Origin of the sequence: Pseudomonas sp. R5-89-07, from assembly GCF_003851685.1 — a bacterium.
Lineage (GTDB): Bacteria > Pseudomonadota > Gammaproteobacteria > Pseudomonadales > Pseudomonadaceae > Aquipseudomonas.
The window spans coordinates 458,188-515,858 of record NZ_CP027727.1 but is presented as its reverse complement, the minus strand read 5'-3'; the positions used below and the strand labels follow the sequence as shown (position 1 = coordinate 515,858).

52 protein-coding genes and 2 pseudogenes (2 of these 54 only partly in view) are annotated in these 57,671 nt (G+C 61.7%); 33 read left to right on the top strand and 21 right to left on the bottom strand.

Features of this window, described 5'->3' with window-relative positions; translation table 11 throughout:
- The 9 genes in view from C4J94_RS02215 to C4J94_RS02175 are tightly spaced (at most 33 nt apart) and all read left to right on the top strand, a layout consistent with a single transcriptional unit that may run on beyond the window.
- Positions 1-526, top strand: the end of a protein-coding gene (locus C4J94_RS02215) for an MMPL family transporter (protein ID WP_124384783.1). Its footprint begins 1,805 nt before the window's first position; only the last 526 of its 2,331 coding nucleotides appear in the window; the start codon falls outside the window, past its left edge; its stop codon occupies positions 524-526.
- 33 nt (positions 527-559) lie between these two features.
- On the top strand, positions 560-1,807 hold the full coding sequence (locus C4J94_RS02210; RefSeq protein ID WP_124384782.1) for an NAD(P)/FAD-dependent oxidoreductase: 1,248 nt from the start codon (positions 560-562) through the stop codon (positions 1,805-1,807).
- On the top strand, positions 1,804-2,538 hold the full coding sequence (locus C4J94_RS02205) for a class I SAM-dependent methyltransferase (RefSeq protein ID WP_124384781.1): 735 nt from the start codon (positions 1,804-1,806) through the stop codon (positions 2,536-2,538). The genes C4J94_RS02210 and C4J94_RS02205 overlap by 4 nt, the downstream gene beginning before the upstream one ends.
- On the top strand, positions 2,535-3,017 hold the full coding sequence (locus tag C4J94_RS02200) for a hypothetical protein (RefSeq protein WP_124384780.1): 483 nt from the start codon (positions 2,535-2,537) through the stop codon (positions 3,015-3,017). The genes C4J94_RS02205 and C4J94_RS02200 overlap by 4 nt, the downstream gene beginning before the upstream one ends.
- A complete protein-coding gene (locus C4J94_RS02195) occupies positions 3,014-4,180 on the top strand; it encodes a beta-ketoacyl-[acyl-carrier-protein] synthase family protein (RefSeq protein ID WP_124384779.1) in 1,167 nt (388 codons plus the stop codon). Before C4J94_RS02200 ends, C4J94_RS02195 begins: the two co-directional genes overlap by 4 nt.
- Complete coding sequence (locus C4J94_RS02190) at positions 4,177-4,638, top strand: hotdog family protein (RefSeq protein ID WP_124384778.1); 462 nt, start codon at positions 4,177-4,179, stop codon at positions 4,636-4,638. Before C4J94_RS02195 ends, C4J94_RS02190 begins: the two co-directional genes overlap by 4 nt.
- Entirely contained in the window at positions 4,635-5,363 is a 729-nt protein-coding gene (gene fabG, locus C4J94_RS02185; protein ID WP_124384777.1) for a 3-oxoacyl-ACP reductase FabG, read from the top strand. The genes C4J94_RS02190 and fabG overlap by 4 nt, the downstream gene beginning before the upstream one ends.
- The gene (locus C4J94_RS02180; protein WP_124384776.1) at positions 5,363-6,589 is read left to right on the top strand and encodes a beta-ketoacyl-ACP synthase; all 1,227 of its coding nucleotides are present in this window, start codon (positions 5,363-5,365) and stop codon (positions 6,587-6,589) included. Before fabG ends, C4J94_RS02180 begins: the two co-directional genes overlap by 1 nt.
- Before the next feature lie 27 nt (positions 6,590-6,616).
- Entirely contained in the window at positions 6,617-7,012 is a 396-nt protein-coding gene (locus C4J94_RS02175; protein WP_124384775.1) for a hypothetical protein, read from the top strand.
- Between the two features lie 202 nt (positions 7,013-7,214).
- On the opposite strand, the gene C4J94_RS02170 is transcribed toward C4J94_RS02175, so the two are convergent.
- Together C4J94_RS02170 and C4J94_RS02165 are read right to left on the bottom strand one after the other, a co-directional pair.
- Positions 7,215-7,601, bottom strand: a complete 387-nt coding sequence (locus C4J94_RS02170; protein WP_124384774.1) for a type II toxin-antitoxin system PemK/MazF family toxin — start codon at positions 7,599-7,601, stop codon at positions 7,215-7,217.
- 87 nt (positions 7,602-7,688) lie between these two features.
- On the bottom strand, positions 7,689-8,582 hold the full coding sequence (locus C4J94_RS02165; protein WP_124384773.1) for a LysR family transcriptional regulator: 894 nt from the start codon (positions 8,580-8,582) through the stop codon (positions 7,689-7,691).
- Between the two features lie 170 nt (positions 8,583-8,752).
- Here C4J94_RS02165 and C4J94_RS02160 point away from each other — a divergent pair, with 170 nt between their 5' ends.
- Positions 8,753-9,979, top strand: a complete 1,227-nt coding sequence (locus C4J94_RS02160) for an MFS transporter (protein WP_372240888.1) — start codon at positions 8,753-8,755, stop codon at positions 9,977-9,979.
- Between the two features lie 120 nt (positions 9,980-10,099).
- Here the strand turns inward: C4J94_RS02160 and hemE are convergent, their stop codons facing one another.
- The 10 genes and pseudogenes from hemE to pilM all read right to left on the bottom strand — a co-directional run bounded on the left by hemE (position 10,100) and on the right by pilM (position 24,543).
- Positions 10,100-11,167: a uroporphyrinogen decarboxylase gene (gene hemE / locus C4J94_RS02155; RefSeq protein ID WP_124384771.1), complete on the bottom strand. Its 1,068-nt coding sequence runs from the start codon at positions 11,165-11,167 to the stop codon at positions 10,100-10,102.
- A gap of 243 nt (positions 11,168-11,410) precedes the next feature.
- The gene (locus tag C4J94_RS02150; RefSeq protein WP_003171228.1) at positions 11,411-12,829 is read right to left on the bottom strand and encodes an FAD-dependent oxidoreductase; all 1,419 of its coding nucleotides are present in this window, start codon (positions 12,827-12,829) and stop codon (positions 11,411-11,413) included.
- 32 nt (positions 12,830-12,861) lie between these two features.
- On the bottom strand, positions 12,862-17,307 hold the full coding sequence (gltB, locus tag C4J94_RS02145) for a glutamate synthase large subunit (protein ID WP_124384770.1): 4,446 nt from the start codon (positions 17,305-17,307) through the stop codon (positions 12,862-12,864).
- 353 nt (positions 17,308-17,660) lie between these two features.
- On the bottom strand, positions 17,661-19,217 hold the full coding sequence (locus tag C4J94_RS02135) for an SPOR domain-containing protein (protein WP_124384769.1): 1,557 nt from the start codon (positions 19,215-19,217) through the stop codon (positions 17,661-17,663).
- Positions 19,218-19,226: 9 nt separating this feature from the next.
- On the bottom strand, positions 19,227-20,327 hold the full coding sequence (gene aroB / locus C4J94_RS02130; protein WP_124384768.1) for a 3-dehydroquinate synthase: 1,101 nt from the start codon (positions 20,325-20,327) through the stop codon (positions 19,227-19,229).
- Between the two features lie 125 nt (positions 20,328-20,452).
- Positions 20,453-20,971, bottom strand: coding sequence for a shikimate kinase AroK (gene aroK / locus C4J94_RS02125; RefSeq protein ID WP_003171222.1), 519 nt, complete (start codon positions 20,969-20,971; stop codon positions 20,453-20,455).
- 4 nt (positions 20,972-20,975) lie between these two features.
- A pseudogene (locus tag C4J94_RS02120) lies at positions 20,976-22,229 on the bottom strand (type IV pilus secretin PilQ); the annotation flags it as partial.
- 141 nt (positions 22,230-22,370) lie between these two features.
- The gene (locus tag C4J94_RS02115) at positions 22,371-23,342 is read right to left on the bottom strand and encodes a pilus assembly protein PilP (protein ID WP_124384767.1); all 972 of its coding nucleotides are present in this window, start codon (positions 23,340-23,342) and stop codon (positions 22,371-22,373) included.
- Positions 23,339-23,890 carry a PilN domain-containing protein gene (locus C4J94_RS02110; protein WP_124384766.1) on the bottom strand — a complete coding sequence of 184 codons (552 nt, stop codon included), beginning with the start codon at positions 23,888-23,890 and terminating at the stop codon, positions 23,339-23,341. Before C4J94_RS02110 ends, C4J94_RS02115 begins: the two co-directional genes overlap by 4 nt.
- On the bottom strand, positions 23,887-24,543 hold the full coding sequence (gene pilM / locus C4J94_RS02105; RefSeq protein WP_164485547.1) for a type IV pilus assembly protein PilM: 657 nt from the start codon (positions 24,541-24,543) through the stop codon (positions 23,887-23,889). Before pilM ends, C4J94_RS02110 begins: the two co-directional genes overlap by 4 nt.
- A gap of 220 nt (positions 24,544-24,763) precedes the next feature.
- Here pilM and C4J94_RS02100 point away from each other — a divergent pair, with 220 nt between their 5' ends.
- On the top strand, positions 24,764-27,226 hold the full coding sequence (locus C4J94_RS02100; protein WP_372240887.1) for a penicillin-binding protein 1A: 2,463 nt from the start codon (positions 24,764-24,766) through the stop codon (positions 27,224-27,226).
- Positions 27,227-27,425: 199 nt separating this feature from the next.
- Here the strand turns inward: C4J94_RS02100 and C4J94_RS02095 are convergent, their stop codons facing one another.
- The 3 genes from C4J94_RS02095 to rpmE form a co-directional block, all read right to left on the bottom strand.
- Positions 27,426-28,694: a malic enzyme-like NAD(P)-binding protein gene (locus C4J94_RS02095; RefSeq protein ID WP_124384764.1), complete on the bottom strand. Its 1,269-nt coding sequence runs from the start codon at positions 28,692-28,694 to the stop codon at positions 27,426-27,428.
- Between the two features lie 181 nt (positions 28,695-28,875).
- Complete coding sequence (locus C4J94_RS02090; protein WP_124384763.1) at positions 28,876-29,682, bottom strand: thermonuclease family protein; 807 nt, start codon at positions 29,680-29,682, stop codon at positions 28,876-28,878.
- Between the two features lie 14 nt (positions 29,683-29,696).
- Positions 29,697-29,927, bottom strand: coding sequence for a 50S ribosomal protein L31 (gene rpmE, locus C4J94_RS02085; RefSeq protein ID WP_049710411.1), 231 nt, complete (start codon positions 29,925-29,927; stop codon positions 29,697-29,699).
- A 244-nt stretch (positions 29,928-30,171) separates the two neighbouring features.
- Between rpmE and C4J94_RS02080 the strand changes: the two genes are divergently transcribed.
- The 10 genes from C4J94_RS02080 (at position 30,172) to C4J94_RS02035 (ending at position 43,103) form a co-directional block, all read left to right on the top strand.
- Complete coding sequence (locus C4J94_RS02080; RefSeq protein ID WP_124384762.1) at positions 30,172-32,391, top strand: primosomal protein N'; 2,220 nt, start codon at positions 30,172-30,174, stop codon at positions 32,389-32,391.
- A gap of 234 nt (positions 32,392-32,625) precedes the next feature.
- Complete coding sequence (gene argS / locus C4J94_RS02075) at positions 32,626-34,362, top strand: arginine--tRNA ligase (RefSeq protein ID WP_124384761.1); 1,737 nt, start codon at positions 32,626-32,628, stop codon at positions 34,360-34,362.
- Between the two features lies 1 nt (position 34,363).
- Entirely contained in the window at positions 34,364-35,065 is a 702-nt protein-coding gene (locus C4J94_RS02070; RefSeq protein ID WP_124384760.1) for an SPOR domain-containing protein, read from the top strand.
- 258 nt (positions 35,066-35,323) lie between these two features.
- On the top strand, positions 35,324-35,854 hold the full coding sequence (gene hslV / locus C4J94_RS02065) for an ATP-dependent protease subunit HslV (RefSeq protein WP_003171209.1): 531 nt from the start codon (positions 35,324-35,326) through the stop codon (positions 35,852-35,854).
- A 37-nt stretch (positions 35,855-35,891) separates the two neighbouring features.
- Complete coding sequence (hslU, locus tag C4J94_RS02060) at positions 35,892-37,229, top strand: ATP-dependent protease ATPase subunit HslU (RefSeq protein ID WP_124384759.1); 1,338 nt, start codon at positions 35,892-35,894, stop codon at positions 37,227-37,229.
- Positions 37,230-37,378: 149 nt separating this feature from the next.
- The gene (locus C4J94_RS02055; protein ID WP_124384758.1) at positions 37,379-37,756 is read left to right on the top strand and encodes a gamma-butyrobetaine hydroxylase-like domain-containing protein; all 378 of its coding nucleotides are present in this window, start codon (positions 37,379-37,381) and stop codon (positions 37,754-37,756) included.
- Between the two features lie 248 nt (positions 37,757-38,004).
- Positions 38,005-39,684, top strand: a complete 1,680-nt coding sequence (gene phaC, locus C4J94_RS02050; protein ID WP_124384757.1) for a class II poly(R)-hydroxyalkanoic acid synthase — start codon at positions 38,005-38,007, stop codon at positions 39,682-39,684.
- Between the two features lie 153 nt (positions 39,685-39,837).
- Positions 39,838-40,683, top strand: a complete 846-nt coding sequence (phaZ, locus tag C4J94_RS02045) for a poly(3-hydroxyalkanoate) depolymerase (RefSeq protein WP_124384756.1) — start codon at positions 39,838-39,840, stop codon at positions 40,681-40,683.
- An 89-nt stretch (positions 40,684-40,772) separates the two neighbouring features.
- A complete protein-coding gene (gene phaC, locus C4J94_RS02040; protein ID WP_124384755.1) occupies positions 40,773-42,455 on the top strand; it encodes a class II poly(R)-hydroxyalkanoic acid synthase in 1,683 nt (560 codons plus the stop codon).
- Between the two features lie 27 nt (positions 42,456-42,482).
- Complete coding sequence (locus C4J94_RS02035) at positions 42,483-43,103, top strand: TetR/AcrR family transcriptional regulator (protein WP_124384754.1); 621 nt, start codon at positions 42,483-42,485, stop codon at positions 43,101-43,103.
- An 82-nt stretch (positions 43,104-43,185) separates the two neighbouring features.
- Here the strand turns inward: C4J94_RS02035 and C4J94_RS02030 are convergent, their stop codons facing one another.
- The 3 genes from C4J94_RS02030 to C4J94_RS02020 all read right to left on the bottom strand — a co-directional run bounded on the left by C4J94_RS02030 (position 43,186) and on the right by C4J94_RS02020 (position 44,885).
- Positions 43,186-44,070: a phasin family protein gene (locus tag C4J94_RS02030; protein WP_124384753.1), complete on the bottom strand. Its 885-nt coding sequence runs from the start codon at positions 44,068-44,070 to the stop codon at positions 43,186-43,188.
- A gap of 12 nt (positions 44,071-44,082) precedes the next feature.
- Complete coding sequence (locus C4J94_RS02025; RefSeq protein ID WP_124384752.1) at positions 44,083-44,505, bottom strand: phasin family protein; 423 nt, start codon at positions 44,503-44,505, stop codon at positions 44,083-44,085.
- A 104-nt stretch (positions 44,506-44,609) separates the two neighbouring features.
- Positions 44,610-44,885 carry a polyhydroxyalkanoic acid system family protein gene (locus C4J94_RS02020; protein WP_124384751.1) on the bottom strand — a complete coding sequence of 92 codons (276 nt, stop codon included), beginning with the start codon at positions 44,883-44,885 and terminating at the stop codon, positions 44,610-44,612.
- Between the two features lie 144 nt (positions 44,886-45,029).
- Here C4J94_RS02020 and ubiE point away from each other — a divergent pair, with 144 nt between their 5' ends.
- From ubiE to C4J94_RS01965, 12 genes and pseudogenes are all read left to right on the top strand, one after another.
- Positions 45,030-45,800 (top strand): bifunctional demethylmenaquinone methyltransferase/2-methoxy-6-polyprenyl-1,4-benzoquinol methylase UbiE, encoded by a 771-nt coding sequence (gene ubiE, locus C4J94_RS02015; RefSeq protein WP_003171186.1) that lies wholly within the window; start codon positions 45,030-45,032, stop codon positions 45,798-45,800.
- Complete coding sequence (locus C4J94_RS02010) at positions 45,800-46,423, top strand: SCP2 domain-containing protein (protein ID WP_124384750.1); 624 nt, start codon at positions 45,800-45,802, stop codon at positions 46,421-46,423. Before ubiE ends, C4J94_RS02010 begins: the two co-directional genes overlap by 1 nt.
- A complete protein-coding gene (ubiB, locus tag C4J94_RS02005; RefSeq protein WP_124384749.1) occupies positions 46,420-48,024 on the top strand; it encodes a ubiquinone biosynthesis regulatory protein kinase UbiB in 1,605 nt (534 codons plus the stop codon). Before C4J94_RS02010 ends, ubiB begins: the two co-directional genes overlap by 4 nt.
- A 41-nt stretch (positions 48,025-48,065) precedes the next feature.
- The gene (gene hisI / locus C4J94_RS02000) at positions 48,066-48,458 is read left to right on the top strand and encodes a phosphoribosyl-AMP cyclohydrolase (protein WP_065893709.1); all 393 of its coding nucleotides are present in this window, start codon (positions 48,066-48,068) and stop codon (positions 48,456-48,458) included.
- Between the two features lie 2 nt (positions 48,459-48,460).
- Complete coding sequence (locus tag C4J94_RS01995; RefSeq protein ID WP_124364757.1) at positions 48,461-48,793, top strand: phosphoribosyl-ATP diphosphatase; 333 nt, start codon at positions 48,461-48,463, stop codon at positions 48,791-48,793.
- A gap of 25 nt (positions 48,794-48,818) precedes the next feature.
- Entirely contained in the window at positions 48,819-49,097 is a 279-nt protein-coding gene (locus C4J94_RS01990; protein ID WP_012721795.1) for a twin-arginine translocase TatA/TatE family subunit, read from the top strand.
- A 10-nt stretch (positions 49,098-49,107) separates the two neighbouring features.
- A complete protein-coding gene (tatB, locus tag C4J94_RS01985) occupies positions 49,108-49,509 on the top strand; it encodes a Sec-independent protein translocase protein TatB (protein ID WP_124384748.1) in 402 nt (133 codons plus the stop codon).
- A complete protein-coding gene (gene tatC / locus C4J94_RS01980; protein ID WP_124384747.1) occupies positions 49,506-50,294 on the top strand; it encodes a twin-arginine translocase subunit TatC in 789 nt (262 codons plus the stop codon). Before tatB ends, tatC begins: the two co-directional genes overlap by 4 nt.
- Positions 50,291-50,998 carry a 16S rRNA (uracil(1498)-N(3))-methyltransferase gene (locus tag C4J94_RS01975; RefSeq protein WP_124384746.1) on the top strand — a complete coding sequence of 236 codons (708 nt, stop codon included), beginning with the start codon at positions 50,291-50,293 and terminating at the stop codon, positions 50,996-50,998. Before tatC ends, C4J94_RS01975 begins: the two co-directional genes overlap by 4 nt.
- A 205-nt stretch (positions 50,999-51,203) precedes the next feature.
- Positions 51,204-52,262, top strand: a pseudogene (locus C4J94_RS28040) (methyl-accepting chemotaxis protein); the annotation flags it as partial.
- Positions 52,248-53,120 (top strand): methyl-accepting chemotaxis protein, encoded by an 873-nt coding sequence (locus tag C4J94_RS28035; protein WP_372240886.1) that lies wholly within the window; start codon positions 52,248-52,250, stop codon positions 53,118-53,120. The pseudogene C4J94_RS28040 and the gene C4J94_RS28035, both read left to right, overlap by 15 nt.
- Before the next feature lie 135 nt (positions 53,121-53,255).
- Entirely contained in the window at positions 53,256-55,163 is a 1,908-nt protein-coding gene (locus C4J94_RS01965; protein ID WP_124384744.1) for a methyl-accepting chemotaxis protein, read from the top strand.
- Positions 55,164-55,219: 56 nt separating this feature from the next.
- Here the strand turns inward: C4J94_RS01965 and C4J94_RS01960 are convergent, their stop codons facing one another.
- The 3 genes from C4J94_RS01960 to C4J94_RS01950 form a co-directional block, all read right to left on the bottom strand.
- Positions 55,220-55,954, bottom strand: coding sequence for an amino acid ABC transporter ATP-binding protein (locus tag C4J94_RS01960; protein ID WP_124388909.1), 735 nt, complete (start codon positions 55,952-55,954; stop codon positions 55,220-55,222).
- On the bottom strand, positions 55,947-56,906 hold the full coding sequence (locus tag C4J94_RS01955; protein ID WP_124384743.1) for an amino acid ABC transporter permease: 960 nt from the start codon (positions 56,904-56,906) through the stop codon (positions 55,947-55,949). Before C4J94_RS01955 ends, C4J94_RS01960 begins: the two co-directional genes overlap by 8 nt.
- Before the next feature lie 123 nt (positions 56,907-57,029).
- A protein-coding gene (locus tag C4J94_RS01950; RefSeq protein WP_124388908.1) for a transporter substrate-binding domain-containing protein crosses the window boundary here: on the bottom strand, positions 57,030-57,671 show its 3' portion. The gene runs 156 nt beyond the window's last position; the window shows 642 of its 798 coding nt (coding positions 157-798); its start codon lies off the right edge, out of view — the gene reads right to left on this strand; the stop codon is at positions 57,030-57,032.

Sequence of the window (57,671 nt, the reverse complement as noted above, 5' to 3'; positions counted from 1 at the left end):
GCAAGGCCTGAACAACCCGGCGTTGCTGCGGGTGCAGGCGTTGGACTTGCCCGGCGTGCAACTGGTGGATCGCCTGGGTGACCTGAACCGCGTGTTTGCCGACACCCAAATCAGCGCCGCCGAATTGAAGTTGCTGTCCTGTGTGCTGATCGTGGTCTTGTTGATACTGCCCTTCGGCTTCACCGGCGCCTTGCGTATTGTCGCGTTGCCGCTGCTGGCCGCGTTGTGCAGCCTGGCCAGCCTCGGTTGGCTGGGCCAGCCCCTGACCCTGTTCAGCCTGTTCGGCCTGCTGCTGGTCACGGCCATCAGCGTCGATTATGCGATCCTGATGCGTGAGCAGATCGGCGGTGCCGCCGTCAGCCTGCTGGGCACGCTGCTGGCGGCGCTGACAACCTGGCTGTCATTCGGCCTGCTGGCCGTCTCCAGTACCCCGGCGGTGAGCAATTTCGGCCTGTCGGTCAGCCTCGGCCTGGCCTTCAGCTTTATCCTGGCGCCTTGGGCCAGGCAACAGAAACACGCCTCATGAATGTGAATATCGCCAACATGGCAAGGAGCCTTTGTGCCCACAGTTGAAATGGAACGTCGCCAGGTGGTGGTGATCGGTGCCGGGCCTTCCGGAGCCATCGCGGCCGCGCTGCTCAAGCGTAAAGGGCATGATGTATTGATAATCGAGCGCGAACATTTTCCGCGTTTCTCGATTGGCGAAAGCCTGCTGTCGCACTGCATCGACTTCATCGAAGAAGCCGGCATGCTCGACGCCGTGCAGGCTGCCGGGTTTCAAGTGAAAACCGGCGCCGCGTTCGCCTGGGGCGAGCGCTACAGTGCGTTCGATTTCGGTGACACGTTCAGCCACGGCAAGCCGACGACCTTTCAGGTGCAGCGCGCCGAGTTCGACAAGCTGCTGGCCGATCAGGCCGCGTTGCAGGGTGTGGAAATTCGCTACGGCGAAAGCATCGTTGGCGTGGACTTTTCCGGTGAGTGTCGCTACCTGCACGTACGCCGCAAGAATGGCAGCGAGTACCACCTCAAGGCCAGGTTCGTGCTGGATGCCAGCGGCTATGGCCGCGTGCTGTCGCGCCTGTTGGACCTTGAAGCACCGTCGAATTTCCCGCTGCGCCAGGCCGTGTTCACCCACGTCGAAGACCGCATCGAACACCCAGGCTTTGACCGCACCAAGATTCTGGTGACGACCCATCCCGAGAAGCGCGATATCTGGTTCTGGACCATCCCGTTCAGCAACGGCCGTTGCTCGGTGGGCGTGGTCGCGGCCAAGGAGCATTTCGACGGCTACGGCGACGACCTCGACGCCTGCCTGCGCGGTTTTATCGAGCAAACCCCAAGCCTGTCCGGCGTGCTGCAAAATGCCGTCTGGGACACCCCGGCGCGCAGCATCGGCGGCTATGCGGCCAACGTCAAAACCTTGCACGGCCCGGGCTTTGCGCTGCTGGGCAACGCGGCGGAATTTCTCGACCCGGTGTTTTCGTCGGGCGTGACCATCGCCATGCGCTCGGCGAGCATGGCCGCAGGCTTGTTGCATCGCCAACTGCAAGGCGAAACGGTGGACTGGCAAACCGAGTTTGCCGAACCGTTGAAGCGCGGCGTTGATACCTTTCGCTGCTACGTCGAAGGCTGGTACGCCGGCACCTTCCAGGATGTGATTTTCCACGCCGGCAGTTCGCCGGAGATTCGCCGCATGATCAGTTCGATTCTGGCCGGTTACGCCTGGGATGAACGCAACCCCTTTGTCAGTGAGCCCAAGCGGCGCCTGCGGATGTTGTCGCAATTTTGTGCAAGTGAGACGGCATGAGCAGTCAATACCTGAGTAAAAACTACGTCGAAGAAACCCGGTTCGGCTTCTGGTTCCTGCGCAGCCACACCTGGCAGCACCATGTGTTGCGCGTGGCGATCAATGACCTGCGCAGCCTGTTCAGCGAACCGCTGCCGGCCGCGCCGGTATTGCTCGACGCCGGCTGCGGCCAGGGCAAATCGTTCAAGTTGCTGCAGCAGGTCTTTGCGCCCTCGCGCCTGATCGGCCTGGATGCCGACCCCCACAGCCTGGCGCTGAGCCGCGAAGAAGCTGCTCGGCAGGGCCTGGCGGTGGAGCTGATCGGCAGCGACTGCGCCACCCTCGACGTCGCCGACGCCAGCGTCGATATCGTGTTTTGCCACCAGACCTTTCACCACTTGGTCGAGCAGCATCGCGCACTCAAAGAGTTTTACCGAGTACTCAAGCCGGGCGGCTACTTGCTGTTTGCCGAATCCACCGAAGCCTATATCGACACATGGGTGATTCGCTGGCTGTTCCGTCATCCGATGCACGTGCAAAAAAGCGCCGAGGAATACCTCGACATGCTGCGCGAGCAGGGCTTTGAATTCGGCGCGGGGAACGTCTCGTACCCCTATCTGTGGTGGAGCCGTTCCAGCGATTTTGGCCTGCTCGAACGCTGGGGCCTGCGCAAGGCGCCACCGGTGGGCGAGCGCGAGGAAACCCTGGTCAACTGCGTGGCGCGCAAGCCGCTGGAGAGCACGAGCTTATGATCCGCTGGTTGTTGATCGGTTGCCTGTTGTTGCTCGGCGCATGCGCCAGCCAGGCGCCACTGCCGGAAAAAATCCCGGCCCTGGCCTTGCCGATGCAATTGCATGTGCAGCGCCTGGAGGGCAAGCGTAGCCAGGACTGGCTGTTAGTGATCCAGCGTGAAGGGGCGGCGATTCGCTGGTCGATGATGGACCCGCTGGGCATTCCCCAGGCCCGACAGAAGCTGATCGACGGGCAGTGGCAGGCCGATGGCTTGCTGCCGCCCAACCCCCAGGCGCGAGAACTGTTCGCGGCGCTGCTGTTTGCCCTGGCCTCGGCGGATGACGTGCGCGCGCTGTATCCTTCGGCCCAGGCCATGGACCTCACGCGAACATTGCCGGGCCATTGGCAAATCGTCTATCAGTCCTCAGAGGTGTTCAGCGTGAACATGGCGGGCCAACCGTTGAGCTATCGCATTACCCCGCTGGGGGCCGGCAAATGAGCGCCTACCTCAATGCCCTCGGCGTGATCTGCGCCCTCGGCCGCGGCCAGGCCGAGGTCAGCCGCAGCCTGTTTGCCGGTGACTGCTCCGGCATGCGCGCCGAGAGCGGCTGGGTGCCGGAACGTATGGTGCCGGTGGCGGCCGTGCGCGGCGAACTGGCGGCCATTCCCGTGCAACTGGGCTCGCAGAGCAGCCGCAACAACCAGCTGCTGTTGGAAGCCGCGTTGCAGATCGAAGCGCAAATCCGCCAGGCCATCCACACCTACGGCGCCTCACGGGTGGGCGTGGTACTGGGCACCAGCACCTCGGGCATCGACGAAGCCAGTCGCGGCATTGCCCACTACCTGCGCGACAACACGTTTCCTGGCGACTACGACTACCAGCAGCAGGAACTCAGCGCCCCGGCGAATTTCCTCGCCGACTGGCTGCAGTTGAGCGGCCCGGCCTATGTAATCTCCACCGCCTGCACCTCCAGCGCCCGCGCCTTGATGAGTGCCCAGCGCCTGCTCGACCTGGGCGTGTGCGATGCGGTGATCTGCGGTGGCGTCGACAGCTTATGCAGGCTGACGCTGAACGGGTTTACCGCACTGGAAGCAGTGTCTGCCGAGCGCTGCAATCCGTTCTCGGTGAACCGCAACGGCATCAATATCGGCGAAGCGGCCGTGTTGTTCGTGATGAGCCGCGAGGCGGCACCGGTCGCCCTGCTGGGCAGCGGCGCCAGTTGCGATGCGCACCATATCTCCGCGCCCGAGCCCACCGGCAAAGGGGCGCTGCAAGCCATGCGCAAGGCCCTGGCCAGCGCGAAACTGGCGCCTGAACACATCGGTTACCTGAACCTGCACGGCACCGCCACCCAACACAACGACGCCATGGAAAGCCTGGCCGTCGCCAGCCTGTTCCCGAGCGGTGTGGCCTGTTCGTCGACCAAGCCAATGAGCGGCCACACCCTCGGCGCGGCAGGCGCATTGGAAGCGGCATTCTGCTGGTTGAGCCTGACCCATGGCCTGGTCCCGCCCCACGTGTGGGACGGCCACGCGGACCCGGCGCTGCCCGCGCTGCAATGGGCGCGCACGGGCGACACCTTGAACAAACCCTGCCTGATGAGCAACTCGTTTGCCTTCGGCGGCAACAACGTCAGCCTGATTATTGGAGAGGCCCCATGATCGATTGGCCACTCGCCGAACTGCTGCCCCACGCGGGCGACATGATTCTGATCGACCAAGTGCTGTCGTTCGATGAAGAACAGGTGCACACCCGCCTCACCGTCAAGCCCGGCGGCCTGTTCAGCCGGGCTGACGGCAGCCTGCCGGCGTGGGTCGGTATCGAGTTGATGGCGCAAAGCGTGGCCGCCTATGCCGGTTGCCGCGCGCGCCAGCAAGGCCGGTCGGTGGAACTGGGTTTCCTGCTGGGCACGCGTAAATTCGAGTGCAACGTGGAGCACTTTCCCGCAGGCACTGAATTGAACATCCACGGCCTGCGCTCCCTGGAAGACGACAATGGCATGGGGGTGTTCGAGTGCCACCTTACCGGCGACGGGATCCAGGCCAGCGCACGCTTGAACGTATTTCGACCGCCCCAGGCGGCCAACTATTTAGATGAATCGAAGGACGAAACGCCATGACTGAATCCGTACTGGTCACCGGCTCCAGCCGTGGCATCGGCCGCGCCATTGCCCTGCGCCTGGCCCAGGCCGGGCATGACATCGTGCTGCATTGCCGCAGTGGTCGTGCCGAAGCCTGCGCGGTACAAGTCGAGATCCAAGCCCTGGGCCGCCAGGCGCGGGTGCTGCAATTCGACGTAGCCGATCGCGCGGCGTGCAAGCAGATCCTGGAAGCCGACGTTGAACAATATGGCGCTTATTACGGTGTGGTGCTCAATGCCGGCCTGACCCGCGACGGCGCCTTCCCGGCCCTGTCGGAAGACGACTGGGACGTGGTGATGCGCACCAACCTCGACGGTTTCTACAACGTGCTGCACCCGGTGATGATGCCGATGATTCGTCGGCGTGCCGCCGGGCGCATCGTGTGCATCACCTCGGTCTCCGGGCTGATCGGCAACCGTGGGCAGGTCAACTACAGCGCCTCCAAGGCGGGCCTGATCGGCGCAGCCAAGGCACTGGCTATCGAGCTGGGTAAGCGCAAGATCACCGTCAACTGTGTGGCACCGGGCTTGATCGACACCGCGATGCTGGATGAAAACGTACCGGTGGAAGAACTGATGAAGATGATCCCGGCGCAACGCATGGGCACTCCGGAGGAAGTCGCCGGGGCGGTGAACTTCCTGATGTCGGCCGAAGCCGGCTATATCACGCGCCAGGTGTTGGCCGTAAACGGGGGCTTGTGCTGATGAAGCGCGTCGTCGTCACCGGCATGGCCGGCATGACCTCCCTGGGCAGCGATTGGGACACCATCGCAGCCAACTTTCGCGCCAACCGCAGCGGCATCCGGCGTATGGACGAGTGGGACCGTTTCACCGAATTGAACACGCGCCTGGCTGGGCCGATTGACGATTTCGTCGTGCCTGCGCACTGGACGCGCAAGCAACTGCGCAGCATGGGCCGCGTTTCGCGCCTGGCAGTGTGGGCAGCGGAGCAAGCGTTGCAGGACGCGGGCTTGCTCGGCGACGATTCAATCAAAGACGGGCGCATGGGGGTGGCGTGCGGTTCGTCCACCGGCAGCACCGATGAGATCAAGGCGTTCGGCAATATGCTGCTGAACTCGGTGGCCGAGGGGCTTAACGCCAACTCTTATGTGCGCATGATGCCGCACACGACGGCGGCGAATATCAGCATCTTTTTCGGCCTCACCGGCCGTTTGATCCCCACCTCCAGCGCGTGTACCAGCGGCAGCCAGGGCATCGGTTATGCCTACGAGGCAATCAAGTTCGGCCGCCTGCCCTTGATGCTGGCCGGAGGCGCCGAAGAGCTGTGCCCCACCGAGGCGATGGTGTTCGACGCGCTCTACGCCACCAGCCTGAAAAACGACGCACCCCAAACCAGCCCGCGCCCCTACGACAGCGGCCGCGATGGGCTGGTGATCGGTGAAGGCGGCGGCATGCTGGTGCTGGAAGAGCTGGAACACGCGTTGGCGCGAGGCGCACATATTCATGCCGAACTGGTCGGCTTTGGCAGCAACGCCGACGGCCAGCACACCACTCGCCCGGAACAGAAAACCATGCGCCGCGCCATGGAACTGGCCCTGGAAGATGCCGGGCTTGAGCCGTCCGCCATCGGCTACGTGAACGGCCACGGCACCGCCACCGACCAGGGCGACATCGCCGAAACCCTGGCCACCAGCAGCCTGTTCGGCCCTCGCATGCCCATCAGTTCGCAGAAGAGCTTCCTTGGTCACACCCTGGGCGCGTGCGGGGCGCTGGAGTCTTGGTTCAGCATCGAGATGATGAACCGCGACCAGTACGTGCACACCTTCAACCTGGACGCCGTCGACCCGCAATGCGGCGAGCTGGATTACCTGCAAGGTGGCTTTCGCCAGATGCACCACGACTACGTGATGAACAACAATTTCGCCTTTGGCGGCGTCAACACTTCGTTGATCTTCCGCCGCTGGTCCTGACTTTTTTAATCGACTGGAGAAAACGGAATGTCTTCCCTGCTACGCGCCACCCTGATCACACTGGCCCTGCTGACCACCGCCGGTTGCACCAACAAACCGGTACTTAACACCCAGCACGAACTGCCGGCCACGACCCAGGTCAGCGAAGAAAAAATGAAACAGGTGATCGTCGCCGCCCTGCAAAAACGCGAGTGGACGGTACAACGCCTGAGCCCGCAACTGATACAGGCCGAGATCACCGTGCGCAACCAGTTCTATGCGGCCATCGATATCCGCTACACCCGCAACAGCTACGCCATCACCTACCGCGACAGCCGCGATCTGGGCTACAAGGACGGCAAGATCCATCGCAACTACAACCGTTGGGTGAGCATGCTGGATCGCGACATCATGGCGGGGTTGCGCTCGGCGGGCATGCAGTAACCCAAAAACGACAAAGGGCGCCTTTCGGCGCCCTCTTCACAAACAGGTTGGCTTGTCATCGCCGCTTCCTGCCTGGCTCTGCGATGGCTGGTTGCCCAGGATCCTCAGAGTCTCACAAGCCCCTTTTCGGGAACTCGGCCAGTATGCCTGAAAACAGGTTGCCTGCAATCAGTGGCAAAACGCCGCCCATCCAGATGCTGCTTTATCGCAAGCCGAGCGCACCGCGCACCGCCGCTTTTATCGCCACAAACTGGTCATGGGTAAGCTCTGCAATTTTGTAAGTTCGTTTGCCATGACGATCTTTACTTTTTATTCGATCCAATCGGCCCAAGCTCACTGTCGCGACAATGTCGCATTTAGCCCAGCACGTCGGACTTGCCCCTTGAAGGTGACTATCAAGCTGCAAATGATGCTCCAACACCTGCTGTGGAGCCGTAGTGCTTAGCGGTACCACCGTGACTAGCAATCTATTGGTCCGATGTTTGCGTACCACAATAACGGGCCGAACCTTGGTGATTTCCGGAACCTCATACCCACGAAAATCACAAATCAACACGCTGCCCTCCTTGGGCTGATAGAGAAGTGCCATCCATATTCACTCGCCTGAAAAAAGCGGTTCTGCGCAAGTTTCTCGCGAATGACTAAGCCGCTTGCGTTACCTGATATGTGATCCAGCTTACAGCTGCGCTTTACGTGTGAGCAGTTCCACAAACGCCTGCGCCATCGGCGACTGCGTGCCGTTGCGCTGCACCAGCCACACCGCCGTTACCGCCTCCGGGTCCAGCAAGGTGCGGTACACCACACCATCGATGCGAATACGCTGATAGGAAGCGGGCAGCACCGACACCCCCAGCCCCGCCGCCACCAGACCAATGATGGTCATCGCTTCACCGGCTTCCTGGGCAAAGCGCGGGCTGAAGCCGGCGTCGCGGGCCAGGTTGAGCAGTTGTGCATAGAGGCCGCTGCCATAACTGCGCGGGAAAAACACAAAGGGTTCCTCTGCCAACTGCGCCAGGTGCAAACCTCGCTCGCTGCCCTGTGCCAATGGGTGCCCGGCGCTCAATACCGCCACCAACGGCTCGCGCATCAGCTCGATCACGCTGAGGGAGTCCGGCAACGGCAATGGCCGCATGAACCCGACCTGGATCGACTCGTCCACCAACGATTCGGCGACTTGGGTGCTGCTCATCTCCTGCAGGCTCAAATGCACAGCCGCAAACGCCTGGCGAAACGCAAAGATCGCCTGCGGGATGCTGGCGGTGAACGGCGCCGACGAGGTAAAGCCGATTTTCAGCTCTCCCAGTTCTCCCATCTGCGCCCGCCGAGCGACGTCCGCCGCTTTATCGACCTGGGTCAGCACCAGGCGCGCTTCGTTCAGGAACAGGCGCCCCGCTTCACTCAACTCGACCCGACGGTTGGTACGCTCGAATAACCGCGCGCCCACTTCCTGTTCCAGCGCCTGGATTTGCTGGCTCAGCGGCGGCTGGGAGATCCCCAGTACTTGCGCGGCGCGGCCGAAATGCAGCTCTTCGGCGACGGCGATGAAGTAGCGCAGGTGACGTAATTCCATGCAAGCCTCATTAGGTCGTTAAAGCTATCAAACAGGTCGAACAATATATTGGAAAGAATCATTAGCCAGCTATATTCTTTTTCGTATTGCCGGCCGTGGCAGTCTTTTTCCCCGAGGTCCCCGTGAAATCTGCTGTTGCTGTACACGCTCAAGAAGCCCCGCCCACCGCCCTGGATGAAGTCGTCGCCCAGCTTAACGACGACTACATCGAAAAAGGCACGCCGATGTTCATGCGCACGGTGCTGGCGCTGTTCTCCGGCGGGTTTGCGACCTTCGCCCTGCTGTATTGCGTACAGCCGATGATGCCGGCGCTGTCCCACGAGTTTTCCATCAATGCCGCACAAAGCAGCCTGATCCTGTCGGTTGCCACTGCGATGTTGGCGTTTGGCTTGTTGATCACTGGGCCGATTTCCGACCGGCTGGGGCGCAAGCCGGTGATGGTCGCCGCGCTGTTCTGTGCGGCGCTGGCCACGATTGCCAGTGGCCTGATGCCGAACTGGGAGGGCATTCTGCTGATGCGTGCGCTGGTGGGCCTGTCCTTGAGCGGCTTGGCCGCCGTGGCGATGACCTACCTGAGCGAAGAGATCCACCCGCAGCACATTGGCCTGGCCATGGGCCTGTACATCGGCGGCAATGCGATTGGCGGCATGAGCGGGCGCCTGATCATCGGCGTGCTGATCGACTTTGTCAGTTGGCACACCGCAATGCTGATCATCGGCGGCCTGGCGCTGATCGCCGCGACGGTGTTCTGGAAAATCCTCCCCGAATCGCGCAACTTCCGCGCCAGCAGCCTCAAGCCGCGCAGCCTGCTGGACGGCTTCGTGATGCATTTCAAGGACGCGGGCCTGCCGTGGCTGTTTCTGGAAGCCTTCCTGTTGATGGGTGCGTTCGTGACCCTGTTCAACTACATCGGCTATCGCTTGCTGGCCGACCCGTATGACCTTAGCCAGGCCGTGGTCGGCCTGCTGTCGCTGGTGTACCTGTCCGGCATCTACAGCTCGGCGAAAATCGGCTCCCTCGCCGACCGCCTGGGCCGTCGCCGCGTGCTGTGGGGCACCATTGTGCTGATGCTCGCCGGTATGGTCCTGACACTGTTCAGCCCGCTGTGGCTGGTGGTGCCGGGCATGCTGATCTTTACTTTTGGCTTCTTCGCCGCCCATTCGGTGGCCAGCAGCTGGATCGGCCGTCGTGCGCTGAAGGCGAAGGGGCAGGCATCGTCGCTGTATCTGTTTTGTTATTACGCGGGGTCAAGCATTGCCGGGACGGCAGGCGGGTTTTTCTGGCACTTCGGCGGCTGGAACGGGATTGGCGCGTTTATCGTCGCGTTGTTGATTGGCGCGTTGCTGGTGGCGTTGAAGCTGGCCAAGCTGCCGCCGTTGGGGCGGGCGAGGGTCTGAGATTTTCCTGCTTTTAATGTGGGAGGGGGCTTGCCCCCGATGGCGGTGTGTCAGGCTCAGTATCTGTCACTGATCCACCGCTATCGGGGGCAAGCCCCCTCCCACATTTTGTTTTGCGTTTTATTCGTGGTACTGAGCCGAGAGTTCATGCACTGCGCGCAGGAACGCACCCGCATGCTCCGGATTCACTTCCGGCGTGATGCCATGGCCCAGGTTGAACACGTGGCCGGTACCTTTGCCGTAGCTGGCGAGGATGCGGCCGACTTCGGTGCGGATCGCTTCAGGCTTGGCGTACAGCACGGTTGGGTCCATGTTGCCTTGCAGCGCAACCTGGTTACCCACACGGCGGCGGGCTTCGCCAATATCGCACGTCCAGTCCAGGCCCAATGCATCTGCACCGGCGTCGGCGATGCTTTCCAGCCACAGGCCACCGCCCTTGGTGAACAGGATGACCGGCACTTTGCGGCCTTCGTGTTCGCGGATCAGGCCGCTGACAATCTTGCGCATGTAGGCCAGGGAGAACTCCTGGTACGCCGCAGCGGACAAGTTGCCGCCCCAAGTATCGAAGATCTGCACCGCTTGCGCGCCGGCCATGATCTGGCCATTGAGGTAGGACGTGACCGACTGCGCCAGCTTGTCCAACAGCAGGTGCATGGCGTGCGGGTTGTCGTAGAGCATGGCCTTGGTCTTGCGGAAGTCTTTCGACGAGCCGCCTTCGACCATGTAGGTGGCCAGGGTCCATGGGCTGCCGGAGAAGCCGATCAGTGGCACGCGGCCGTTGAGTTCGCGGCGGATGGTGCTGACAGCATCCATCACGTAGCCGAGGTCTTTGTGCGGATCAGGGATCGGCAAGGCTTCGATATCGGCCAGGGTGCTGACGACTTTCCTGAAGCGCGGGCCTTCGCCGGTCTCGAAGTACAGGCCTTGGCCCATGGCGTCTGGAATGGTGAGGATGTCGGAGAAGAGGATGGCCGCGTCCAGTTGCGGGTAGCGGTCCAGCGGCTGCATCGTGACTTCGCAGGCGAACGCAGGATTCATGCACAGGCTCATGAAGTCGCCGGCATTGGCGCGACTGGCGCGGTATTCCGGCAAGTAGCGACCGGCTTGACGCATCATCCACACGGGGGTGACGTCGACGGGCTGCTTGAGCAGGGCACGAAGGAAACGGTCGTTCTTGAGGGCAGTCATGTCGGCATCCGCAAAAAAAGTGCGGGCATTTTCTCAGAGCGCGACGCAAAAGGCACGGAATGCGCCGTGCCTTTTGTCTATCGGGTCAATTTGTCGCGCCAGCTTGAACACAGCACAAAACAATGTGGGAGGGGGCTTGCCCCCGATGGCGGTGTGTCAGCCAGTAAATCTGGTGACTGATACTCCGCCATCGGGGGCAAGCCCCCACCCACATTTTGATCCCGTTTCAAACGGGGATCGGCGTCAGACTTGCAGGTAATCCAGGATGCCTTCGGCGGCGTTACGGCCTTCGAAGATTGCGGTCACCACCAGGTCGGAGCCGCGCACCATATCGCCACCGGCGAAGATTTTCGGGTTGCTGGTCTGGTGCTTGTACTGGCCTTGTTCCGGGGCAACGACGCGGCCCTGGCTGTCGGTCTGGATTTCAAACTGTTCGAACCACGGCGCCGGGCTCGGGCGGAAGCCGAAAGCGATGACCACGGCGTCGGCCGGGATGATCTCTTCGGAGCCCGGGATCGGCTCGGGGCTGCGACGGCCGCGGGCGTCGGGTTCGCCGAGACGGGTCTCGACCACCTTCACGCCTTCGACGCGATCTTCGCCCACGATAGCGATCGGCTGGCGGTTGTAGAGGAATTTCACGCCTTCTTCCTTGGCGTTCTTCACCTCTTTGCGCGAGCCGGGCATGTTGGCTTCGTCACGACGATAGGCACAGGTCACCGATTTGGCGCCCTGGCGGATCGACGTACGGTTGCAGTCCATCGCGGTGTCGCCGCCGCCGAGTACCACCACCTTCTTGCCTTTCATGTCGACGAAATCTTCCGGCGACTTTTCAAAGCCCAGGTTGCGGTTGACGTTGGCGATCAGGAAGTCGAGCGCGTCATACACGCCCGGCAGGTCCTCACCGGCAAAACCGCCCTTCATGTAGGTGTAGGTGCCCATGCCCATGAAGACCGCGTCGTATTCGGCGAGCAGTTGCTCCATGGTGATGTCTTTGCCGATCTCGGTGTTCAGGCGGAACTCGATGCCCATGCCGGTGAACACTTCGCGACGGTTGCTCAGTACGGTCTTTTCCAACTTGAACTCGGGGATGCCGAAGGTCAGCAGGCCGCCGATTTCCGGGTTCTTGTCGAACACCACCGGGGTCACGCCGCCACGCACCAGCACGTCGGCGCAGCCCAGGCCAGCAGGCCCGGCACCGATGATCGCGACGCGCTTGCCGGTCGGCTTGACCTTGGACATGTCCGGGCGCCAGCCCATGGCGAACGCGGTGTCGGTGATGTACTTCTCCACCGAACCGATGGTCACCGCGCCAAAGCCGTCGTTGAGGGTGCAGGCCCCCTCGCACAGACGGTCCTGCGGGCACACCCGGCCGCAGACTTCCGGCAGGGTGTTGGTCTGGTGCGACAGCTCGGCGGCGGCGAGGATGTTGCCCTCGGCCACCAATTTCAGCCAGTTGGGAATGAAGTTGTGCACCGGGCACTTCCATTCGCAATACGGGTTACCGCAACCCAGGCAGCGATGGGCCTGGTCGGCCGAGTGCTGGGGTTTGAAGGGTTCGTAGATTTCCACGAACTCTTTCTTGCGTTGACGTAACAGTTTCTTCTTCGGATCTTTGCGCCCGACATCGATGAACTGGAAGTCGTTATTCAGACGTTCAGCCATGTTAAAACCTCATCAAACTCTTCAGGCGCATATCACTGCGGGTTGGCACGGATGCTGGAAAGCAACGATTTCAGGTTGGCAGCCTTGGGCTTGACCAGCCAGAAACGACGCAGGTAATCATCGAGGTTCTCGGCGAGGTTACGACCCCATTCGCTGCCGGTTTCCTCAACGTACTCGTCCAGCACGTGCTGCAAGTGGTTGCGGTACGACTCCATGGCCTCGCCGCTGATCCGCTGGATCTCGACCAACTCGTGGTTGACCTTGTCGACGAAGGTGTTGTCCTGGTCGAGCACGTAGGCGAAACCGCCGGTCATGCCCGAACCGAAGTTGTAACCGGTCTTGCCCAGTACCGCGACAAAGCCCCCGGTCATGTACTCGCAGCAGTGATCGCCGGTGCCTTCAACCACGGTGTGGGCACCGGAGTTACGCACGGCGAAACGCTCGCCGGCAGTGCCGGCGGCGAACAACTTGCCTCCGGTGGCGCCGTACAGGCAGGTGTTGCCGATGATGGCACTGTCCTGGGTCTTGTAGATGCTGCCTTGAGGCGGAACGATCACCAGCTTGCCGCCGGTCATGCCTTTGCCCACGTAGTCGTTGGCGTCGCCTTCCAGGTACATGTGCAGGCCACCGGCGTTCCACACGCCGAAGCTCTGGCCCGCGGTGCCCTTGAAGCGGAAGGTGATCGGCGCTTTCGCCATGCCTTGGTTGCCGTGCTTGCGCGCGATTTCGCCGGAGATGCGCGCGCCGATGGAACGGTCGCAGTTGCAGATCTCCAGGGCGAATTCGCCACCGCTGGCGTCATTGATCGAGGAGCCGGCCAAGTCGACCATCTTCTCGGCCAGCAGGCCTTTATCGAACGGCGGATTGCGGTCCACCTGGCAGAACTGTGGCTTGTCTGCCGGGATATGATCGCTGCCCAGCAACGGCGTCAGGTCCAGGTGCTGTTGCTTGGCGGTCTGGCCTTCGAGGACGTCGAGCAGATCGGTACGGCCGATCAGCTCTTCCAGCGAACGCACGCCCAGCTTGGCCAGCCACTCACGGGTCTCTTCGGCGACGTAGGTGAAGAAATTCACCACCATGTCGACGGTGCCGATGTAGTGGTCCTTGCGCAGCTTCTCGTTCTGGGTGGCAACGCCGGTCGCGCAGTTGTTCAGGTGGCAGATGCGCAGGTATTTGCAGCCCAGGGCAATCATCGGCGCAGTGCCGAAACCGAAGCTCTCGGCGCCGAGGATCGCGGCCTTGATCACGTCGAGGCCGGTTTTCAGGCCGCCGTCGGTCTGTACCCGCACTTTGCCGCGCAGGTCGTTGCCGCGCAGGGTCTGGTGGGTTTCGGCCAGGCCGAGCTCCCACGGTGCGCCGGCATATTTGATCGAGGTCAGCGGCGAAGCGCCGGTGCCACCGTCGTAACCGGAAATGGTGATCAGGTCGGCATAGGCCTTGGCCACACCGGCGGCGATGGTGCCAACGCCGGCTTCCGCGACCAGTTTCACCGAGACCAGGGCCTGCGGGTTGACTTGCTTGAGGTCGAAAATCAGCTGCGACAAGTCTTCAATCGAATAGATGTCGTGGTGCGGCGGTGGCGAGATCAGCGTCACGCCGGGCACCGCATAACGCAGCTTGGCGATCAAACCGTTGACCTTGCCGCCGGGCAGTTGGCCGCCTTCACCGGGCTTGGCGCCCTGGGCTACCTTGATCTGCAGCACTTCGGCGTTGACCAGGTATTCCGGGGTCACGCCGAAACGGCCGGTAGCAACCTGCTTGATTTTCGAACTCTTGATCGTGCCGTAGCGCGCCGGGTCCTCACCACCTTCGCCGGAGTTGGAACGCGCGCCCAGGCGGTTCATGGCTTCGGCCAGTGCTTCGTGAGCCTCAGGCGACAGCGCGCCCAGGGAAATACCGGCGGAGTCGAAGCGCTTGAGGATCGACTCCAGCGGCTCGATTTCGCTGATGTCCAGCGCTGTGTCCAGGGTCTTCACCTTGAGCAAGTCGCGGATCATCGACACCGGGCGGTTGTCCACCAGGCTCGTGTATTGCTTGAACTTGGCGTAGTCGCCCTGCTGCACAGCGGCCTGCAGGGTGCTGACCACGTCCGGGTTGTAGGCGTGATATTCACCACCGTGCACGAACTTGAGCAGGCCGCCTTGCTGGATCGGCTTGCGCGCGCTCCAGGCTTCGGCCGCCAGGGCTTTCTGTTCGGCTTCGATGTCGACGAAACGCGCACCCTTGATACGGCTTGGCACGCCACGGAAGCTCAACTCGCAGACTTCTTCGGACAGGCCGATGGCTTCGAACAGTTGCGCGCCACGGTACGAGGTGACCGTGGAGATGCCCATCTTCGACAGGATCTTGAGCAGGCCCTTGGTGATGCCCTTACGGTAGTTCTTGAACACTTCGTAAAGGTCGCCCAGCACTTCGCCGGTACGGATCAGGTCGCCAAGCACTTCGTACGCGAGGAACGGATAGACCGCCGAAGCGCCGAAACCGATCAATACAGCGAAATGATGCGGGTCGCGGGCAGTGGCGGTTTCCACCAGGATGTTGGAGTCGCAACGCAGGCCTTTTTCGGTCAGGCGGTGATGCACCGCGCCGGTGGCCAGCGAAGCGTGGATCGGCAGCTTGCCGGGGGCAATATGCCGGTCGGTCAGCACGATCTGGGTACGACCGGCGCGCACGGCTTCTTCGGCCTGGTCGGCGACGTTGCGCACAGCGGCTTCAAGGCCAAGGCTCTCGTCGTAGTTCAGGTCGATGATCTGGCGGTCGAAACCTGGACGTTCCAGGGTCATCAACGAACGCCACTTGGCCGGGGAAACGACCGGCGAGCTGAGGATCACGCGGGAAGCGTGCTCCGGCGATTCCTGGAATATGTTGCGCTCGGCACCCAGGCACACTTCCAGCGACATCACGATGGCTTCGCGCAGCGGATCGATCGGTGGGTTGGTCACCTGGGCGAACTGCTGGCGGAAGTAGTCGTACGGCGTGCGTACACGCTGGGACAGCACGGCCATCGGCGTGTCATCGCCCATGGAGCCAACGGCTTCGTAGCCCTGCTCGCCGAGCGGGCGCAGCACCTGGTCGCGCTCTTCGAACGTAACCTGGTACATCTTCATGTACTGCTTGAGCTGATCGACGTCGTAGAAAGCCGAGCCGTGGTCGTTGTCTTCCATGGTCGCCTGGATGCGCAAGGCGTTCTTGCGCAGCCATTGCTTGTACGGATGACGGGACTTCAAACGGTTGTCGATGGCGTCGGTGTCGAGGATCTGCCCGGTTTCGGTGTCCACGGCGAGGATCTGGCCAGGGCCTACGCGGCCTTTGGCGATCACGTCTTCAGGCTTGTAGTCCCATACGCCGATTTCCGACGCCAGGGTGATAAAACCGTTGGTGGTGGTGACCCAGCGCGCCGGGCGCAGGCCGTTACGGTCGAGCAGGCACACCGCGTAGCGGCCGTCGGTCATGACCACGCCGGCCGGGCCGTCCCACGGTTCCATGTGCATCGAGTTGTATTCGTAGAACGCCCGCAGATCCGGGTCCATGGTCTCGACGTTCTGCCACGCTGGCGGAATGATCATGCGCACGCCACGGAACAGGTCGATGCCGCCGGTGACCATCAGCTCGAGCATGTTATCCATGCTGGAAGAGTCCGAGCCCACGCGGTTGACCAGCGGGCCGAGCTCTTCCAGGTCCATCAGATCGTTGGCGAACTTGGTGCGACGGGCCACGGCCCAGTTGCGGTTGCCGGTGATGGTGTTGATCTCGCCGTTGTGGGCAAGGAAGCGGAATGGCTGGGCCAGCGGCCATTTCGGCAGGGTGTTGGTGGAGAAGCGCTGGTGGAACACGCAGATGGCGGTTTGCAGGCGCTCATCGCTCAGGTCCGGATAAAAGGCGGTGAGGTCCGCCGGCATCATCAGGCCTTTATAAATGATGGTCTTGTGGGAAAAGCTGCAGATGTAGTGGTCGGTATCGGCGGCGTTGAGCACCGACGAGCGACGACGCGATGTGAACAGCTTGATCGCCATGTCCTGATCGCTCAGGCCGTCGCCTGCGATAAACACTTGTTCGATCTGCGGCAGACGCTCCAGGGCCAGGCGGCCGAGGACGCTGGTGTCGATTGGCACTTTGCGCCAGCCGACGAGCTGCAGGCCGGCGGCAACGATCTCGCGGTTCATGTTCTCGCGAGCGGCTTGGGCTTTGACCGGGTCCTGGTTGAAAAACACCATGCCCACGGCGTACTGCTTGGGCAGTTCGACGGCGAAATGCTCTTTGGCGACAGCGCGCAGGAACTGGTCGGGCTTTTGAATCAGCAAGCCGCAGCCGTCACCGGTCTTGCCGTCGGCGTTGATCCCACCGCGGTGGGTCATGCAGGTCAGGGCCTCGATGGCCGTTTGCAAAAGGGTATGACTGGGCTCGCCCTGCATGTGGGCTATCAGGCCGAAACCGCAGTTATCCTTGAATTCATCGGGTTGGTACAGACCTGCTTTCATAGACACTTTCTCACCAGGCTGCCTCTTATACCGAGGCAAATTTCTTTTCAATTCAACCGGTTACCTTCCACGCCGAACGTACGCCGGCTTAGCGGGGGCAAAAGGGAGGTCATTGTACACACCGACACAGACGCTCACAAATTTAGCGACGAAATGTCGCAAATCTATGTCGCATTTATGAAAGGTTTAAAGCGATATGCTGTGCTAGTCAAAACTTTTTTAATTCTGACCGCTACGACTCAAAAGCTACTATGACGCAGACACCACAAAGCGCGCGGCCTGTAGAGGTCGCACGCACTTGCGGTTTGATTTTGAGGTGCCGGGAGGGCGGCCTGGGTAAGGCCGCCGGATCTTCAGCGAGTTGTTGCCAGTTCTTGTTGAACGCTGGCAACAGTGCGAGGCCAAGGTTTACCAGCCTGAACCTTCGCTGGCAAGGCCTTGATGGCGGAATCGGCTGCGGCGCGGCTTGGGAAGCTGCCGTAAGTGATCACATACAGCGGCTTGCCGTTGAGCACTTTCTTGAAATAACGGTACTGGCCGCCCTGCTCCTTGACGAACGCCTGGGCGTTGGCCTCGGAGCTGGTGCCGAGGATCTGCACCACGAAGTTGCCGGTAGGCTGGCTGCTGTACCAGCTGCTGCCGGCAGCACCGGCCTTGGCAACGGTGGCCGCAGGCTTTTCAGCAGGCTTGGCCGCTGGAGCAGGTGTTGGAGCGGGCTTGGCGGCCGGCGCAGGCTTGGCTGTGGCAACCGTCGGTGCCGGGGTAGGCTTGGCAACCGGTGCAACTGGGGTCGCTGGCGTACCGGCAGGCACGCCCGCAGGCGGCGCGGTGGTGGTCACGGTCGGCGGCGTGGCGCTGGAGCCTTCCACCGGCACGCCGTCGTCGCCTTCGGAGATGCCACCGGCTTCTTCAGCCAGCGGGCCGCGCATCACAGGTTGGCCGACCATCGGCAGGTTGGTCGGTTGGCCAGAGTTGGCGAATTCGACATTTGGCGTGGGCTTGCCCAGTGGCAACTGCGCCTGTTCGGTTGGCGCGCCGGCGGTTGTCGGTGCCTTGCTGCGACCTGGGATCAACCAGGCGGCGGCGACAGCGACCACGACAACGGCGGAAATAGCCAATACGTGCTTCTTAGGCATAGTGAACCCCATCTTTGGACGCTTGACCGCGGAGCGGCTGGCAATCATGGCTTCGATCATTGCATCGCGGGCAACCTGATTGATGTTGCCAGGCCAGCCATCGGAGCTTTCGTGAATATCAGAGATCTGCGCAGCGGTGAAAAGTTCGATACCGGCCCCGGCACCTTCGAGGCGCTGCGCCAGGTATTCGCGGGTTTCTTCTTCTTCGTACGGCTGCAATTCGATGACGTGAAACAGCTCTTGCTCACCGCTGATCTGCTCCAGATCGGCGATCAACGATGACTCGCCAAACAGGAACACATGGGGGCGACCTTCCGGCGTACCCGCGGCCAGCGCCAACAGTGCTTCCAGGGCGGACTCATCGAGCTGCTCGGCATCATCCACCAGCAGATAGACTTCCTGGCCGGTCAGGCCCAGTTGCACCACCTGCTTGAGGATCGCGTTGGGCTCGGCGTTGGCGACGTCCAGCGCCTGCGCCACCTGGCGCAGCACGCCGGCCGCATCACCGGCACCACGGGCCGAGACCACAACGCTCTGCACCGATTGCTTGTTGGTGCTGGCGACCAGCGCCTGGCGCAGCAAGGTCTTGCCGCTGCCCAACGGCCCCGTGACTACCAGCAGCAACTGGCTGTAGCGCGCGAGATGATGCAGTTGCCCCAGCACCGGCTTGCGCTGGGCAGGGAAGAATTTGAAACCTGGCACCCGAGGCGCGAAAGGGTCGTGGCTCAGGTGGTAATGGCCGAGGAACGCCTCGTCGGCATGCAAACTAGTCATCGGGTCTTGTTAACCTTTGAGCTGGGCCAGGGCGCGGTAATCCGCTCCCAGCGTGGCCTGTAGAATCTCTTTCGGATAATCGTCGGTCACCACTGCTTCGCCCATGTGGCGCAACAGCACCAGGCGCAGTCGACCGTCGATCACTTTCTTGTCTATTGCCATGTGTTCCAGGAAATCCGCCTCGGTCATTTCTGACGGCGGAATCACCGGCAGACCGGCGCGCTGGAACAGACGGATACCGCGATCACGCTCCTGGGCGCTGATCCAGCCCAGGCGCTGCGACATCTCCAATGCCATCACGGTGCCAGCCGCTACGGCTTCCCCATGCAGCCACACACCATAGCCCATGTGCGTTTCGATCGCATGGCCGAAGGTGTGGCCCAGGTTCAGGGTAGCGCGTACACCGGACTCCCGTTCGTCGGCATTCACCACCAGCGCCTTGGCTGCGCATGAGCGGGAAATCGCTTCGGTGAGTGCGACCTGGTCAAGGGCGCGCAAGGCGTCCATGTGTTCTTCCAGCCAGGTCAGGAAGGGCTCGTCGCAAATCAGCCCGTACTTGATGACTTCGGCCAGGCCCGCCGACAGCTCGCGAGGCGGCAGGGTGTTAAGGGTCGCGGTGTCGATCAGCACGGCCTGCGGCTGATAGAACGCACCGACCATGTTCTTGCCCAGTGGGTGATTGATGCCGGTCTTGCCGCCCACCGACGAATCGACCTGGGACAGCAACGTGGTCGGCACCTGTATGAAGTCCACGCCACGCTGGTAGCAGGCAGCCGCGAAGCCGGCCATGTCGCCGATCACACCGCCGCCCAGGGCGACCACGGTAGTACGGCGGTCATGCCGCGCGGTCAGCAGGCCATCGAAGATCAGTTGCAGGGTTTCCCAGTTCTTGTGGGCTTCGCCGTCGGGCAGGATCACCGAGATCACCGAGTACGCTGCCAGGCTACGGCTCAGGCGCTCCAGATAAAGCGGCGCCACCGTTTCATTGGAGATGATCGCCACTTGCCGACCGGCAATATGCGGTGCGAGCAGCTCAGGCTGGTCCAACAGACCTTCGCCAATATGGATCGGGTAGCTGCGCTCGCCTAGATCGACCTTAAGTGTCTGCATGTGTCCCCGCGTTGAAGATATTTTGACGACCGGCAGCGCCTGGGTCAGACGCTGCCTGATGGCTCTACGCCATACCCCGCAAGGTCATGGCGCGCCGCCGAGAATAGCGCATTTGCGGCCAGGCTTTAACGGGGTGGTAGCCGTTGCAGGCGCTCAAGGATATCGAGTACCACCATTCGAGGCGGCCGTTCATCGGTTTCCACCACCAGATCGGCGATTTCCCGATACAGCGGATCGCGCAGCGCAAGCAGGTCGCGCAGGGTTTTTTCCGGGTTGGCCGTGCGCAGCAACGGGCGATTGCGATCACGGGCGGTGCGACCCACCTGCTGCTCGACCGAGGCATGCAGATAGACCACGCGTCCACCGGCATGCAGGGCGCGGCGGTTTTCGTCGCGCATCACCGCGCCACCGCCGGTGGCCAATACCACGCCATCGCAGCCGCACAGCTCGGCAATCATCGCCTGCTCGCGGTCGCGAAAGCCCAGTTCGCCTTCCTTATCGAAGATCCATGGGATATTGGCACCCGTGCGCAATTCAATTTCCTTGTCGGAATCTTTGAATGGCAGGCGCAGCTCTTTGGCCAGCAAACGGCCGATGGTGCTTTTTCCAGCGCCCATCGGCCCTACAAGAATCAAATTTCGCACAGAATCAACGACTCACAGCAATCGCCTGGTTATTCATGATACGCGGAGTCAGGAATACCAGCAGCTCGGATTTTTTCTCCGCCCGCACATCGCGCCGGAAAAGGCGGCCAAGATACGGCACATCGCCCAAAAATGGCACTTTATCTAGCACTTTGCTTTGGGTATTGGAGAAAACCCCGCCGATGACAATGGTCTCGCCATCCTTGACCAGGACCTTGGCGTTGACCTCGTTTTTCTTGATCGGTGGAACGTCGTTGAGTTTGTTCAGATAGTCGGGCTCGTCCTTGGTGACCTTGACCTCCATGATCACATGGTCGTCGGGGGTGATCTGCGGCGTGACCTCCAGCGACAGCGAGGCTTCCTTGAACGAGACCGAGGTAGCGCCCTGGGACGTGGATTCCTGGTAGGGAATCTCGGTGCCCTTGAGGATGCGCGCGGTTTCCTTGTCGGAGGTGACCACCTTGGGCTGCGAGACGATTTCACCATTGCCGGATTTTTCCATGGCGGTCAGTTCGAGGTCGAGCAGCAGGTTGTTGGTGATAAAGGCCAGCCCCAGGCCAGAGGTGCCGGTCAGCGAACCCAGGTCGACAAAGGGTGAGCTGGGTGGGTTCTCGGGGGGCTGTGCACCGTCCGCCTGGGGCTTGGGAATCCCGCCAGCGCTCCAATTGCCGCGATCCAGGCGCCCGCCCCAGCGTGCGCCCAGGCTTTTGTCGTAATCGACATTGGCCTCGACGATGCGTGCCTCGATCATCACCTGGCGCACCGGCACGTCCAACTGCGCCACGATCCGTCGCAGTTCCTCCAGCCGCTCACTGGTCTGGTAGGCAATGATGTTGTTGGTGCGATCATCTACCGCCACCGAACCGCGCTCGTCGGTCGCGCCTTCAAAGCCGGTCACTGACTGGAACAGCTTGGCCAGGTCGGCTGCCTTGGCGTAATTGACCTGCAGCAATTCCCGACGTAACGGCGCCAGCTCCGCCAACTGCTTGCGCGCCTCCAGCGTCAGCAGTTCACGAGCGGCCATTTCATCGGCGGGAGCCACCAGCAATACGCCGGCCTTCACGCGTTTATCCAGGCCCTTGGCTTGCAACACCAGGTCCAGCGCCTGGTCCCAGGGCACATCCTTGAGCCGCAGGGTGATCGAACCTTGCACTTCGTCCCCGGCCACCAGGTTGAGGCCTGCGACGTCGGCGATCTGCTGCAACGCCGCGCGCAATTCGATGTTCTGAAAATTAAGGCTCAGTCTGTCGCCCGTATAACCCACCGCAGGTGGGCTTTCGGGCGGCGGCAGGTGGATCAGGTCGACGCGATTGGGTACAGCAGCAGCCATCGGCGCCGTGAACGCTATCCATAGCGCCACACCGAAGGACGAGAAAATCCTTTTCATTGTTTGATTCCGTTATGAGTTGACGTTTAGCACCAATGTTCGTGGACGCTCCAGCCAGAGGCCCTGTTCATCGGGAAAGCGCTCGAGCAGTTCGACATGTCCCTCCTGAATGGACATGACCCGGCCATGATCCGGCCCGAGGTAGTCACCGACCGCCAGCCGATGCACGGTCGATCCGGCACGCAACAACGCGTAGGTCTGCCCACCGCCCGACAGCGTACCGACCATGTTGAACCGATCGATTGCAATGCCCTCCAGCAGCCCGCGGGGCCGAGTGAGATCCGGTGCAAGGGCTGGTCGCCCAGGTATGTGGTCCGGTTGCAAGGCCAGCAGCTGGAATGGGTCGCGCAGGGAAGATGAGTCATAGACAAAGCGCGGGGCCGGGACGACTGTGTGGGACGCTTTACCTGCCTGGGACGTGCTTCGATAGGCCTTGGCCAGCAGCTCAAGACGTAACAAGGCACCCCCAGGCCGCAACGCCACGTCATGCACCGTGACAATGCGCTGCAACCCACCCAGGGCACTGACGAACGCCGCAAGGTCGTGATACGCCCCGGTAGCGCCCATCTTCAAGGGCTGCTCGATATGGAACGGCAGCAACGCCTCCTCCAGTACCTCGACGCCCTCGACCCAAACGCCTTTGGCAACCGCCAGCCGAGCGATGTCTTCAAGCAGGGCCGGTACTGCAGACTCACCGGGCAACTGTCCTTCAAGGCCCGCGACAGCCTCTTCCATCACCTTGACTTGCTCGGTGTACGCCTCAAGGTCGGCGGCCGCACCGGTTTTTTCGTCAAGCTGTTGCCGCAGCACTTGCTCCCGCACCTCGGCCCCGTGCAATCGCTCCCGCGAAGGCCCCAGGTACAACACCTCGCCTATCAACAGCACCAGGCCGGCCAGCACGCAGCCAAGCAGGCCCCTTCCAGGCCAGGGCCATTTTGCAGCGTTGTGGGAGAGTGCGGAAAAGTCGAGCCGGGGCAGGCTCATGGTTGCACCTCGATGGTTTCTCCCTGGCGTACCATCAGCTGGAACTCATGATCGCCGCGCTCTCCCTCGGCGCGCACCCGCTCGAGGCGCGCGGAGTGGCCGCCTTGCGACGCCTCCAACCGGCGCATCAACTGGGCGATATCCTGGTTGCTGTCTGCACTGCCGCGGATGCTGAGCGTATCCCCGCTCGCTACCACTTCGTGCAGGTGAACCCCATCAGGCATCGTCCGAGCCAATTGATCGAACAGCCGAGCGCCGGATGAGCGCGCATCGTGCAGGTCCTGCACAACCTTCATGCGTTGCGCCAATTGCTGGCTTCGCTCCTGCAGGTCGTCGATGGTCTTGATCCGTGAGTCTTGCACGGCAACTTCCCCACCCAGGCGGACATTGCGGGTTACCTGCCGGTCTATCGCCTGGTCGATCACTTGATCAGCCAGCCACACCGCCGCGAGCGCCAGGCAGGCAAAGGCCAGCAACAATGCCAGGAAATATTTGCGGCGCCGTTCTGCCAGCGCTTGGCGCCAGGGCAAAAGATTGATTCGTGTCATCCAGCGAAACTCCTCAGGGCCAACCCGCAAGCCACTCCCATCCCTTGGGCATCAACGGCCCATTGTGCGCCATCGACTCGATGCCCCGGCGTGAAGCTGGCAAAATCCTGAAGGCAAGCGCGCTCCAATGCAAACGCTTCGACATCCACCACCCGTGTCACCAGCCCGGCCAGGGCCAAAACCGCCTCGCGAGCCTCGACCTGCTCACGCAGGCACGCCGCCAGCAATACCTCGACCCGCCCCGCGCCTTGAGGCGACGACCCGCGCACCTGAAAGTCGAGAGCTACCTCATCCAGCGGGTAAGGAATGTACTGGTCGGCTTCCATCTGTATCTGCCAGGCCATTTCCTCATCGCTCAGGCCTGCAGCCATTTCGATCACCCGCGTTATCACCGAAGGGCCCGACACTGCCACGGCCGCGAGACTCGCGCCACTGTGCAGCCGGGATACGGCCTGGTGCAACGCCCGCCCGGCCGCCGCCAGGTCGAGCAATGTGCCATCGACCATCGCATGGGCCGGCAATAGCTGCGTGACATACCCCTGAATGCTGAACCCTTGCGCCGAGCGGCCCAGTTCGACCAGCTTGATCCCCTGGTCATTGATGTCGACGCCAAGGACGACGTCGCGTTTTCGCCTGAAAAATCCCTTTCCCATAAAACTCCCTAAAGCTTTGCCTGTCTTACCGCCTGATTGCCGCCGGGCAGCGTGCATTCGGTCGACTTGTTTAAGCCGCGCGAATGACGCCCGAAGGCGAAAATGCTTTAATGCCCAGCGTTTTTTCCCGCTTTTTATCTGCTGCCCGGGTCGATCCATCGTTTGCCATGCATGCCCCGACGCGTAACTCTTTCTTTTCTCTGGAAATCCAAAAGCCTTGATTCGTCTGCTGAAGTTTTTCGGGTACTCCATTGTCGCGATCGTCTGCGGGCTGCTGCTCGTGCTCAGCGGGGCCTACCTCTACCTTAGTCCGGGTTTGCCCTCCGTAGAGGCCCTCAGAAGTATCCAGTTGCAGATTCCTCTGCGGGTCTACAGCAGCGATGAAAAACTGATCGCGGAGTTCGGCGAAATGCGCCGCACCCCGATCCGTTTCGCCGACATTCCACCCAATTTCATCAGCGCATTGCTGTCGGCTGAAGACGATAACTTCGCCAACCACTATGGCGTCGACCCCAGCAGCCTGGTGCGTGCAGCCACGCAGCTGGTAAAAAGCGGACACATTCAATCCGGCGGCAGCACCATCACCATGCAGGTGGCGAAGAATTTCTTCCTCACCAGCGAGCGCAGTTTTTCACGCAAGGCCACCGAGATCCTGCTGGCGTTGCAGATCGAACGTCAGTTGACCAAGGACGAAATCCTCGAGCTCTACGTCAACAAGATCTACCTGGGCAACCGCGCCTACGGCATCGAGGCGGCTTCCCAGGTGTACTACGGCAAGTCGATTCGGGATGCCAGCCTGGCGCAGATGGCGATGATTGCCGGCCTGCCCAAGGCGCCGTCGCGCTTCAACCCCCTGGCCAACCCGGCGCGTAGCAAGGAGCGTCGCGACTGGATCCTGGGGCGTATGTACAAGCTCGGCAAGATTGACCAGGCCGCTTACGAAAGCGCCGTGGCCGAACCGTTGAACGCCAGCTACCACGTGCCCACGCCGGAAGTGAACGCGCCCTACATCGCCGAAATGGCCCGTGCCGAGATGGTCGGCCGGTATGGCAGCGAGGCCTACACCGAGGGTTTCCGTGTCACTACGACCGTTCCGAGCAACCTGCAGGAAATTGCCAACCATTCGCTGCATTCCGGCCTGATCGCCTATGACCAGCGCCACGGCTATCGCGGCCCTGAATCGCGCCTGCCGGGCAAGACCCTGAGTGCCTGGACCACCGAGCTGGGCAAACAGCGCTCCATCAGCGGCCTGGAGCCAGCCATCGTCACCCAGGTGCAGAAAGATGGTGTACAAGTCCTGACCCGTACCGGCGAAGCACATGTGGCGTGGGACAGCATGAAATGGGCGCGCCCATTCCTGAATACCAACAGCATGGGCCCGATGCCCAAGCAGCCGTCCGACGTGGCGCAGGTGGGCGACTTGATCCGCGTGCAGCGCCAGGCGGATGACAGCCTCAAATTCAGCCAGGTGCCGGTCGCCCAGGGTGCTCTGGTGTCCCTCGACCCGCAAAATGGTGCGATCCGTTCGCTGGTCGGCGGCTTCGCCTTTGAGCAGAGCAACTACAACCGCGCCATCCAGGCCAAGCGCCAGCCGGGCTCAAGCTTCAAGCCGTTCATCTACAGCGCCGCACTGGATAACGGCTACACCGCCGCCAGCCTGGTCAACGATGCACCGATCGTGTTTGTCGACGAGTACCTGGACAAGGTCTGGCGCCCGAAGAACGATACCAACACCTTCCTGGGCCCCATCCGCATTCGCGAGGCGCTGTACAAGTCGCGCAACCTGGTGTCGATCCGCCTGCTGCAGGCGATGGGCGTGGGCAAGACCATCGACTACATGACCCGCTTTGGCTTCGCCAAGTCCGACCTGCCGCCGAACCTGTCCCTGGCCCTGGGCACCGCGACCCTCACGCCAATGGAAATCGCCACTGGCTGGAGCACCTTTGCCAACGGCGGTTACAAAATTTCGCCGTACCTGATCGACAAGATCGAAAGCCGCAATGGCGATACGCTATTCACCGCTAACCCGCCACGGGTGCCGGGCGATGTGGTCAATGGGGTGGCGGCAACCGATGGCCTCGCCGCACCGAGCAACGGTGGCATCACCATCGAGCCGACGCCTGGCACGACGCCTGCCGCCAACACGCCCGCACCGACCGAGCCGCAGGCACCGGCGGTGGCCGAGCGCATCGTGGATGGCCGCACCACCTATATCCTCAACAGCATCCTGCAGGACGTGATCAAGAAGGGTACCGGCCGACGTGCATTGGCCCTGGGCCGCGCGGATATCGCCGGCAAGACCGGTACCACCAACGAATCCAAGGATGCGTGGTTCTCCGGCTACAACGGCGACTACGTGACGACGGTGTGGACCGGTTACGACCAGCCCGAGAGCCTGGGTCGTCGCGAGTTCGGCGGCACCGTCGCGCTGCCGATCTGGATGAGCTACATGGGCGCTGCCCTGAAGGACAAACCGCTGCACACCCAGCCGGAACCGGAAGGCATTCTCAGCCTGCGCATCGACCCGGTCAGTGGCCGCGCTGCCTCCCCAAGCACGCCGAACGCGTACTTTGAGCTGTTCAAGAGCGAAGACACGCCGCCGTCGGTCAACGAACTGGGCAATGGCGTTGCGCCGGGCAGCCCGCTGCCAGCGGATGAAAGTGCGCCGATCGATCTGTTCTAACGCCATAGCGTTCAAAATGTGGTAGGGGGCTTGCCCCCGATAGCGGTGTGTCAGTCACCAAGCTCATTGGCTGACAGTCTGCAATCGGGGCAAGCCCCCTCCCACATTTGGCTCTTCATAGACTTCAAGTAAATCGCCAGCCACAAAAAAAGCCCCGACTCGCGAGAGCCGGGGCTTTTTGTTGGTGCGCTACAACGGCTTAGCCGTTGAACACATCATCCACGCTTTTGAGCGGGTAGTTCTTAGGATACGGCAGGGTTGCCACACCGGTCTCGATTGCGGCCTTGGCCACGGCATCGGAGATCAGGGTGATCAGGCGCTTATCCATTGGCTTGGGAATGATGTACTCACGACCGAATTCCAGCTTGGCGCCACCGTAGGCATCGCATACATCCTGCGGTACCGGCAGCTTGGCCAGTTCACGCAGGGCGTTGGCGGCCGCTACTTTCATCTCTTCGTTGATGCGCTTGGCGCGAACGTCCAGAGCACCACGGAAGATGAACGGGAAGCCCAGTACGTTGTTGACCTGGTTCGGGTAGTCCGAACGGCCGGTGGCCATGATCACGTCGCTGCGGGTGGCGTGGGCCAGTTCCGGCGAGATTTCCGGGTCCGGGTTGGAGCAGGCGAACACAATCGGGTTCGGCGCCATCGACTTCAGGCCTTCAGCGCTCAGCAGGTTCGGGCCGGACAGGCCGACGAATACGTCAGCACCGTCAAGGGCATCAGCCAGGGTGCGCTTGGAGGACGGGTGGGCAAACATCGCCTTGTACTGGTTCAGGTCGGTACGCTCGGACTGGATCACGCCCTTGCTGTCGACCATGTAGATGTTTTCCAGCTTGGCGCCCATGCTGATGATCAGCTTCATGCAGGAAATAGCTGCAGCACCGGCACCCAGGCAGACGATTTTCGCCTCGGCCAGGGTTTTGCCGGCAATTTCCAGGGCGTTGATCATGCCGGCCGCGGTAACGATTGCGGTGCCGTGCTGGTCATCGTGGAATACCGGGATGTCGCACTGCTCGATCAGGGCCTTTTCGATCTCGAAGCACTCAGGTGCCTTGATGTCTTCCAGGTTGATGCCACCGAAGGTGATGGAGATGCGCTTGACGGTGTCGATGAAGGCCTGCGGGCTTTCGGAGTCGACTTCGATGTCGAAAACGTCGATGCCAGCAAAGCGCTTGAACAGCACGCCCTTGCCTTCCATGACCGGCTTGGAAGCCAATGGGCCGAGGTTGCCCAGGCCCAGGATCGCGGTGCCATCAGAAATCACTGCAACCAGGTTGCCTTTGCCGGTGTACTTGTACGCCAGCTCGGGGTCGCGGGCGATTTCACGTACGGGCTCGGCAACGCCAGGGCTGTAGGCCAGCGACAGATCACGGGCGGTGGCAGTGGCTTTGGTGAGCTCTACACTCAGCTTCCCTGGACGAGGATTGGCATGATATTCGAGAGCGGCAGTTTTCAAATCAGACATATCGGCATTCCGCTTTTACTGTTGGTCGACGGACCGCCGAGGATACGCGTGTCGCAAAGCCCCTACAAGACTGGTCAGTCACAGGTGTCAAGGCCCTGCGGCGGCGTACTTTAGTCTAAAGCCACGGGATACAAGGGCTTGACTGTTCACAATCAACTTAGAAAATGTCTACAATTTTTTATTAAATCGTTGTTTTGAGCATGCCGGGGTCGCTGATCGGCAGCAGCCAACGTGCCTGACCACCTTTAAGCGCTCCACGCCGAGAGCGATCCTGCACCCAGCCGCGCGCCTCGATTGTCTTGCCTTTCAGCCCACTGAGCAGGCCTGGGTCGAATTGACGGGCCAGATCGGGTGCAATGCGCAATACCAGTGAACCTTGTAACTCGATCCAGATTGCGCCGCGATTGCGCTCGATCTTGCTGACTCGGCCGCTGACCAGGGCGAAGCCGGACCGCTTGAGTTGGGCCACCGATTGCACCGGCGATCGCCGCCATAAACCCAACCCGGCCCGCCGCGCGGTGTTTTCAGCAGCCTGCTGGCAGGCTACGAGGTCGACGTTGGGCGCGACGCCCACCTGAAAGCCCAGTCCCTCGGCCAATATTCGTGCTTCCAGGTTTTCGCCGTCGGCGCCGTAGAGGTGCGCCAGGGTTCGCCCATAGCGATCCTTGGCCTCGCGGCCTGGCACCAAGCCGACGCGCCCCTCACTGGCCTCTACCAAAGCCTGCAGGCGCTGGCGAGCGGCGATGGCAAACGGTTCGTCAGGGCGCCCCTTCTTGCCGGTCTCCGGGGCGTTGAGGCCGATCATGCGCACGCTGCGGCCATCCTTGAGGCGCACGGTGTCGCCATCTACCACGCGCTGCACCTCGACACGCACCATCGATGCCGGCGCCGAGCAGAACGTCTGGGCCTGGGCAGCGCAGAGCCAAATCCCAGGCACAAAAAAGGCGCCCACAAGGGACGCCTTTTTCAACAGCGGGTAAAAGCCCATAAGGCTTTTGCGCCTTACTCTGCTGGAGTAGCAGGCTTCTTGCCGAAAGCACCAAAGCGATCTGCGAAGCGCTGTACACGGCCGCCGGTGTCCAGAGTTTTCTGCTTACCGGTGTAGAACGGGTGGCACTCGTTGCATACGTCGGTACCCAGTGGCTTGCACAGGTTCGAACGCGTTTCGAACTTGTTGCCGCAGCTGCAGGTGACTTCGATGGTTTCGTACGCTGGATGGATATCGGCTTTCATGGCACTTCCTCGGGCTAGCGTGCCGCCACTCGACACTATTGTCGAATACCGCACGTAATTAGGCCGCGGATTCTACCAGACCTTTCTTTTCGCGCAAGCGGCGGCGACACCCGAAAACTCCCTTTCATCAGAAATTCTGGCGCGCCAGTGCTCATGTGCAACGCCAGAGACGGGACACCCGTGCCGCCGGTCTGCTAGTCTCGCGCCCCTGCACCACCGCCTGTTTTCATATGAGACTCCCCGCGTGCCCGACGCCATTTTGCGCCTAGCCCTGCCCTCGCCCCTGCGCCGCCTGTTCGATTACCGGGCCCCGGCCGGCGTGCCGCGTGCGCAATTGGAGCCAGGCATGCGTGTGCGCGTGCCGTTCGGGCGCCGGGAAATGATCGGCATCCTGGTGGAAGTCACCGACCACAGCGAAGTGCCCGCCGAAAAGCTCAAGCCGGCCATCGCCATCCTCGACGCCACACCGCCGCTGCCGCCCGCGCTGTTCAAGCTGTGCCTGTGGACCGCGCAGTATTACCAGCACAGCCTGGGCGACACCTTGAGCTGGGCGTTGCCGGTGCTGCTGCGCCAGGGTGAACTGGCCGAAGCGCGCCAGGAGCGTTTCTGGTCGATGACGCCTGGCGCCCGCCTCGATGACCCACGCATCGCCCGCGCCCCGCGCCAGCGCGAGGCCCTGGCAACCCTGGCCCAGCATCCCCATGGCGTCGCCCATCAGCTGTTGAGCAAGCTGATGCTGAGCAAGGACAGCCTCGACCTGCTGCTCGCCAAAGGCCTGGTGCAGGTGGAAATCCGCAAGCATGCCCCCGACCCGCGCCATGAACACTGGCTGGCGCAACCCGAGCTGCCGCTGAACCCCGAACAACGCGCCGCGTATGAAGCGATCCGCGCCGGGTTCGACAGCTTCCACGCGTTCCTGCTGGCCGGTGTCACCGGCAGCGGCAAGACCGAAGTCTATTTGCAGCTGATCCGCGAAACCCTGCAAGCCGGTAAACAGGCGCTGGTGCTGATCCCGGAAATCAACCTAGGCCCGCAAACCCTGGCGCGTTTCGAACAGCGCTTCAACGCCCGCATCGCCCTGGTGCACTCGGCGGTCAACGACCGTGAGCGCCTGGAGTCATGGCTGGCGGCAAGGGACGGCGAAGCCGACATTATTATCGGCACCCGCTCGGCGCTGTTCACGCCGATGAAAAATCCCGGGCTGATCATCATCGACGAAGAGCACGACGGCTCCTATAAACAGCAGGAAGGCCTGCGTTACCACGCCCGCGACCTGGCGCTGGTGCGCGCACGCCAGGAAGACATCCCGATTGTGCTGGGTTCGGCGACGCCCTCCCTGGAAAGCCTGCATAACGCCTACACCGGCCGTTATGGCCTGCTGCGCCTGAATGAGCGCGCAGGTGGCGCCAAACAACCGCGTCTCCTACGCCTGGACGTAAAAAGCCGGCCCCTGGACAGCGGCATTTCCGGCCCGATGCAGCAAGCCATCGGCCAGACCCTCGCCGCTGGCCAGCAAGTCCTGGTATTCCTCAATCGCCGTGGTTTTGCGCCGACGTTGTTGTGCCATGACTGCGGCTGGATGTCCGAATGCGAGCGCTGCGATGCGCGCATGACCGTGCACCAGCGCTACGGCGAACTGCGCTGCCACCACTGCGGCCATGTCGAGCGCGTGCCGCGCCACTGCCCGCAATGCGGCAAGGTCGACCTGCGCCCGGTCGGCGCGGGCACCGAGCGCGCCGAAGAGCGCCTGGGCATCCTGTTCCCGGACTACCCGGTGCTGCGGGTCGACCGCGACAGTACTTCGCGCAAGGACGCGATGAACCAATTGTTCGCCACCATCCAGAAAGGCCAGCCGTGCATTCTGGTCGGTACGCAGATGCTCGCCAAAGGGCATCACTTCCCACGAGTGACGCTGGTGTCGATCCTGGATGCCGACGGTGGCTTGTTCTCGGGTGACTTCCGCGCCAGCGAGCGCATGGCGCAGCTGATCGTGCAGGTCGCCGGCCGTGCCGGGCGTGCCGAAGAGCCGGGCCGGGTGATTATCCAGACACACCTGGCCGACCACCCGCTGCTGATTCAACTGACCGAACAAGGCTACTTTGCCTTCGCCGAGCAGGCGCTGAGCGAACGCCGCGCCGCCGGGCTGCCGCCGTTTGCGCACCTGGCATTGCTGCGCGCCGAAGCGCACAAGCCGGGCCAGGCCGAAGGTTTCCTCGACGAAGCCTGCAGCGCCGCCGAACGTTTGCTTGCCGAACTGGGTCTGAGCGGCATCGAGTTGCTCGGCCCGGTGCCCGCGCCCATGGAACGCCGTGCCGGGCGGTATCGGGCTCAACTACTCTTGCAGGCAACGTCCCGTGCACCGCTGCATCGGCTACTAAGTAGCTGGTTGCTTGCTCTGGAGCAAATGCCCAGCGGGCGACAGGTGCGATGGTCACTGGATGTAGACCCGGTCGACCTCTACTGACCCGCCCCTGTAGGAGCGAGCTTGCTCGCGAAAATCGTTAACGATAACGCGGTATCCTGATTTCACGCGCCGCCCTCGGGTTTTTCGCGAGCAAGCTCGCTCCTACAGGGGCACAACTGCCTTAAACAGCTCCGCAGGTCTGGAACGGTTGGCAAGCCCGCCCTCGCCACGGATAATGCCCAGTTTTTCCACCTGCGCATCGCGCGCCGCCGCTTGCGGTCGAAAGAGAACACCATGAAAGACACCATTCGCCAGCTGATCCAACAAGCCCTCACCCAACTCGTCAACGAAGGTGTGTTGCCTGAAGGCCTGTCGCCGGCGATCCAGGTGGAGAACACCCGCGACAAGACCCACGGCGACTTCGCCAGCAACATCGCGATGATGCTGTCCAAGCCGGCCGGCATGAAGCCGCGCGACCTGGCGGAAAAAATCATCGCCACGCTGCCGGCCGACGCCAGTGTCACCAAGGCCGAAATCGCCGGCCCAGGCTTTATCAACTTCTTCCAGAACACCCAGGCCCTGGCCTCGCGCCTGGATGCAGCCCTGGCCGACGCCAGCATCGGCGTACGCAAGGCCGGCGACAGCCAGCGCGTGGTCATCGACCTGTCGGCGCCGAACCTGGCCAAGGAGATGCACGTTGGCCACCTGCGCTCGACCATCATTGGCGACGGCGTGGCGCGGGTGCTGGAGTTTCTCGGCGACACCGTCATCCGCCAGAACCACGTGGGCGACTGGGGCACCCAGTTCGGCATGCTGATGGCGTACCTGCAGGAGAACCCGATCACCAGCAACGAGCTGGCCGACCTGGAAAACTTCTACCGCGCCGCCAAGAAGCGCTTCGACGAATCCGAAGAATTCGCCGACCGTGCGCGCAGCCTGGTGGTCAAGCTGCAGGCGGGCGATAAGGAATGCCTGGAATTGTGGGGGCGCTTTCGCGACATCTCGCTGTCCCACTGCCAGGAAATCTACGAGCTGCTCAACGTCAAGCTGACCATGGCCGATGTGATGGGCGAAAGCGCCTACAACGACGATCTGATCAACGTGGTCAACGACCTCAAGGCCGCGGGCCTGCTGGTCGAAAGCAACGGCGCGCAGTGCGTGTTCCTGGAAGAATTCAAGACCGCCGACGGCGAGCCACTGCCGGTGATCATCGTCAAGGCCGATGGCGGCTATCTCTACGCCACCACCGACCTGGCCGCTGTGCGCTACCGCAGCGGTGTGCTCAAGGCCGACCGTGCGCTGTATTTCGTTGACCAGCGCCAGGCCCTGCACTTCCAGCAGGTGTTCGAAGTGGCGCGCCGTGCCGGCTTCGTCACCCACCCGATGCATATGGAACACATGGGCTTCGGCACCATGAACGGCGCCGATGGCCGCCCGTTCAAGACCCGTGACGGCGGCACCGTGAAGCTGATCGACCTGCTGACCGAAGCCCAGGAACGCGCCTACAACCTGGTGAAGGAAAAGAACCCCGAGTTGGCCGAGGCCGACCTGCGCAACATCGCCCGCGTGGTGGGGATTGGCGCGGTGAAATACGCCGACCTGTCCAAGCACCGCACCAGCGACTACAGCTTCAACTTCGACCTGATGCTCAATTTCGAAGGCAACACCGCGCCGTACCTGCTCTACGCCTACACCCGCGTGGCCGGCGTGTTCCGCAAACTGGGCAAGGACTTCAGCGAAGTCGAGGGCCAGATCGTGCTGGACGCGCCCCAGGAGCAGGAACTGGCCGCCAAGCTTGCGCAGTTCGGCGAAGTGCTGAACAGCGTCGGCGAGAAAGGCACGCCGCATATCCTCTGCACCTACCTGTACGAAGTGGCCGGCCTGTTCTCCAGCTTCTACGAGAACTGCCCGATTCTCAGCGCAGACGACCAAGCGCAGAAGCAAAGTCGCCTGCGCCTCGCCGCACTGGCGGGACGGACCCTCAAGCAAGGCCTGGAGCTGTTGGGCCTGGAAACACTGGAGCGCATGTAAGTTGGCCGCCAAGAAAAAACCTGCACCCAAGCGCGGCGCGAGTCGCTACCAGGCCCCGGCGAAGCAGCCGATCCCAGGTTGGCTGTGGATGGCCATCGGCCTCACGGTCGGCGCATTCGTGGTCTTTCTGATGAAGCTGGAGCCCGGCCAGGGCGATGACGTCAAGCGCGTCAAACAGGAGCAGCAGAAGGCCACGAAAATCGCCGAGGCCAACAAGACGGCGCCGAGCCCGACCGCTCCGGTGAAGCCCAAGTACGACTTCTACACGTTGCTGCCCGAATCGGAAGTGATCGTGCCGCCCGACGCCGTGCCGGAGAAAACCCTGCCGACGCCGCAAGTGCCGACCACGCCGGTAACGCCTGCGGAAGCGGCGAAGATCGACACTGCACGCGCCCAGGCCGCGCTGGCCGGGATCACCCCGCCGCCCGCGCCACCGGTGGCCGCGACCAAGGCCGCCCCGGTGACCAAGTTCTTCCTGCAGGCGGGCTCGTTCCCCAAACAGGCGGACGCCGACCGTGTGCGCGCGCAGATCATTCTGTTGGGGCAAGCGGTGACGGTAGAGTCTGGCACCGTCAAGGACGCGACCTGGTATCGCGTGCTGGTGGGGCCGTTCAGCAACCGCGAACAGTTGACCGTGGCGCAGAAACAATTGGCCGGGGCAGGCTTTAGCAACCTGCTGTTACAACAGCGCCAGAGCCGCTGACTCAAGCTCAACACCCAGCAAAATGTGGGAGGGGGCTTGCCCCCGATAGCGGTTTATCAGTCAACATATTCATTGGCTGACAGCCCGCCATCGGGGGCAAGCCCCCTCCCACATTTGGTTTGGTGGTGTTCTTGGATGAGTGTCAGATCAATAAACGCCACTCGTCCGCCGCACTGCCCTACGGTTGAAATCCTCCTCGCCACCCCCATATGAGTTTCCATCAGGGCATTTTCGCCCCGCTGCGTGGAGACTCTCCCCTTGACCACCATCGTTTCAGTACGTCGCCACGGCAAAGTCGTCATGGGCGGCGACGGCCAGGTTTCCCTGGGTAATACCGTGATGAAAGGCAACGCCAAGAAAGTGCGTCGCCTGTACCACGGCCAGGTGCTCGCCGGCTTCGCAGGCGCTACCGCCGACGCCTTCACCCTGTTCGAGCGTTTCGAAGGCCAGCTCGAAAAACACCAGGGCCACTTGGTTCGCGCCGCCGTCGAACTCGCCAAAGAATGGCGCACCGACCGCTCCCTCAGCCGCCTCGAGGCCATGCTGGCGGTCGCCAACAAAGACGCGTCCCTGATCATCACCGGCAACGGCGATGTGGTTGAACCCGAGCATGGCCTGATCGCCATGGGCTCCGGTGGCGGCTATGCACAAGCCGCGGCCAGCGCACTGTTGAAGAAAACCGACCTGTCGGCCCGTGAAATCGTCGAGACCGCCCTGGGTATCGCTGGCGATATCTGCGTGTTCACCAACCACAACCAGACCATTGAGGAGCAGGACCTCGCCGAGTAAGCCGTAGGCTTATTCCCGCTTGAGGCCGCCAAACACTATGTCCATGACTCCCCGCGAAATCGTCCATGAACTCAATCGCCATATCATCGGCCAGGACGATGCCAAGCGCGCCGTTGCCATTGCGCTGCGCAACCGCTGGCGCCGGATGCAACTGCCCGAAGAACTGCGCGTTGAAGTAACGCCGAAGAACATCCTGATGATCGGCCCGACCGGCGTCGGTAAAACCGAAATCGCCCGGCGCCTGGCCAAGTTGGCCAATGCCCCGTTCATCAAGGTCGAAGCCACCAAGTTCACCGAAGTGGGCTACGTGGGCCGCGACGTCGAATCGATCATCCGCGACCTGGCCGATGCCGCCCTGAAAATGCTGCGCGAGCAGGAAGTGACCAAGGTCAGCCACCGCGCCGAAGACGCCGCCGAAGAACGCATCCTCGACGCCCTGCTGCCACCGGCACGCATGGGTTTCAACGAAGACGCCGCACCGTCGTCGGATTCCAACACGCGTCAGCTGTTCCGCAAGCGCCTGCGTGAAGGCCAGCTGGACGACAAGGAAATCGAGATCGAAGTCGCCGAAGTGGCCGGCGTCGATATTTCCGCGCCACCGGGCATGGAAGAAATGACCAGCCAGTTGCAGAACCTGTTCGCCAACATGGGCAAGGGCAAGAAGAAAAGCCGCAAGCTCAAGGTGAAGGAAGCGCTGAAACTGGTGCGCGACGAAGAAGCCGGGCGCCTGGTGAATGAGGAAGAGCTCAAAGCCAAGGCCCTGGAAGCGGTCGAGCAGCACGGCATCGTGTTTATCGATGAGATCGACAAGGTGGCCAAGCGCGGCAACTCCGGTGGTGTCGATGTGTCTCGCGAAGGCGTACAGCGCGACCTGCTGCCGCTGATCGAGGGCTGCACGGTCAACACCAAGCTGGGCATGGTCAAGACCGACCACATCCTGTTTATCGCCTCCGGTGCTTTCCACCTGAGCAAGCCAAGCGACCTGGTGCCGGAGCTGCAAGGCCGCCTGCCGATCCGCGTGGAACTCAAGGCCCTGACCCCGGGCGACTTCGAGCGCATCCTCAGCGAGCCCCATGCCTCCCTGACCGAGCAATACCGTGAGCTGCTGAAAACCGAGGGCCTGGGCATCGAATTCCAGGCCGACGGTATCAAGCGCCTGGCGGAGATCGCCTGGCAGGTCAACGAGAAGACCGAGAACATCGGTGCCCGTCGCCTGCACACCCTGCTGGAGCGCTTGCTGGAAGAAGTGTCGTTCAGCGCCGGCGACATGGCAGGTTTGCAGAATGGCGAAGCGATCAAGATCGATGCGGACTACGTCAATAGCCACCTGGGCGAATTGGCGCAGAACGAAGACCTGTCGCGGTATATCCTGTAAGCCTCACACAGAACTGCTTTGCTTCAAATGTGGGAGGGGGCTTGCCCCCGATGGCGGTCTGTCAGACAGATGTATGCTGGCTGACACACTGCTATCGGGGGCAAGCCCCCTCCCACATTGTTAGGCCGGTTCCTTCAGGGTTATCTCTAATGTCGAAATTTCCTACTGCTGTAAACCTGCACAAAACCTCCAATACCCTTGGCCTGACTTACGGCCCGGACGAAACCTACCAACTGCCCGCCGAGTTCCTGCGGGTGCACTCGCCTTCCGCCGAGGTCCAGGGCCACGGCAAACCCATCCTGCAATTCGGCAAGCTCAACGTTAAGTTGATCAAGCTGGAGCCGGCCGGCCAGTACGCACTGAAATTGACCTTCGACGACGGCCATGACAGCGGACTGTTCACCTGGGATTACCTTTATCAGTTGGCCGTGCGTCAGGACGCGCTGTGGGCTGATTACCTGGCCGAACTCAAAGCGGCCGGAAAAACCCGCGACCCGAACCAGTCGGTCGTGCGGCTGATGCTCTAGCGCAGGCCTCTTGCGCTTTAGAGGGCATTTTCTAATTTCATCTGCTTGAATGCCCTGTCTGGTGGCCAATGATTGGCCCGCTTGCGAAAAAAATTAAACTCGGGTAACCAATGGAACTGGCAAGTTCCCTGCATTTGACGATGCGGTATCAACGGTCACCCGAGTCGCAGTACCAGGCTGGTGTCGTGTATCGAAATGGGTGCGCAGCAATCGCCGGTACTCGTCTTTCGGACAATGGAGCGTCGTAGATGAGTAACAAGAATAACGATGACTTGAAACGCCAGGCCTCGGAAAACACCCTGGGGCTGAACCCGATCATCGCGTTACGCAAAAAGGATTTACTGGCCTCGGCGAAGATGGTGCTGACCCAAGCCATCAAGCAACCGTTACACAGCGTCAAGCACGTCGCCCATTTCGGGATGGAGCTCAAGAACGTGATGTTCGGCAAGTCGGCGCTGGTGCCCGAGAATGACGACCGTCGCTTCAATGACCCGGCCTGGAGCCAGAACCCGCTCTACAAGCGCTACCTGCAGACTTACTTGGCGTGGCGCAAGGAACTGCACGACTGGATTGGCGACAGCAATCTGTCGGAACAGGACATCAGCCGTGGCCACTTCGTGATCAACCTGATGACTGAAGCCATGGCGCCCACCAACAGCGCGGCCAACCCGGCGGCGGTCAAACGCTTCTTTGAAACCGGCGGCAAAAGCCTGCTCGATGGCCTGTCCCACCTCGCCAAGGACATGGTGCACAACGGCGGCATGCCGAGCCAGGTCAACATGGGCGCGTTCGAAGTGGGCAAGACCCTGGGCACCACCGACGGCGCCGTGGTGTTTCGCAACGACGTGCTGGAGCTGATCCAGTACAAGCCGATCACCGAGCAGGTGCACGAGCGCCCGCTGCTGGTGGTGCCGCCGCAGATCAACAAATTCTATGTATTCGACCTGAGCCCGGAGAAGAGCCTGGCGCGTTTCTGCCTGCGCAACGGGCAGCAAACCTTTATCGTCAGCTGGCGCAACCCGACCAAGGCCCAGCGCGAGTGGGGCCTGTCGACCTATATCGAGGCGCTCAAGGAAGCGGTCGATGTGATCACGGCGATTACCGGCAGCAAGGACGTGAACATGCTGGGCGCCTGCTCCGGCGGCATCACCTGCACCGCGCTGCTGGGCCATTACGCGGCGCTTGGGGAGAAGAAGGTCAACGCCCTGACCCTGCTGGTGAGTGTGCTGGACACCACGCTGGACACCCAGGTGGCGCTGTTTGTCGACGAGCAGACCCTGGAAGCGGCGAAGCGCCATTCCTATCAGGCCGGCGTGCTGGAAGGCCGCGACATGGCCAAGGTGTTCGCATGGATGCGGCCCAACGACTTGATCTGGAATTACTGGGTCAACAACTACCTGCTGGGCAACGAGCCGCCGGTGTTCGACATTCTGTTCTGGAACAACGACACCACGCGCCTGCCGGCCGCCTTCCATGGCGATCTGATCGAGCTGTTCAAGAACAACCCGCTGGTACGCGCCAACGCCCTGGAAGTGTGCGGCACGCCCATCGACCTCAAGCAAGTCACGGCCGATATCTATTCCCTGGCTGGCACCAATGACCACATCACGCCCTGGCAGTCGTGCTACAAGTCGGCGCAATTGTTTGGCGGCAAGGTGGAGTTCGTGCTGTCCAGCAGCGGGCATATCCAAAGCATCCTCAACCCGCCGGGCAACCCCAAGTCGCGTTACCAGACCAGCGACGGTTTGGCGGGCAATGCGCTGGAGTGGCAGGAAAATGCGACCAAGCACACTGATTCGTGGTGGCTGCACTGGCAGGCATGGCAGGCGGAACGGGCCGGAAAGTTGAAGAAGGCGCCGACTGCTCTGGGTAACAAAACCTACGCCGCAGCCGAAGCAGCGCCGGGCACTTATGTGCATGAGCGCTGAGAACACAGACTTATTGATTGAGATGGGGATCAAATGTGGGAGGGGGCTTGCCCCCGATAACGGTGTAACAGATACACCGCGCCGCCTGCATCGAGGGCAAGCCCCCTCCCACACTGACTGCATTCCGGCTGTCGTACTTCACAGGGCTTGAACATGCCGCAACCGTTCATCTTCCGCACCATCGACCTGGACGGCCAGGCCATCCGCACGGCGGTACGACCGGGCAAGCCGCACCTGACGCCGCTGCTGATCTTCAACGGTATCGGCGCCAACCTGGAGCTGGTGTTCCCATTCGTCCAGGCCCTGGACCCGGACCTGGAGGTGATCGCCTTCGACGTGCCGGGCGTGGGCGGTTCCTCCACGCCCAACCGGCCCTATCGCTTCCCCGGCCTGGCCAAGCTCACGGCGCGCATGCTCGATTACCTCGATTATGGCCAAGTCAACGTGGTGGGCGTGTCCTGGGGCGGAGCGCTGGCGCAGCAGTTCGCCTATGACTACCCGGAGCGTTGCAAGAAACTGATCCTGGCCGCCACGGCGGCGGGTGCGGTGATGGTACCGGGCAAACCGAAAGTACTGTGGCTGATGGCCAGCCCGCGCCGTTATATCCAGCCGTCCCATGTGGTGCGCATTGCACCGATGATTTACGGCGGCTCATTCCGCCGCGACGCCAAGCTGGCCGCCGAACATGCCAGCAAAGTGCGCTCGGCCGGCAAGCTCGGTTATTACTGGCAGCTGTTCGCAGGGCTGGGCTGGACCAGCATCCATTGGCTGCACAAGATCCGCCAGCCCACCCTGGTGCTGGCCGGGGACGACGACCCGCTGATCCCGCTGGTCAACATGCGCATGCTGGCTTGGCGCATCCCCAATGCGCAGCTGCACATCATCGACGATGGTCACTTATTCCTGATCACCCGGGCTGAAGCCGTAGCGCCGATCATCATGAAGTTTCTCGAAGAAGAGCGCCTGCGCGCCGTGATACATCCGCGACCGGCGGTGTGAAGGATCGCACCGCCGCGCAACTTGCCAGGAACCGACTATGGTTCTGAATTGGCGTGCCTCTTGATGGCTTGACGAAGGAGTGTTGGCTCATGCGAGAAAGACCCGTGACGAACCCGGCGCCCACCCCCGCTGCGTTCATCAACGCGCAAAATGCGATCACCGGCCTGCGCGGCCGGGATTTGCTGTCGACCCTGCGCACTGTTGCGGCGCATGGCCTGCGCAACCCGGTGCACAGCGCACGCCACGCCCTGGCCCTAGGCGGTCAGTTGGGCCGCGTGTTGCTGGGTGAAACGGTGCATGAGCCCAACCCCCACGACAAGCGCTTCGCCGACCCCACCTGGAAGCTCAATCCGCTGTACCGGCGCAGCCTGCAAGCCTACTTGAGCTGGCAAAAACAGACGCGCAGCTGGATCGACGACAGCGCCCTCAGCGCGGACGACCGTGCGCGCGCGCAGTTCGCATTCGCCCTGCTCAACGATGCCGTCTCGCCGTCCAACACCTTGCTCAACCCGCTGGCGATCAAGGAACTGCTCAATTCCGGCGGCAACAGTGTGGTGCGCGGCGTGAGCCACTTGTTCGAAGACCTGCTGCACAACAACGGCCTGCCGCGCCAGGTCAACAAGCATGCCTTTGAAGTCGGCAAGACCGTCGCCACCACCCCCGGCGCCGTGGTGTTTCGCAATGAGCTGCTGGAGTTGATCCAGTACAGGCCCATGAGCGAAAAACAATACGCCAAGCCCTTGCTGGTGGTGCCGCCGCAAATCAACAAGTACTACATCTTCGACCTCAGCCCTGCGAACAGCTTTGTGCAATACGCCCTTAAAAACGGCTTGCAGACCTTCATGGTCAGTTGGCGCAACCCGGATGTGCGCCATCGCGAATGGGGCCTGTCCACCTACGTTGCCGCACTGGAGGAAGCGCTCAATGTCTGCCGGTCGATCACCGGCGCGCGGGAGGTCAACCTGATGGGCGCCTGCGCGGGTGGCCTGACCATTGCCGCCCTGCAAGGTCATCTGCAAGCCAAGCGCCAGTTGCGACGCATCGCCAGCGCCAGTTACCTGGTGAGCTTGCTGGACAGCCAGATCGACAGCCCGGCCATGTTATTCGCCGATGAGCAAACCCTTGAAGCCGCCAAGCGCCGCTCATACCAGCAAGGCGTGCTGGACGGCCGCGACATGGCCAAGGTGTTCGCCTGGATGCGCCCCAACGATCTGATCTGGAGTTATTGGGTCAACAACTACCTGCTGGGCAAGGAACCGCCGGCCTTCGACATCCTGTACTGGAACAACGACAACACGCGCCTGCCCGCCGCGCTGCATGGCGACCTGCTGGATTTCTTCAAGCACAACCCGCTGAGCCATCCCGGCGGCCTTGAGGTGTGTGGCACCCCCATCGACTTGCAGAAGGTCACGGTAGACAGCTTCAGCGTGGCCGGCATCAATGATCACATCACGCCATGGGACGCTGTGTATCGCTCCACCCAACTGCTGGGCGGTGAGCGGCGTTTCGTGCTGTCCAACAGCGGGCATATCCAGAGCATCCTCAACCCGCCCGGCAACCCCAAGGCCAATTACGTCGAGAACCCCAAGCTGAGCAGCGATCCGCGCGCCTGGTACTACGACGCCAGCCACGTCGAAGGCAGCTGGTGGCCGCAGTGGCTGGCGTGGGTCCAGCAACGTTCGGGCGTGCAACGCGAAACCCTTACTGCCCTGGGCAACCAGAATTACCCACCGATGGAGGCGGCGCCAGGCACTTACGTGCGCGTGCGTTGAGCTCAACGATCACACTAAGAAGGCTGGATGAAGACCCGCGACCGTATCCTTGAATGTGCCCTGCAGTTGTTCAATCACAAGGGCGAACCGAACGTGTCGACCATGGAGGTGGCCAATGAAATGGGGATCAGCCCCGGCAATCTCTATTACCACTTCCACGGTAAAGAGCCTCTGGTACTCGGGCTGTTCGAGCGCTTTCAGGCTGAGCTGGCGCCCTTGCTCGATCCGCCCCCCGACGCACAACTGGAGGCAGAAGATTACTGGCTGTTCCTGCACCTGATCGTGGAGCGCATGGCCCACTACCGGTTCCTTTTCCAGGACCTGTCGAACCTGGCCGGGCGATTGCCGAAGCTGGCCAAGGGTATTCGCAACCTGCTCACCGCGCTCAAACGCACACTGGCCTCGTTGCTGGCACGGTTGAAGGCGGCGGGGCAATTGGTCAGCGATACGCAGGCGCTCGGGCAACTGGTGGAACAGATCACCATGACCCTGCTGTTTTCCCTGGACTACCAACGGATTCTCGACCGCAAGGGTGAAGTGCAAGTGGTGATTTACCAGGTGATGATGCTGGTAGCGCCGCACTTGCTCGCACCGGCACGGCAGGCGGCCGAGCGATTTGCGCTGAAATACCTGGATGACGCCGATTGAACAGGTGAACGTTCTATGAATGCGGTGCCATAAAAAATGCCCGACCTTTGCAGGCCGGGCATTTTTTGTGTCCTGGAAAAACTCAGGACTGACTGGATGGCGTCGGCGTCGTCGACGTAGCAGTCGGGGCCACAGCAGCAGGGGTCGGTGCGGACACTGAGTTGGCTGTGGAAGCGGTTGTCGCCGCAGCAGGCTTGGCTGCCGCTGGTTTTTTCGCGACTGCTGGCTTCTTCGCAGCGGGTTTTGCCGCAGGCTTGGCGGCGGCAGGTTTGGCTGCGGTTTTTGCAGCGGCAGGTTTGGCGGCGGGTTTCGCGACGACCTTGGCTGCGGGTTTTGCCGCAGCTTTGGCGGCTGCGGGTTTTGCAGCTGGCTTGGCAGCTGCAGTTTTCGCCGCAGGCTTGGCGGCAGGTTTTGCAGCCGCTTTGGCAGGCGCCTTGGCCGCAGGTTTAGCCGCAGCTTTAACCAAGGGCTTGGCAGCCGCTTTAGCAGCGGGTTTAGCCGCAGCCGTTTTAGCGGCCGGCTTGGCTGCCGGCTTTGCAGCAGGTTTGGCCGCTGCAACTTTCGCGGGTGCCACTTTGGCGCCGGTCAGTTTTTCGATTTGCTTGGTCAGGGTGTCAACCTTGCTGTGCAGGGTTTTCAGTTCAGCCTTGCTCGGCACGCCCAGTCGCGAAATAGCGCTGTTAAGGCGCTTGTCGAATGTTTCTTCCAACTTGTTCCAGGTGTCGGAAATGCTCGACTTGGCCGAACCCGCGCTCGCCTTGGCGGCATCAACTTTTTTACCAACGGTGCTCTTGGTCAGCTTCTCGGCTTTCTCACCGTCCTTGACCAGAGTCTCGAAGTATTTGCCGCCGTCACTGCTAACCTTCGAGTACACGCCTAAACCAGCAAGCCAGATTTTTCGGGAGTATTTTTCAACTTCCCCGACCCACGAGCTGCCTTCTTTCTGAGTAGTTTTTTTAACAGCCATCCCGATGTCTCCTTAGTGTTTACGCGCGACACGTTCGAGCAATGCCGTCAGCTCTTCGAGCTTAGCAGAGAGTGTCTCCACGTCATGTTTAGACGCAATGCCGATTCGATTCAAGGCACTTGCAACACGTGTGTCAAAAGCTTTCTCAACTTTATCCAGTTGAACTTCAACCACGCGACTGACGCCGGAGACGTTACGCTTTACTTGGTCAATCTGACTGTTGGCAGCATCCAGTTGTTCAACCACAACTTTTTTGCTTTTACTTTCAACATCTTGACCGCTCTTAACCAACTCTTTGAAGTATTCGCCACCCTCACTGCCGACCTTGGCATAGGCACCCAGACCTGCCAGCCAGATCTTGCGGGCATAGCTTTTAACCTCACTCAGAGCGCTGGTTTGAGTGTCGATTTTTTTCTTCAAAATAACTTTGGCCATGGTGCACCTCACGCAAAAAGGGTGGAGGAACCGCCCACCGGAGTTGGGGGCATGGGCACAAAGTAGGGTGAAAAATTAGAATCGGCACCCTAAGTGCCGTCGAATCAGGCCAGCGCCTTGTCCAGGGCTTTTTCGATCTCGGATTTGAGGGTACCGCTCATGGCCGACATCAACAGGCCCAGTTCCACGTCGATACGCAATGAGTCATCGGCGACCAGAACACTGCCTTTGACGCCCGATCGCTTGAGCTTCAAAGTATCGCCGGACCATGACGACTCCACGCCATATTTGTCCTTGAGTTTTTGCGCCAGCGTTTCGGCCTTCGCCCGTGCGCCTTCTTTACCCAGGGAATGTTCGCGCTCAACGGTGATACGGGCCATTGCAATGACTCCTCTCTATAAAGGCCTGGAAACCTTCCATGCGGCAAAAGGTCTCGATAAGCACCTATCTTACCTTCAGCCTTGCCAAGACAAAGCAGGCCTTGGGGATTATCATGTCCCGCATTCTCTTTTGGTGACAGCGATATGACTGATCAGCGCAAAGGCAGCGATGCCGAACCCACCACTCACTTCGGCTTCAAGAACGTCCCGGAAAGCCAGAAAGCGGAAAAAGTCGCTGAGGTGTTCCACTCCGTAGCCGCCAAGTACGACTTGATGAACGACGTGCTTTCCGGCGGCATGCACCGCCTGTGGAAGCGTTTCACCATCGAACTGTCGGGCGTACGCACCGGCAATCGCGTGCTGGATATCGCCGGTGGCACGGGCGACCTGGCGGCCAAGTTTTCCAAGCTCGTGGGCCCGACCGGCCAGGTGGTATTGGCCGATATCAACGGCTCGATGCTCAAGGTGGGCCGTGATCGCCTGCTCGACAAGGGCGTGGCCGGCAATATCGAATTCGTCCAGGCCGACGCTGAAAAGCTGCCGTTCCCGGACAACCACTTCGATTGCGTGACCATCGCCTTCGGCCTGCGCAACGTCACCCACAAGGAAGACGCGATCCGCTCGATGCTGCGCGTACTCAAGCCAGGTGGCCGCCTGTTGGTGCTGGAATTTTCCAAGCCGACCAACGCACTGATGTCCAAGGTGTACGACACCTACTCGTTCGCCTTCATGCCGCTGATGGGCAAGCTGATCACCAATGACGCCGAGAGCTACCGCTACCTGGCCGAATCGATCCGCATGCACCCCGACCAGGAAACCCTGAAGTCGATGATGGTGGAGGCCGGTTTCGACCGCGTGACCTACCACAACATGACCTCGGGCATCGTGGCCCTGCACCGCGGCATCAAACCCTGATGCTGCTCGCCGGCCTTCTCGCCAGCGTCGAACACGGCCTCAACCGTGTTTTGCGCCTGGACAGCACCGCCCTGGCGCGGCTTGCGCACCTGACCGGCAAAGTCATCGCCGTCGATTGCCGCAGCCCTGCCTTGCAGCTGTTTATCCTGCCCAGCGATGAAGGCCTGCTGCTCGCCACGCAATGGGCCGCCGAGGCCGACTGCACCCTGCGTGCGCCAGCCGCCAGCCTGTTGCACCTGGCCGTGAGCCGCAACAAGACCGCTATCCTGCACAGCCCCGAAGTGGCGCTGGAAGGCGACAGCGCGGTGCTGATGGACCTGGCCGCCGTGCTGCAGGACCTGGAACTGGACTGGGAATACGAACTGTCACGCTGGATCGGCCCTGTCGCCACCCAGTTGATCGGCGGCCACCTGCGCAGCCGTTCGCGCTGGTACCAGCAAGGGTTCGCCAGCCTCAACCAGAACCTCGCCGAATACCTGAGCGAAGAATCGCGCACCCTGGTCGGGCAACGGGAAGCGCAAGCGCGCTTTCGTGAGCTCGACAAGGCCAAAATCGACCTGGAACGCCTTGAGGCCCGCTTCGAGCGCCTGAGCCGTTCCCTTGAGCCAAGCGATAACGCATGAAGCTGCTCGCCGTCCGCCGTTTGTTTCGTATCCAGCGCGTCGTAATCCGCTACCGCCTCGATGACCTGCTGTTCGCCCTGCCCCTGCCATGGTTCCTGCTGGCGGTGCGCTACGTGCTGCCGTGGCGCTGGTTGCCGCGCAAGAAGCTTGCGCTGAGCCGCGGCGCCTGTCTGCGACTGGCCTTGCAGGACCTGGGGCCGATCTTTATCAAGTTCGGGCAGATCCTGTCGACGCGCCGCGACCTGCTGCCCGAAGACATCGCCGATGAGCTGATGCTGCTGCAAGACCGCGTACCGCCGTTCGATTCGCAGCTGTCGATGAAGCTGATCGAGGAACAGCTGGGCAAGAAGATCAGCGAGGTGTTCAGCCGCTTCGATGTCGAGCCGCTGGCTTCGGCCTCGGTCGCGCAGGTACATGCCGCGCAGCTCAAGAGCGGCGAAGAAGTGGTGGTGAAGGTCATCCGTCCGGGCCTCAAGCCGATCATCGGCCAGGACCTGGCGTGGCTGTTCATTCTCGCCCGCGCCGCCGAGCGCTTCTCTGCCGATGCGCGCCTGCTGCATCCGGTGGATGTGGTGGCCGACTACGAAAAAACCATCTACGACGAACTCGACCTGCTGCGCGAAGCCGCCAACGCCAGCCAGTTGCGCCGCAACTTCGAAGGCTCGCAATTACTCTACGTGCCGCAAGTGTATTGGGACTGGTGCCGTCCCAAAGTGCTGGTGATGGAGCGCATCTACGGCGTGCAGGTCACCGACCTTGCGACCCTCGCCGACCAGCGTACCGATATGAAGATGCTGGCCGAGCGCGGCGTGGAAATCTTCTTCACCCAGGTGTTCCGCGACAGTTTCTTCCACGCCGACATGCACCCGGGCAACATCTTCGTCAGCACCGTCAACCCGTGGAGCCCGCAGTACATTGCGATCGACTGCGGCATCGTCGGCAGCCTTACGCCGGAAGACCAGGACTACCTGGCACGCAACCTGTTCGCCTTTTTCAAGCGCGACTACCGCCGCGTGGCGCAGTTGCACATCGATTCGGGCTGGGTACCGGCAGAAACCAAGCTCAATGAATTCGAAGCGGCGATCCGCACCGTGTGCGAACCGATCTTTGAAAAACCGTTAAAAGATATTTCCTTCGGCCAGGTGCTGATGCGCCTGTTCCAGACCGCGCGGCGCTTCAATATGGAAGTGCAGCCGCAATTGGTGCTGCTGCAAAAAACCTTGCTCAACATCGAAGGGCTGGGCCGCCAGCTGTACCCGGACCTCGATCTGTGGAACACCGCGCAGCCGTTCCTGGAGCGCTGGATGCGTGAGCGGATGAGCCCGAAAACCGTGCTGGGTAACCTGCACAGCCAGATGGAACAGCTGCCGCACCTGGCCAACATGACCCGCGACCTGCTGGAGCGCATGTCCCAGCCTCACGCCAACGACCCTGAGCCGCCATGGCGCAAGCGCAAGGACGATTGGTTCCTGCGCCTGCTCGGTGCCGCCCATCTGGTGGGTGGGGTCATGCTGGCGATTGGCGGTCCGTTGAACCAATTGGGCCACTGGCCGGCCGGCATCATGGTCGCCGTGGGCGTTTATCTGATCGTGCGTCGATAACCCATCCGGTTATACACTGTCGCAAATTGCCGGAGCCGAACATGAAAGACTGGCTGGACGAGATCAAGTGGGACAGTGACGGCCTGGTGCCGGCCATTGCCCAGGACTACAAGACCGGGCGCGTGCTGATGATGGCCTGGATGAACCGCGAGGCCCTGAGCCTTACCGCCGCTGAGCAGCGCGCCATCTATTGGTCACGTTCGCGTGGCAAACTGTGGCGCAAGGGCGAAGAATCCGGGCATGTGCAAACACTGCATGAGCTGCGCCTGGACTGCGATGCCGACGTGGTGATCCTCAAGGTCGAACAGATCGGCGGCATTGCCTGCCACACCGGCCGTCACAGTTGCTTCTATCGCGTGTTCGAGAACGGCGAATGGAAGGTGGTGGAACCGGTGCTCAAAGACCCGCACGCCATCTATTCGGCAGGACATTGAACATGAGCGATACCCTCAACCGTGTGGCCCAGGTGCTGGAAGAGCGCAAAGGCGCGGACGCCGACAGCTCCTACGTCGCCAGCCTGTATCACAAGGGCTTGAACAAGATCCTGGAAAAGCTCGGCGAAGAATCCGTCGAGACCATCATCGCCGCCAAGGATGCGCAGATCAGCGGCGATTGCAGCGATGTCATCTATGAGACCGCCGACCTGTGGTTCCATAGCCTGGTCATGCTCGCCCAACTGGGGCAGCACCCCCAGGCCGTGCTGGATGAACTGGACCGTCGCTTCGGCCTGTCCGGGCACGCCGAGAAGGCTTCGCGCCCGTCCGCCTGAACAACTTTGACTGAGGATTTACAGCATGGGCATTTTTGACTGGAAACACTGGATCGTCATTCTGGTGGTGGTGGTACTGGTGTTCGGCACCAAGAAACTGAAAAACCTCGGCACTGACGTTGGCGAGTCGATCAAGGGCTTTCGCAAGGCCATGAACGATGACGAAAAACCTGCCGACCCGGTGGTGAACCCGGTCCCGCCGGCCCAGCCTGTGCACCCCCAGGCCACCCAGCCGATCACCGAGCGTCGCACCTTCGACGTGCAGGCTGAAAAAGTCGAAGAGCCGACCCGCAAAGACTCGTGAGCACTGACTAATGTTTGGTATCAGCTTCTCTGAACTGCTGCTTGTCGGCCTCGTGGCCCTGCTGGTACTGGGGCCGGAACGCCTGCCCGGTGCAGCACGCACGGCCGGCCTATGGATCGGGCGCCTGAAACGCAGCTTCAACGCGATCAAACAGGAAGTTGAACGGGAAATCGGCGCCGACGAGATCCGCAGGCAGCTGCACAACGAACATATCCTGTCGTTGGAGCAGGAAACGCGCAAGATTCTGTCGCCGGTGCAGGAGCCCGCCAAACCCGCGGAGCCTGTGGTCGAAAACAGCATCGCGCCAGCCGCCGTTGCCGCCCCCGCTGCGCCCACCTCGACAGAGCCTGCGCCGACGCCCGTTGCGTCGCCCGCGCCCCATGACCCTACATTGCCGCCGCGAGCCCCATGAGCGCTGATAAACCGGAAAACGACCAGCACATGCCGCTGGTCTCGCACCTCACCGAGCTGCGTACCCGCCTGCTGCGTTGCGTAGCGGCCATCTTCATCATTTTTGCCGGGCTGTTTGCCTTTACCCAGCAGATCTATACCTTCGTCTCCACGCCACTGCGCCAGTACCTGCCGGCGGGCGCGACGATGATCGCCACCGACGTGTCGTCGCCGTTCCTGACGCCGTTGAAGCTGACCATGATGGTCTCGCTGTTCCTGGCCATCCCGGTAATCCTGCATCAGATCTGGGGCTTCATCGCGCCAGGGCTGTACAAGCATGAGAAGCGCATTGCCGTGCCGTTGCTGGTGTCAAGCATCCTGCTGTTCTACACCGGCATGGCGTTCGCCTACTTCCTGGTGTTCCCGCTGATCTTCAAATTCTTCGCCGCCGCTACCCCGGCCGGCGTGGAGATGATGACCGACATCACCAGCTACCTCGACTTCGTGATGACGCTGTTCTTCGCCTTTGGCGTGGCCTTCGAAATCCCGGTGGCGGTGGTGTTGCTGGTGTGGATCGGCGTGGTCAACGTGGCGTACCTGAAGAAGATCCGCCCGTACGTGATCATCGGCTGCTTCGTGGTCGGCATGATCCTCACCCCACCGGACATCTTCTCCCAGACCCTGCTGGCCGTGCCGATGTGGATGCTGTTCGAGATCGGTATCCTGTTCAGCGGGCTGATCAGCAAGCGCGGCGAACACCCGGACGAACAGGCCGACGACGACCAGCCGCCAGCGACCCAGCCGTGAATCTGCTGCTGCTTGAAGAGGCCGATTTCATTGCGGCCGACCGGGTGGTCCTGCGTGATCGGCGCCTGGTGCATATGCAGCAAGTGCATCGCGCCGAGGTGGGTGACAACCTGCGGGTCGGGCGTATTGGCGGGTTGATGGGCAATGCGCAATTGCTGCGCCTTGACGCCAGCGAGGCCGAGCTGCAGGTCAGTTTCGACCAACCGCCGCCGAGCAAACTGCCGCTGACCCTGCTGCTGGCGTTGCCACGCCCGAAGATGCTACGCCGGGTGCTGCAAACCGTCGCGGCCATGGGCGTGCCAAAGGTGGTGCTGGTTAACAGTTATCGGGTGGAAAAAAGCTTCTGGCAAACCCCGTTCCTCGAGCCGGAAGCGGTCCGCGAGCAACTGATCCTGGGCCTGGAGCAGGCGCGGGACACGATACTGCCCGAGATCATTATCGAGAAACGCTTCAAGCCGTTCGTTGAAGATCGCCTGCCGGCCATGACCGTGGGCACGCTGGGCCTGATCGGCCACCCCGGCGACTACCCGCCCTGTCCCCGCGGCCTGGATGAACCGGTGACACTGGCGATTGGGCCGGAAGGCGGCTGGATCCCCTATGAAGTCGAGTTGCTGACCAAGGCCGGCTTGCAACCGGTGCAGCTCGGTGCGCGCATCCTGCGGGTTGAAACCGCCGTGACCGCCCTGCTCGCCCGGCTGTTCTGACCCAATAATTCGGAAAACCATACCGGCCCAATGTGGGAGGGGGCTTGCCCCCGATAGCGATGCATTGGTCACTGAATGGGGTGACTGACACTCAGCCATCGGGGGCAAGCCCCCTCCCACAGTGGATCGGCGGCGCTACAGAATCCTGTGCACATGCCGATAGCCTGTGAATAAGTCCAAGCCTTGTTCCAGGGGAGTTTGCAGCATGTATCGTTGGTCAGCCGAAAAATTGGGGAACGTGAGCGTCAACCGCAAGCTGAGCGTAGGCTTTGGCTTGGTATTGATCCTGACGCTGTTGATCACGTTCACCGGCTGGACCGGCTTGAGCGATGTGATCAGTCGAGGCGACAAACTGGGCTTTATCTCCAGTCTCAACGGGCTGACCAAGGACCTGCGCCTGGCGCGCCTGGACTTCGAAATGCGTCGCGGCGAACAAGGCACGGATGTAGTCAACGGCCTGATCACGCAGTTGGACAATGGCCTGAAAACCGCCGCCGAGCTGATCGAACAGCCCGGCGACAAGGCGCTGGTCGAACAACAACAGGACGCCCTGAGCCAGTACAAAAAGGCCTTCGGCACCATGGTGCAGGCCGGTCTAAAGCGTGAAGGCGCGCGCAGCAAGCTCGGCGATACCGCCGACAATGCCGTACTCAAGATCAACGAAATCGAAAAAAACCTGTTGCAGGGCGATAGCGTCAGCCAGTTCAACAGCGTGGTCGACCTGAGCAAGCTGATCCAGCAAGCGCGCTTCCAGGTGCGTGGCTACACCTACAGCGGCAAGGTCGAAGCCGAGCAGCCCGCGCTCGACGCCATCGACAATGCCCTGAAGAAAGCCAGCGAACTCGAAGGGCAACTGCCTGAGCAATTCCACGCCAACCTGCAGGAGGCCGGCGTCTCGCTGCAGGCTTACCGCGCTGCCGTCAGCCAGTACCGCGATTCGCAGGTAGCCAGCGCTGCAGCCTTGAAAATCATGATGGCCCAGGGCGATATCCTGCTGGACCACAGCGATAAACTCACCACCTCCCAAACCGCCGTGCGCGACGCCGATGCCGCTCGGGCCAAATACCTGTTGCTGCTGGCGACCGTGTTGGCGCTCGCCTTTGGCGTCTTCGCCGCCTGGGTAATCACCCGCCAGATCATCATTCCGTTGAATCAAACCCTCAAGGTTGCCGAACGCGTCGCCTCGGGCGATCTGAGCCAAAACCTGGAATCCTCTCGTCAGGACGAACTGGGCCAACTGCAGCGCGCCATGCAAAGCATGACCGTGGGCCTGCGCGAGTTGATTGGCGGCATCAGTGACGGTGTCACCCAAATCGCCAGCGCCGCCGAGCAGTTGTCGGCGGTGACCGAACAGACCAGCGCCGGGGTCAACAGCCAGAAGATCGAGACCGACCAGGTGGCCACTGCCATGAACGAGATGGCAGCCACCGTGCAGGAAGTAGCACGCAATGCCGAAGAAGCGTCGGAGGCCGCCGTAGCTGCGGACCTGCAGGCCCGTGAAGGCGACAAGGTGGTCGGCGAAGCCATCGCCCAGATCGAACGCCTGGCCACCGAAGTCGGCAATTCGACGACCGCCATGGGTGATCTGAAACGCGAAAGCGACAAGATCGGCAGCGTGCTCGACGTGATCAAATCCGTGGCCCAGCAAACCAATCTGCTGGCGCTCAATGCGGCCATTGAAGCCGCACGCGCCGGTGAAGCCGGGCGTGGCTTTGCCGTGGTGGCCGACGAAGTGCGCAGCCTGGCCCAGCGCACACAGAAGTCCACCGAAGAGATCGAGGAACTGATCGTCGGCCTGCAAAACGGTACCCAGCAGGTGGCGACCATCATGGACAACAGCCGCGGCTTGACCGACAGCAGTGTCGAACTGACCCGTCGTGCCGGCAGCGCGCTGGAGAGCATCACGCGCACCGTTTCGACCATCCAGGCGATGAACTCGCAGATCGCCACGGCTGCCGAGCAGCAGAGCGCCGTCGCCGAAGAGATCAACCGCAGCGTATTGAACGTGCGCGATGTCTCCGAACAAACCTCTTCGGCCAGTGAAGAAACGGCGGCGTCCAGCGCAGAGTTGGCACGCCTGGGCATCTACTTGCAAACCCTGGTCGGGCGCTTCCGCATCTGACTGGAACTGCGCGGCGGCCGATCGAGGCTGCCGTATCTTGTGAAATTTCCTACGCAGTTATCAGCCCGCCCTCACCTCGATTCGAATTAGCGTTTCAGCTGTCGTGAAACGCTTTTTCTGACTGGGAGGTGCGCCATGTTTTCTCGCCTGACCCGCATACTGGTGAATGCCAGCGTCCGCCTCAAACTCGCGCTGGGCTTTGGCCAAGTGCTGATACTCAGTTTCATGATTGCCGCAGCGGGCTGGCAAGCCCTGAACGCCGTGCTTTATCGGTCCAATAGCCTGACGAGCCTGGGCGAACTGGCCGTGTACGCGGAGGCCATGCGCGCCGACCGCATCGTGTACCGCACCCTGGCAGACAGTGCGAGCCGGGAACAGATGCTGCAGAAGGTCGAGAAAATCGACCAGCTCCTGGCAGACCTCTCGCATCGCCTGGTCGACCCGGTCGATGTGCAACGCAATCAGGAGGCGATACGCCTGGCGGCCGGTTTCAAAGCGGCGCTGGCCGAACTGCCCGCGTTGATCGAGCAGCGGGAGACTGTCCGGCCAGCGCTGAAAAAATCCGCCCTGCAAGCCAGCGACACCCTCGCTCAGTTCGCCAGCGACCTGCCCGACCAGAATGACGAAAAGGCGCTCGACGCCCTCGAGCATTTGCGCCAGGCCATGGAGCAGGCCGAGGATCGCGCCCAGAATCCCGCCTGGGCTGCCGAATCGCTGCAAGCCTATGCCGAGGCTGCGAGCCAGGCGCTGGATGCGCTGGACGTCGCACAGGCGAGCGTGTCCACCCTGCCGGTGGACTCAGCACCGCTTAAAACCGACTTGGCCGACTACCGTGAGCAATTGCTCAAGCTCAAGCAAGCCCAACTCAACGTCGAGACCGCGCAAAATCGCTTCGAACAACAGCTCAATGAGTTGCGCGACAACAGTGACCTGCTGAGCCAGAGCCAGAACGCCAAGCGCAATGACGAGGCCGACCACACCCGCACATTGCTGATCGGTGTCACAGTGGCTGCATTGGTCCTCGGCGCCCTGGCCGCGTGGTGGATTGCCAGCCAGATCGCCGCGCCGTTGCGTGACATCCTCGTTGCCGCCAACCGCGTCGCCCAAGGCGACTTGAGCCACGACACCCAATCGGAGCGCGGTGACGAGCTGGGCCAGTTGCAGCAAAGCATCGGGCAAATGACCCGCAGCCTGCGCAGCCTGATCAGCAGCATCGGTGACAGCGCTCGGCAGATCGCTGGTGCGGCGACGCAGTTATCCACGGTAACCGAACAGACCCGCAACGGGCTGAACAACCAGAAAGATGAAACCGACCAAGTGGCCACGGCGATGAACGAAATGCTCGCCACTGCCCAGGAAGTCGCACGCCATGCCGAACGCGCTTCCGTCGCTGCGAACGAGGCCGACCAGCAGGCCGGCGCTGGCGAGCAGGTGGTCACTCAGGCCGTTGAGCAAATTGGCAACCTGGCCAGCGAAATGGCGTTGTCCGGCCGCGCGATGCTGACCCTGCAGCAGGAGAGCAATAAGATCGCCAGCGTGCTGGACGTGATCAAGTCCGTGTCCCAACAGACCAACCTGCTGGCCCTGAACGCCGCCATCGAAGCGGCGCGCGCGGGCACTGCCGGCCAAGGGTTCGCCGTGGTCGCCGATGAAGTGCGCAGCCTGGCCCAGCGCACACAGGAGTCGGCCGAAGAAATTGAAGGGCTGATCCAGGGCCTGCACAACGGCACCCAGCAGGTAGCGGACATCATGGACAGCAGTCGCAACCTCACCGACAACAGCGTGGCCCTGACCCGCGACGCCGGCGATGCCCTGGCAGCGATTGCCCGCACGGTATCGGTCATCCAGGAAATGAACCCGCAGATTGCCGCCGCCGCCGAACAGCAAAGCGCGGTGGCCGAGGAGATCAATCGCAGTGTATTGAAGGTACGGGATGTGTCGGAACAGACCGCCGCCGCCAGCGAGGAAACGGCGGCGGCGAGTGCTCAGTTGACGAGGTTGAGCCTGGATTTGCAGACGCTGGTCGACAAATTCAAGCTTTGAAACACCACTATCCAATGTGGGAAGGGGCGGGCTCCCTCCCACATTGGCGCCCGAACCTATAGGACCTGGCGCAGGAAGGCCTGGGCCCGCGGGTCTTTCGGCGCATCGAAGAACTGCGCTGGCGCGGCGTCCTCGAGCAGTTTGCCGTGGTCGAAGAACAACACCCGGTCCGCCACTTCGCGGGCAAAGCCCATTTCGTGGGTGACGCACACCATGGTCATGCCTTCCAGGGCCAGGGTCTTCATCACGTCGAGCACTTCGCCGACCATTTCCGGGTCGAGGGCCGAGGTGGGTTCGTCAAACAGCATCACCTTGGGTTCCATCGCCAGGGCTCGGGCAATCGCTACCCGCTGCTGCTGGCCACCGGAGAGGCGCGACGGAAACTCGTGGGCTTTCTGTGCGATACCGACCTTTTCCAGCAGCGCCAGGGCCTTGGCTTCACGCTCCTGCTTGCCGCGCTTGCGCACGACCTTTTGCGCCAGGCACAGGTTCTCCAGCACGGTCATGTGCGGGAACAGGTTGAAATGCTGGAACACCATGCCGACTTCACGGCGATAGGCATTCACATCGGTCTTCGGGTCGGCCAGTTGCAGACCGTCGATGCTCACCGAGCCCGAATCGAACTCCTCCAGCCCATTCAGGCAGCGCAGGAAAGTGGACTTGCCGGAACCGGACGGGCCGATCACCACCAGCACTTCGCCCTTGGCCACCTGGGTGGTCACATGGTCCACCGCACGCACCACTTGGCCACGGGTGTCGAAGACTTTCACCAGATCGCGGACTTCAATCACTTTGCGCAAGCCTCCGCTCAAGCCGGCTGGCCATTTTCGACAGCGGCAGGTTGATCAGCAGGTACAGGCCTGCCACACAGAACAGGATTTCGAAAGGCGAAAACGAGGTGGTGATCACTTCGCGTCCGCTCTTGAGCAGCTCGGTAATCGCGATCACCGAGACCAGCGAAGTGTCTTTCACCAGGCTGATGAACTGCCCGGCCAGCGGCGGCAGTACGCGCTTGAAGGCCTGTGGCAGCACCACATGCCGCATCGACTGGCTGGCACTCAAGCCCAGGGAGCGCGCGGCTTCGTTCTGGCCACGGGTGATGGACTGTACGCCGGCTCGCACGATTTCCGCCACGTAGGCACCGGTGAACAGCGACAGGGCGGCGATCCCGGCAAACTCCCGGGACAGGTTTAGCACCGTGCCGATGAAGAAATAGAAAATGAAGATCTGCACCAGCAACGGCGTACCGCGCACCAGCTCGACATAGATCGTCGACAGGTCGCGCAAGGTCGGGTTGCTCGACAGCCGGCACAAGCCGGTAGCCAGGCCTATCGCCAGGCCAAGGATGCCGGACACCACCGACAACCACAGCGTGGTCCACAAGCCCCACATCAGCGGGCCCAATGCCCAATGACGGTTGACACCAATGACGTCACCTTCAGCCACATCATCGCCGCGCGCCACTTGCAGGCTGTTGTCGGCGACGCTCACGCGCTGCTCGACCCCGGCATCGTTGCGCAGGGTGACTTCGGCTACATCGCCCTTGCGTACCAATTCAATGACGGTGGAAATATCCGCCGCACGTTGCGCTTCCTCGGCCTGATAGGCGAAGTACTGCGGCACGCGGTTCCAGCGCCATTCGTAAGACATCAGCGAGGTGGCGTAATACAGGGCGCCAGCCAGGCCGACCAGCACGGCTACCGTCAGCAGGTGCCAGGGCCATTGGGCTTTTTTCTGTTTCATTTCACTGTCCGCATAGGTGTTGCCTGGTAGGCCGCTATCGGGGGCAAGCCCCCTCCCACAGGGAAACGCATTCCAAATGTGGGAGGAAGCTTGCCCCCGATACAGGCAACTCGGTCTTAAGCCTTATTCCATGTCCTTGAGCCACTCGGAGCTCTTGAACCACTTGTCATGGATACGATCGTAGGTGCCGTCGTTCTTGATCTGGTGCAGGAAGTTGTTGATGAAGTTGACGCTGTCGTAATCGCCTTTCTTCAGGCCGAACGCCAGGGGCTCAAAGGTGAAGGGTTCTTCAAGGAACACCAGCTTGCCATTGCCGACTTTCTTCTCGGCCACCACGTTGTACGGTGCGTCGTAGACAAAGGCGTCAGCCTTGCCGTTGACCACGTCCAGCACGCCTTCCTGCTCATTGTCGTAGCCGTGATACTTGGCTTTGGCGATCAGCTTTTTGGCGACCATCTCGCCGGTGGTGCCCAGCTTGGAGGTCAGGCGGTATTTTTCGTCGTTCAGGTCTTTGTAGGACTTGATGGTGCCTTCCAGGTCCTTGCGAATCAGCAGGGTCTGGCCGACCACGATGAACGGTTCGCTGAAGTTCAAGCGCAGGTTACGCTCCTGGGTCAGGGTCATGCCGCTGCCGATCATGTCGAACTTGCCGGTCAGGAAGGCCGGGATGATCCCGTCGTAGCCGGTGGATACCAGCTCCAGCTTGACGCCCATGGACTTGGCCATGGCCTTGAGGATGTCGACTTCGAAGCCGATGATTTCGCC

Excerpts from the sequence above, each read along its gene's own strand:
- tatB (WP_124384748.1), top strand. The coding sequence starts at position 49,108 with ATGTTTGGTATCAGCTTCTCTGAACTGCTGCTTGTCGGCCTCGTGGCC.
- C4J94_RS02115 (WP_124384767.1), bottom strand. The coding sequence starts at position 23,342 with ATGAGCCTGCCCCGGCTCGACTTTTCCGCACTCTCCCACAACGCTGCA.
- C4J94_RS01990 (WP_012721795.1), top strand. The coding sequence starts at position 48,819 with ATGGGCATTTTTGACTGGAAACACTGGATCGTCATTCTGGTGGTGGTG.
- C4J94_RS01955 (WP_124384743.1), bottom strand. The coding sequence starts at position 56,906 with ATGAAACAGAAAAAAGCCCAATGGCCCTGGCACCTGCTGACGGTAGCC.
- phaC (WP_124384755.1), top strand. The coding sequence starts at position 40,773 with ATGCGAGAAAGACCCGTGACGAACCCGGCGCCCACCCCCGCTGCGTTC.
- C4J94_RS02090 (WP_124384763.1), bottom strand. The coding sequence starts at position 29,682 with ATGGGCTTTTACCCGCTGTTGAAAAAGGCGTCCCTTGTGGGCGCCTTT.
- C4J94_RS01995 (WP_124364757.1), top strand. The coding sequence starts at position 48,461 with ATGAGCGATACCCTCAACCGTGTGGCCCAGGTGCTGGAAGAGCGCAAA.
- phaZ (WP_124384756.1), top strand. The coding sequence starts at position 39,838 with ATGCCGCAACCGTTCATCTTCCGCACCATCGACCTGGACGGCCAGGCC.
- C4J94_RS02025 (WP_124384752.1), bottom strand. The coding sequence starts at position 44,505 with ATGGCCAAAGTTATTTTGAAGAAAAAAATCGACACTCAAACCAGCGCT.
- argS (WP_124384761.1), top strand. The coding sequence starts at position 32,626 with ATGAAAGACACCATTCGCCAGCTGATCCAACAAGCCCTCACCCAACTC.
- hisI (WP_065893709.1), top strand. The coding sequence starts at position 48,066 with ATGAAAGACTGGCTGGACGAGATCAAGTGGGACAGTGACGGCCTGGTG.
- C4J94_RS02055 (WP_124384758.1), top strand. The coding sequence starts at position 37,379 with ATGTCGAAATTTCCTACTGCTGTAAACCTGCACAAAACCTCCAATACC.
- C4J94_RS28035 (WP_372240886.1), top strand. The coding sequence starts at position 52,248 with ATGCAAAGCATGACCGTGGGCCTGCGCGAGTTGATTGGCGGCATCAGT.
- C4J94_RS02030 (WP_124384753.1), bottom strand. The coding sequence starts at position 44,070 with ATGGCTGTTAAAAAAACTACTCAGAAAGAAGGCAGCTCGTGGGTCGGG.
- gltB (WP_124384770.1), bottom strand. The coding sequence starts at position 17,307 with ATGAAAGCAGGTCTGTACCAACCCGATGAATTCAAGGATAACTGCGGT.
- C4J94_RS02180 (WP_124384776.1), top strand. The coding sequence starts at position 5,363 with ATGAAGCGCGTCGTCGTCACCGGCATGGCCGGCATGACCTCCCTGGGC.
- C4J94_RS02205 (WP_124384781.1), top strand. The coding sequence starts at position 1,804 with ATGAGCAGTCAATACCTGAGTAAAAACTACGTCGAAGAAACCCGGTTC.
- pilM (WP_164485547.1), bottom strand. The coding sequence starts at position 24,543 with ATGGGAAAGGGATTTTTCAGGCGAAAACGCGACGTCGTCCTTGGCGTC.
- C4J94_RS01965 (WP_124384744.1), top strand. The coding sequence starts at position 53,256 with ATGTTTTCTCGCCTGACCCGCATACTGGTGAATGCCAGCGTCCGCCTC.
- C4J94_RS02150 (WP_003171228.1), bottom strand. The coding sequence starts at position 12,829 with ATGGCTGAACGTCTGAATAACGACTTCCAGTTCATCGATGTCGGGCGC.
- ubiE (WP_003171186.1), top strand. The coding sequence starts at position 45,030 with ATGACTGATCAGCGCAAAGGCAGCGATGCCGAACCCACCACTCACTTC.
- C4J94_RS02095 (WP_124384764.1), bottom strand. The coding sequence starts at position 28,694 with ATGTCTGATTTGAAAACTGCCGCTCTCGAATATCATGCCAATCCTCGT.
- C4J94_RS02170 (WP_124384774.1), bottom strand. The coding sequence starts at position 7,601 with ATGGCACTTCTCTATCAGCCCAAGGAGGGCAGCGTGTTGATTTGTGAT.
- C4J94_RS02020 (WP_124384751.1), bottom strand. The coding sequence starts at position 44,885 with ATGGCCCGTATCACCGTTGAGCGCGAACATTCCCTGGGTAAAGAAGGC.
- phaC (WP_124384757.1), top strand. The coding sequence starts at position 38,005 with ATGAGTAACAAGAATAACGATGACTTGAAACGCCAGGCCTCGGAAAAC.
- ubiB (WP_124384749.1), top strand. The coding sequence starts at position 46,420 with ATGAAGCTGCTCGCCGTCCGCCGTTTGTTTCGTATCCAGCGCGTCGTA.
- C4J94_RS02175 (WP_124384775.1), top strand. The coding sequence starts at position 6,617 with ATGTCTTCCCTGCTACGCGCCACCCTGATCACACTGGCCCTGCTGACC.
- C4J94_RS02010 (WP_124384750.1), top strand. The coding sequence starts at position 45,800 with ATGCTGCTCGCCGGCCTTCTCGCCAGCGTCGAACACGGCCTCAACCGT.
- C4J94_RS02165 (WP_124384773.1), bottom strand. The coding sequence starts at position 8,582 with ATGGAATTACGTCACCTGCGCTACTTCATCGCCGTCGCCGAAGAGCTG.
- fabG (WP_124384777.1), top strand. The coding sequence starts at position 4,635 with ATGACTGAATCCGTACTGGTCACCGGCTCCAGCCGTGGCATCGGCCGC.
- C4J94_RS02110 (WP_124384766.1), bottom strand. The coding sequence starts at position 23,890 with ATGACACGAATCAATCTTTTGCCCTGGCGCCAAGCGCTGGCAGAACGG.
- aroB (WP_124384768.1), bottom strand. The coding sequence starts at position 20,327 with ATGCAGACACTTAAGGTCGATCTAGGCGAGCGCAGCTACCCGATCCAT.
- tatC (WP_124384747.1), top strand. The coding sequence starts at position 49,506 with ATGAGCGCTGATAAACCGGAAAACGACCAGCACATGCCGCTGGTCTCG.
- C4J94_RS02035 (WP_124384754.1), top strand. The coding sequence starts at position 42,483 with ATGAAGACCCGCGACCGTATCCTTGAATGTGCCCTGCAGTTGTTCAAT.
- C4J94_RS02200 (WP_124384780.1), top strand. The coding sequence starts at position 2,535 with ATGATCCGCTGGTTGTTGATCGGTTGCCTGTTGTTGCTCGGCGCATGC.
- C4J94_RS02135 (WP_124384769.1), bottom strand. The coding sequence starts at position 19,217 with ATGACTAGTTTGCATGCCGACGAGGCGTTCCTCGGCCATTACCACCTG.
- hemE (WP_124384771.1), bottom strand. The coding sequence starts at position 11,167 with ATGACTGCCCTCAAGAACGACCGTTTCCTTCGTGCCCTGCTCAAGCAG.
- C4J94_RS02195 (WP_124384779.1), top strand. The coding sequence starts at position 3,014 with ATGAGCGCCTACCTCAATGCCCTCGGCGTGATCTGCGCCCTCGGCCGC.
- C4J94_RS02190 (WP_124384778.1), top strand. The coding sequence starts at position 4,177 with ATGATCGATTGGCCACTCGCCGAACTGCTGCCCCACGCGGGCGACATG.
- rpmE (WP_049710411.1), bottom strand. The coding sequence starts at position 29,927 with ATGAAAGCCGATATCCATCCAGCGTACGAAACCATCGAAGTCACCTGC.
- hslU (WP_124384759.1), top strand. The coding sequence starts at position 35,892 with ATGTCCATGACTCCCCGCGAAATCGTCCATGAACTCAATCGCCATATC.